The organism is Streptomyces sp. NPDC006487, assembly GCF_042870555.1.
Classification (GTDB): Bacteria; Actinomycetota; Actinomycetes; order Streptomycetales; family Streptomycetaceae; genus Streptomyces.
The window spans coordinates 108,824-162,362 of the sequence record NZ_JBIAHN010000021.1; the positions used below are offsets into that span (position 1 = coordinate 108,824).

Below are 53,539 nucleotides of genomic sequence, written 5' to 3' on the forward strand. Positions count from 1 at the left end.
CTCCTCCCCGTCCGCGGCCAGCCGTACGGGCGTGCCGTGCGCGGGGAGCAGCACATCGGAGCCGTCCAGGTGCAGGAAGACCAGCCGGCGCGGCGGCTTCCCCAGGTTGTGGACGCGGGCCACCGTCTCCTGGCCGCGGTAGCAGCCCTTCTGCAGGTGCACCGCGGTGCCGATCCAGCCCAGCTCGTGCGGGATGGTGCGGTGGTCGGTCTCCAGACCGAGCCGCGGCCGGTGCGCCTCGACGCGCAGGGCCTCGTACGCGAGCAGCCCGGCGGCCGGGCCGTGAGAAGCGGCGAAGGCCTCCAGCCCGTCGCGCGGCAGGAACACGTCGCGGCCGTACGGGGTCTCGCGTACGGCGAGTTCCTTGGGAACCTCGGCGATGGAGCCGGCCGGGAGGTGCACGACGGCGAACTCGGCGGTGCGGTCGGCGACTTCCACGCGGTAGAAGAAGATCATCGACTCCAGGTAGGCGATCAGCGCCTCCTGGGTGCCGGGCTCGACGTGCATCCACATCGTCTCACCGTCGTCGACGAGGTAGAGCGCGTGCTCGATGTGGCCGTTCGCGGAGAGGATCAGCGCCTCGGTGGCCTCGCCGGCCGGGAGCGCGGTGACGTGCTGAGTGATCAGCAGGTGCAGCCAGCTCAGCCGGTCCGAGCCGGTGACGGTGACGACCCCGCGGTGGGAGAGGTCGACGAAGCCGCGGCCGTCGGCGAGTGTGCGCTGTTCTCCGTACAGCTCTCCGTAGTGGGCGGCGACGCCCTCGTCGCGGCCTTCGGCCTGTACGGCGCCGGGGAGATGGAGCAAGGGGCTGCTGGTCATGGCACCAGCCTACGACCCTGCCCCGGGCAGTCCTAGTGCTGCCCGGCGGCGCTAGTGCTGCTTGGCGGCGCAGGTCTTGCAGCGGCCGAAGATCGCGAAGTGCTTCATGTCGGTCTCGAAGCCGAAGGTGTCGCGGAGCTTGGACGTGAACTCGGCGGCGATGTCCACGTCCGCCTCGATGACCTCGGTGCAGTCGCGGCAGACCAGGTGGATGTGGTGGTGCCGGTTGGCGAGGTGGTAGGTGGGGGCCCCGTGCCCGAGGTGGGCGTGCGAGACGAGCTTCAGCTCCTCCAGGAGCTCCAGCGTGCGGTAGACCGTGGAGATGTTGACCCCGGAGGCCGTCTTGCGGACCTCTACGAGGATCTCGTCCGGGGTGGCGTGCTCCAGGGCGTCCACTGCTTCCAGCACGAGCTGGCGCTGCGGGGTCAGGCGGTATCCGCGCTGGCGCAGGTCGCTCTTCCAGTCGCCGCTGTCGGCGGCGGCGAGGTTCTCGGTGCTGTCGGTGGTCACCACCCGGCCAGTGTAGGCCTCGGGCCCGCGCGAGGGGAGCGGGGAGAGCGGGGAGAGCGTGCGGGAAGCAGGAAGCCCCCGGCGGCCAAAGCTGCCGGGGGCTCCTGCGCGTACACGTACGGCCTCGCTCGGCCTGCGGGCCTGCGGGCCTGCGGCCGGGCCGGCCTAGCGGAAGAAGGCGATGCCGTCGTCCGGCATGTCCGGAAGGTTGCGCGCCATCTCCGCGACCTCCTCGGGCGTGACGACCTTCTTCAGCTGGGCCGACATGTAGGGGCGCAGCTCCACCTCGGGGGTGGCCTTCTCGCCGACCCACATCAGGTCGCTCTTCACGTAGCCGTAGAGCCGCTTGCCACCGCTGTACGGGCCGGAGGCCGCGGTGCGGGCGACCGCGTCGGTGACGACGTCGATCTGCGGCTTCTTGTCGGCGAGCTCGCCGTACCAGACCTCGACGACGCCCTGGTCGCGGACCATGACGATCTCGACCTTGCGGTCCTTGTCGATGCGCCAGTAGCCCGACTCGGACTCCAGCGGCCGCACCTTGTTGCCCTCGGCGTCGAGCACCCAGGTGTGCGAGGTGTACTCCAGGAAGTCCCGGCCGTCGTGGCTGAAGACGACTTCCTGGCCGAAGTTGCACTTCTCCTCACCGGGGAAGTCGAAGACGCCTGCGCCCTCCCAGTTGCCGAGGAGGAAGGCGAGGGGAACGAGACCCGGGTTCAGGTCGGACGGGATCTGGATCATGAATGGCTGCTCAGCTCAGGCGATCTGTGGGAGGGATTCCGGTTTCCGGGGCGGTCGGCGGCAGATCCGAGGGGATCAGCGCTGGCCCTGGTACAGCTTCTTCACGGCCAGGACGGAGAAGGCGAGGACGCCGACGCAGACCAGGACCAGCAGGGAGGTGAAGACTGCCTCAAGCACGGGGTGCTCCTCGGAGTGTTAAGGGTGGCGTTACGGGGCCGGTCCCCAAGCCTACTGGCCTGGGGACCGGGGCACCGTGTGAGGTAGCCCGTACGACGCGCTCCCCTGTACCGCGCTCCCCCGTACCGCGCTGCCGCGCTCTAGCCGAGCAGCTGGTGCTGGAGGATCACCGTCTGGTGGAAGGGCACGCTCGCCACCTCGCCCTTGCGGGTCTGCAGGACGAGGGCCTGGATGTCGCCGGACTGGATGCAGCCCAGCTTCGTCTGCTCGTCGCCCGTGGGCTCGGGCTCCTGGTAGAGGATGACGTCGCTGGTGTTGCCCTGGGTGCTGTACCCGGAGGTCCGGGCCCCCAGCGGGTGCCGCTGCGAGGACTTGGCATTGCGCCAGACCGTGTCGGGCTCCAGCCTCGCGACGCCGTCGAGGCTGGTGTCGGCGCCGCAGCCCTTGAAGGCGACCAGGAAATCGGGCGAGTGGAAGCGCAGCAGGTAGACCCGGGTACGGGTGCCGTCCGGGGTGGTCCACCCGCGCGCGACGACCTGCCGCAGTCCTTCGTTCTCGAACTGCTCCTTCAGCTTCTCGCGGGCGGTGGCCTCGTACTCCTCCAGGAATGTGTCAACTTTCACCACCCCGTCCTTCTCCAGCTTCAGCGTGGAGTCGGGGGCCGAGCCGGTGGGAGCCGGCACGAGCAGTTCGGTGAGACCCGCGTAGTGGATGCCGCCCGGGTTGTCCTCGGCGAACGGCAGGGCGGCGCCCGGCGGCAGCGTCGGCTTGGTCAGCGCCGGGAACGTCCAGCGGCCGTCGGCCTTGGTGGACAGGCCCGGGACGTCGGTGCGCTCCGGCTGGGTCACCCCGTACGCGACACCCGTGCCGACGGCGGCGAAGACGAGTACGGCGGCGGTCCAGCGCAGCGCCGCGAACAGCTTGCGGCGGTCCTTGGGCGCGGCCGGGACCTCCGGGGCCGCGAAGGGATTGGCCGCGAGCGGGTCCGCGGCGAACGCGACGGCCGCGGCCGTCGCCTGCTCGTCCGCGGCGGACCGGGGCGCGGAGTCCTCTAGGAGCTCCGGCACGGCTCCGGTGGTGTTCTGCTCGGTCACGCGGACTCCCCGGGGGACTTCAGGTGGTTCATCTGGTTCTGGAAGAGCGCGACGGCGGCGGCGGTGGCGAAGGGCTTGGGCCCGTACGCGCGGAAGGTGACCATCACGTCGCCCTCGACGGCCACGCAGTCGAGGGAGTCGATCTTTTCCTTCTTCTTCTCGCCGATCGCCTCCAGCGAGCACTTGGCGTCCGGGAACCCGTCCACCTTCGGCGCCTGCCTGCCGTCGCCCTGGAAGTCGAGGAACTTCTTGCCGACCTCCGAGAAGGCGCCCACGGCCTTCGGGTCGGCCTGCATGATGCGGATCTCGGCGAACCAGCTGGTCCGCTCGTTCACGTAGCTGCGCCCCGCCAGCCCCTTGAGCTTCAGGTTGGCCAGCATCTTGTCGCGGTCCTTGCGCTGGGCGCTGGTCAGGCCGCTGCGGGTCTCCTTGAAGCCCTCCACGGCCTTCTCGCCGGAGACGAAGAAGTTGTTGCCGTCCTCCTCCAGGTCCGGACCCAGGACGAATCCCGCCGGAATCGGCAGCAGTTTGCCCAGGAGGGCGTTCGCCGGCACGGAGCCGGGCTCTTCGCGCTTCGCGAGCTCCTCACCGAGGGGGGCCCAGTAGGCGGTGGGCGCGTCCCGGTCGGCGTCCGCGACGGCGGAGGACGCCCAGACGCCGCCGCCCACGAGCACCGCGGCGGCCGCGCCGCCGGCGATCAGGGCGACCGCCTTGCGGTTGACCTTGCGCGCGGGCTTCGCGGGCGCCGGGGCCGGCGTCTCTTCCCGAGCCGCCGTCACGTCGGTCTGCGGCTCGGTCACAGTCGCTCCAGCTGTCGCTTGGCCAGGTCCACGACATCGCCTTCGCTGACCTTGCCGCGGTTGTTCGTGTAGTGGATGTCGAGCACGATGTCGCCCCGCCGGGCAATGGCGCGGGCTCCGCGCATCGGGAGGTAGCCCGCCTTCTCCTCGGCCTTGGAGTCCACCCACACGCGCCCGAGGTCCGAAGGAAGACCCGGAATGAGAACGCCGCTGTTGCCCGCGTACTCCTCCTCGGGCATGTACGCGGACTGGTCGGTCTGGTAGCTGTCCGCTCCGGAGCGATCGTTGAACTGGATCAGACGCACGTCGACGAAGGTCGTGTCGTTCACCGCCCAGCCCACCGACGCGATCCGCCGGATGTTCTCTTCGGCGAGGTAGCTCAGCTGACTGTCCGGCCTCTTGAAGAAGGTCGCGAAGTATTCGATGGGCTCGTAGCCCGCCGCCTCGACCTTCGCCCCGCCCGGCGCCTCGATCAGCAGCTTCGCCAGGTCGTCGTCCGTCTTGTGCCAGCGGTGCGCGTTGATCGTCTTGTGCGTGGTGGTGTCGTCGGGCGCGAGCGCCTTCGGCGCCACCAGGTCCGCCTGCGCCAGCGGCGCCAGCGGCGTCGGTTCCCGGTCGTACTGGATCGCGTAACCGGTGATCGTGCCCGCCAGTACGCCGAGGACGACGGCGCCCGCGATCAGGAGGGCGGTTCGGCCGCCGCGACGGCGTGGGGGACCGGCCTGAGCGGCGTCCGGAGTGCCCGGTTCCGGGTCACTCTCCACCCCTTTCCGCTGCTCAGGGATGGTCTGTTCGTGTTCCAAGGGAGGTCCCCCCGCAGGGCTTCGATCGCGGGCCGATTGACCGCGTACAGAGAGGACACACTGCCTCGGGGGGATGTTGTACTCATGCTTATTACGGTTTTATATCGACGGGTTTCAATCCTCGCGATGCGGCTTTCCGTCCAGTTCGTCCCACCACTCGTCGGACTTCCGGTCACCCGAGGGGTCGTCCCACCAGCGGTCGTCCGGGCCGCGCCGGTTGGCGACCATCGCGGCGACGGGCGGAATGACCATCGCGACCACGCACATCGCCACGGCCGCCTCGACGGACCACAGGCGCACGAAGGACCAGGCGGAGACGAAGAGGAACAGACATCCGCCCATGAGCAGGAAGTAGGCGCGCCGGCGCCGGGCGTACATACCTCCAGGGTAGAGCTGGAGGCGAACGCCGCGAAGACCTGCGACCCGATGGCGTCCAACCAGGGGTGACGCGGCTTGCCGCCCTGTGCCCCAAGAACGAACCGAAGGGCCGCACCCCGGAACAGTGGCGTCCAACCCCCGGGGGTGCGGCCCTTCGGCCGGTCATGCGGTCATACGTTCACACAGGTGCGGTGCTCAGACCGCGATCGCCACGTCCGTGACGCCGCCGGACTCGACGACGACCACGGCGCGGTCCGCCTGGGCGCCGGGCACGAGGGCGCGCAGCGTCCAGGAGCCCTCGGCCGCGTAGAAGCGGAACTGGCCGGTGGCCGAGGTCGGGACCTCGGCGGTGAACTCGCCGGTCGAGTCCAGCAGACGGACGTAGCCGCTGATGGGCTCGCCGTCCTTGGTGACCTGGCCCTGGATGGCCGTCTCACCGGGCTTCAGCGTCGAGAGGTCGGGCCCGCCGATCTTTGCTCCACACATGTTCTCTGTCCTGTCCTAGAGAGGTATGACTACGGGCGTCGCATGCCCGGAATGCCTGTTTGCCCGGAAGGCTGGATACCCGGAACGCCGGGTACCCGGACCTACTTGTTGGCGCCGAGCTCGATCGGCACGCCGACCAGGGAGCCGTACTCGGTCCACGAGCCGTCGTAGTTCTTGACGTTCTCCTGGCCCAGGAGCTCGTGCAGCACGAACCAGGTGAGCGCGGAGCGCTCACCGATGCGGCAGTAGGCGATGGTGTCCTTCGCCAGGTCGACCTGCTCGGCCTGGTAGAGGGCCGTCAGCTCTTCGTCCGACTTGAAGGTGCCGTCGTCGTTGGCGTTCTTCGACCACGGGATGTTGCGGGCGCTCGGGATGTGACCCGGACGCTGCGACTGCTCCTGCGGGAGGTGCGCCGGCGCGAGCAGCTTGCCCGAGAACTCGTCGGGCGAGCGGACGTCGACCAGGTTCTTGGTGCCGATCGCGGCGACCGCGTCGTCACGGAAGGCGCGGATCGAGGTGTCCTGGGCCTTGGCCTTGTACTCGGTGGCCGGGCGGCTGGGGACATCGGTGCCGTCGACCAGGTCGCGGGAGTCGAGCTCCCACTTCTTGCGGCCGCCGTCGAGCAGGCGGACGTCCTGGTGGCCGTAGAGCTTGAAGTACCAGTAGGCGTAGGACGCGAACCAGTTGTTGTTGCCGCCGTAGAGGACGACGGTGTCGTCGTTGGAGATGCCCTTGGCGGAGAGGAGCTTCTCGAAGCCCTCCTGGTCCACGAAGTCGCGGCGGACCGGGTCCTGGAGGTCGCTCTTCCAGTCGATCCGGACGGCGTTGGTGATGTGGTTCTTGTCGTACGCGGACGTGTCCTCGTCCACCTCGACGATGACGACGTTCGCGTCGTTCAGGTGGGCCTCGACCCAGTCGGCGTCTACAAGGACGTCGCTGCGGCTCATGGTGTTCTCCTCCGGGGCAGTGTGCGGCGGGGTGGTGCTGATGGCGCGGGGTGCGTGCGTCCGGGTGCGCTCGCGGGATCCTGATGCGGGGAGGCTTCAGGAGGGCGCGGGGCAGAGGTGGTCACACGGGAAAGCGGAAGGCCGTCGTCCGGCTATGGAGCGGGATGCGCTCACACGTCACATGGATCGACAGAGCATGGCGGCGACGCGACACAGGTCTACTGCCCGTCGCTTCGTGAGGTCCGCCTGCTGATGCTTCATAGCCATGGATCGTAGGGACGAATCGGCCGCCCTGTCACCGCCGTGTCATATTTCGAGACGCGATCGTCCGAATAGTGGGATCGGTGCTCTTGTGGATCTCCGGGCGCCGGGCGTACGGAGCCCCGTACGGCCCTCCCATCTGCGGGTCGGACCCACCCGTCTCACTATCCGGCCAAAGCCAGATTCTTACCGCCCAGGGTGAGCACCACACCGGATTCGTCCGAGGTCAGCTCCGTCAGCCGGACCCCCGACGGCAGACCGCCGTCGATCCGCCGGTCGAAGTCGGTCTTCCTGCGGACCACGGCCTCGATCCCGGGGAGACCCTCACCCGGCACCTCGTCGGCCCGGACCCGGACGATCGTCGAGCCCTTCCCGTCGCCGGAGTCGACGAGGGAGACCGTCGAGACCACGCTGCGGCTGAGGGTCCTGCCGAGGAACTCCACGCTCGCGGTCACCTTCAGCTTGCCCGGCGCCCCGCCGTAGGCGACCGTCACCCCGGGCTGGGCGGCCGCGGTCAGATCGGCGTACGTGACGAGGGCCGAGCCCTTGGCGGACCGGGCGGTGCCGCCGTCGTAGTCGCCGTTCAGCTCCACGCCGCGGAAGGCGACCCGCAGCCGGGACAGGTGCGTCGTACGGCCCTCCGCGGTCGCCACGTCGACGCCGGCCACCTTCAGGTCGACCTGGTCGAGGTCACGGGAGAGCAGCTGGGTCAGGAAGGGGAACCCGTGGACGTCCGCCTCCACTCCGGACAGCCCCTGCCTGGCCTGGATCCGGTCCGCCAGCCGGTTCTCGGCGTAGCCGGCGGCCCAGCGGTCCAGGCCGACGAACAGGCCACCGAGGACCACTCCGATGATCACAACGACACGCAGGACACGCACGTGCCCACCCCCAGACGATTGGTACGACGGCCCAGTGGACCATGACCGGCCGTGAGGGCGCTGTGAGTTGACGTGGGGCGGCGGTATGACAACGCCCGCCCCGGGCAAACGGGGCGGGCGCGCGGGCAGTGCGGGCGGGGGCCTCAGCCCACCACCCTGCCGATCAGGTAGACCGCCGGGGCCGCCGCGGCCAGCGGCAGCGCGACACCGGCCGTCATGTGGACGAACTTCGACGGGTAGTCGTACGCCGCCACCCGCAGCCCGATCAGCGCGCACACCCCGGCCGCGAGGCCGATCAGCGCACCGCCCGCTCCGACGGACGTCAGCCCGCCCACGGCGATGCCCGCACCGGTCGCGGCGGCCAGCGAGACGCCGACCGAGGGCACGGTGGGCAGCGGGAGCGCCCGGGCGAAGACGGCCACCGCCACGGCGGCGGCGCCCACGCTCACGGCGGCGGAGTCGGCCGCGAGGTAGCCCGCGCAGACGATGGCCAGCGCGGCCGAGGCCACCGAGGCCATCAGCCCGTACATCCGCTCGTCCGGATCGGCGTGGCTGCGCAGCTGGAGCACCAGCGTCAGCAGCACCCAGGCGCCCAAGGTGCCGATGATCGCGCCGGGGCCGTACGGCTCGTCCACCGCGAGCACGGCCACATCGGCGACGACCGCCCCGGCGAAGGCCAGGGCGATGCCCTGACGGGCCGGCCACATGCCGTTGAGCCGGAACCAGCCCGCCGCGGTGAGGCCCTGGAGGGCGATCAGGGGCGCGAGCAGCGCGAACTCGCTCAGCGCGGCGGCGGCCGCGATGACCAGCCCGAGGGCGGCCGTCAGTATGGCCGCTTGCGGACCGGGATCGATGATCGGCGAGCGGCCTTCGGCGCGGGCCTGGGCCGGGTCCACGGCGCGCAGCGTGTTGCCGGCGAGGGTGGGCGGAGACCAGGCGGGCTCCTCCTCGGCCGCGCCTGCTGCCACCCCGTCGCCCGCCCCGGCGGCCACCACCGGGTCCGCGGCGGGAGCCCCGCCCGGGGCCTCGGCCGCCTGCTGCGGGAGGTACGGGGCCGCCTGCGCGGCCCACTCCTGGCCGGGGGCCGGAGCCTGGGCCCGGGCCGCCTCCGCCTGGTACGCCGTCTCCCCCCACTGCTGCGGGGGCTCGCCCTGCCCGGCCTGCGGGGCCTGCTGCGCCGGCGCCTCGTCGCGGAACCAGTGGTCGGGGGCCGCGGTCTGCGGGTAGGCCGGAGCCGCGTACGGATCCGCGTAGGGGTCCGCGTACGCCTGCTGCTGCCCCCACTCCTGTCCGGAGACGGGCGCCTGGGCCTGCGGCTGGGCCGGAGGCTGCGGCTCCTCGCGGAACCAGCCCTCGGGCGCGACGGGGTACTGCGCCGGTACGCCGTCCAGCGGCGCCTGCACCGGCTGGTACGAGGTGTCCCACGTAGGGGACTGCCAGGTCTGGGTCCCGTAGGGATCCGGCTGCTGCAGCTGTTCCTGCTGCTGTTGCCGTTGCTGCTCCAGAAACTGCTGCTGCTGTTGCTGCTGTAGCTGCTGCTGGAGCTGTCGCTGCTGTTCCTCAGGCGTGCTCATGGGGCTCCGCTCACCCGCCCGCGAACGGCGGGAGCACCTCGACGGTGCCCCCCTCGGTCAGCTCGACGGAATCGTGCGGGCGCTTGCCCACGGGCTCTTCGTTCACGAGGAAGGAGCAGCGCAGCAGGACCCGGGTCAGCTCCCCGGGGTGGCGTTCCCGCACGGTGTCGAGCGCCTCGGCCAGTGTCCGCGCCGAGTACGGCTCCTCCGCCGTCTTGGCCGCGGCCTTCGCCGCCGCCCAGTAGCGGATGGTTCCGGTTGCCACTGCACGCTCCTCTCGTCGGCGCTCTGCCGTCGGCCTCCATCATGAACCCTCGCGCCCCCGATCCCGGCGTGCCTCCGCGCGCCCCGCGTGCGCCCAGGCGGCCCGCACCGGGTCCACCGATCCGGTGAAACCGGCGCATATGCAGGTCCGGGGGTGGTGGGAACCACAGAAGTGGAACGCTCCGAAGCCTCGGCCCCGCCGGGGCGGGTGGGCTATTCTGCTGGCGAGAGGATCCGGGCAACGTAGCCCCCGGGTCCTTTTGTGCTTTCAGCACGTTGAACGGACCGAGAACAGTGGTATCCATCCGGACCTCAGGGCGCGGGGACCGGACGGACACCAGGCAAGTCGTACGAAGCAGTGCCGCGAAAGTCCTCGACGGGACCGAGGAGGAACCGACGTGATGGACCAGCGAACCGTCGTGCAGGCGCAGGTGCGGGCAGACGCACCTGCGCACGCACACCACCAGTACCACCAGTACCACCGTCCGACCCGGGCGGGTGGTCGGGCATGAGCTCACTCCTGCTCCTGACCAATGCCCTGCAGCCCTCGACCGAGGTGCTGCCGGCCCTCGGCCTGCTGCTCCACAGCGTCCGGGTGGCCCCCGCCGAGGGCCCCGCCCTCGTGGACACCCCGGGCGCCGACGTGATCCTCGTCGACGGCCGCCGCGACCTGCCCCAGGTGCGGTCGCTGTGCCAGCTGCTCCGCTCCACGGGGCCCGGCTGCCCGCTGATCCTCGTCGTCACCGAGGGCGGCCTCGCGGCCGTCACCGCCGACTGGGGCATCGACGACGTCCTCCTCGACACCGCGGGACCGGCCGAAGTCGAAGCGCGGCTGCGCCTCGCCACCGGCCGCCAGCAGCTCGGCTCGGACGACTCCCCGATGGAGATCCGCAACGGTGACCTGTCGGTCGACGAGGCGACGTACTCGGCGAAGCTGAAGGGGCGGGTCCTGGACCTGACCTTCAAGGAGTTCGAGCTCCTCAAGTACCTCGCCCAGCACCCGGGCCGGGTCTTCACCCGTGCGCAGCTCCTCCAGGAGGTGTGGGGCTACGACTACTTCGGCGGCACCCGCACCGTCGACGTGCACGTACGGCGTCTGCGCGCGAAACTCGGGCCCGAGCACGAGTCGCTGATCGGTACCGTCCGCAACGTCGGGTACCGCTTCGTCACCCCGGAGAAGGTGGAACGGGCGGCGGCGGAAGCGGCCGCGCAGGCGGCCACGAAGGCGGCGGCCGAGGCCTCCGCGCGGGCCGCCGCGGCACTCACCCGGATGGACTAGGGGGGCTGCGCGAAGGTTGTGGGATCGACCTCCTCCGGACGCCCTGCCCAGAGGTAGGTCACCCCGCGTAGACTTCCGCGCGTGGCCAAGGTGACGCGGGATGACGTGGCACGACTTGCGGGTACTTCTACCGCCGTCGTGAGCTACGTCATCAACAACGGACCCAGGCCGGTTGCCCCGGCCACGCGCGAGCGTGTCCTCGCCGCGATCAAGGACCTGGGCTACCGCCCGGACCGGGTCGCCCAGGCGATGGCCTCACGCCGCACCGACCTCATAGGCATGATCGTCCCCGATGCCCGCCAGCCGTTCTTCGCGGAGATGGCGCACGCGGTCGAGCAGGCCGCAGCCGAGCGCGGAAAGATGGTGCTGGTCGGCAACTCCGACTACCGCACCGAGCGCGAGGTCCACTATCTGCGGGCCTTCCTCGGGATGCGGGTCTCGGGCCTGATCCTGGTCAGCCAGGGCATGAGCGAGCAGGCAGCCTCCGAGATCGAGGCCTGGGACGCCCGCGTGGTCCTCCTCCACGAGCGCCCCGAGGCCATCGACGACGTCGCCGTCGTCACCGACGACATCGGCGGCGCGCAGCTCGCCACCCGGCACCTCCTCGAGCACGGACACCCGTACGTGGCCTGCCTGGGCGGCGTCGAGAGCACCCCCGAGGTCGGCGACCCGGTGGCCGACCACGTCGAGGGCTGGCGGCGGGCCATGCTCGAATCCGGCCGCTCGGTGGAGGGCCGCCTCTTCCAGGCCCCGTACAACCGCTACGACGCGTACAAGGTCGCCCTGGAGCTGCTGGCCGGACCGGACCGCCCGCCGGCGATCTTCTGCGCTACGGACGACCAGGCGATCGGCGTCCTGCGCGCCGCGCGGGAGCTGCGCATCGACGTGCCCGAGCAGCTGGCGGTGGCCGGCTTCGACGACGTCAAGGAGGCGGCCCTGACGGACCCGCCCCTCACCACCATCGCCTCGGACCGCCCGGCGATGGCCCGCGCCGCGGTGGACCTCGTCCTGGACGACGCCCTGCGGGTGGCGGGCTCCCGGCGCGAACGCCTGAAGCAGTTCCCCTCGGCCCTGGTCATCCGCCGCTCCTGCGGCTGCCGCTAGGCGCTGGCCGCTGAGGTGCCCCGGGACCCCGGAGCGTGCTTCCCGCCGCGCCCGCGCGCGGCACCGTTCCCGGGGGCCGGCCCCCGGACCCCCGCTCCTCAAACGCCGGAGGGGCTGACATTGCCGTACGGACAATCCAGCCCACACCGACCGAAATCCGGCCCCGCCAACCTTTGAGACACGGGGAATCCGGGGCGCAGCTCCGGGGGGGGTCCGGGCGCAGCCCGGGGAACGGGCGAAGGGCGGGTAGGGGACTTCGCCCCGCAGGGCCCGACCACCCACACCCGTCCCACCCGGCCCATCTGGCCCACCCGGACCGCCCGGACCACTCGGCTCGCTCTGGGCAGCCGGGCCCAGCCCGGCCCGGCCTTATATAGGGCATACACGGTTCTGTCGGGCTTCTCAGCGGGGACTCAGGAAGCTCTCATCATCGGCGGACAGAGTCGTATCCATGACCGAGAACCTCCGCCGCGAAGGCGAGTACCCCCAGGAAAACCGCCCCCAGCAGCCCGCCCCCTGGGGCGAGGACTGGCAGCGCGGTCGTGACCGGCTCGCACAGGACGCCGCGTACCCGCCTCCGCCCGCCTACCCCCCGGCGGCCCCCGCCCCCGGCTGGCACGAGGCCCACTCGGCCCCGGTCATCCAGGGCGAGACCGTCCCCCAGAACGGCGGCAACGGCGGCAACGGCAGCGGCGGCTGGGCCACCTGGGGCGAGGCCGCCCCGGCGTCCGCCGCCCCGCAGGGCCAGGGCCAGGGCCACGGCCACGCCCGAGCCAAGCGCCCGGTCGCCCTCCTCGCCGCCGTGGCCCTCGCGGCCGCCGTCGTCGGCGGCGGTACCGCCGCCGCCGTCCAGCAGATGCTGAACAAGACCAACGGCACGGGCACCGGCGTCAACGGCAGCACCATCTCCCAGTCGAACCGCGGCACCGTCACCGGCGTCGCCGAGAACGTCAGCCCCTCCGTCGTCCGCATCGACACCCGCACCGCCTCCGGCCAGGGCACCGGTTCCGGCATCGTGATCACCGCCGACGGCGAGATCGTCACCAACAACCACGTGATCGACGGCGCGAGCCAGATCCAGGTGACGATGAGCGACGGCAAGAAGTACAACGCGAAGATCGTCGGCACGGATCCGGACAAGGACCTCGCCCTCATCAAGCTGGAAGGCGCGAGCGGGCTCAAGCCCGCGAGCCTGGGCAACTCCGACAGCCTCAAGGTCGGCGACGAGGTCGTCGCCATCGGCTCCCCCGACCGCCTCACCGGCACGGTCACCAGCGGCATCGTCTCCGCGCTCGACCGCGAGGTGAACGTCCCCAAGTCCGAGCAGAAGCAGCAGTCTCCCGAGGACGGCTTCCCCTTCTCCTACGGCGGCCGGCAGTTCAACGGGAACACCGGCACGGACACCACCTCGTACAAGGCCATCCAGACGGACGCCTCCCTGAACCCCGGCAACTCGGGCGGCGCCCTCGTCAACATGAACGGCGAGATCGTGGGCATGCCCTCCGCGATCTACTCCCCCTCCAGCGGCAGCGGCTCCGCCGGCAGCGTCGGCCTCGGCTTCGCCATCCCCGTCAACACCATCAAGGCCGACCTCCCCTCCCTCCGCAAGGGCGGCCCGGGCGGCGACGGCAGCAGCAACGGCGACAGCGGCTCCGGCAACAACGCCGCGAACGGTTTCGGGACCTCCTTCTAGCCCGACTTCCAGCCCGCCCGTGCGAGCCTGGTAGGAGACCGACCACCACCTGGGGGGACCCCGTATGAGCGCCGAAGGCGACCAGCAGCGCATCCTCGTCGTCGACGACGAACCGGCCGTACGCGAGGCCCTGCGCCGCAGCCTGGCCTTCGAGGGGTACGGCACGCAGACCGCCGTCGACGGGCTCGACGCCCTCGACAAAGCGGACTCGTACGCCCCCGACCTGATCATCCTGGACATCCAGATGCCGCGGATGGACGGTCTGACGGCCGCCCGCCGCCTGCGCGCCGCCGGCAGCACCACGCCCGTCCTGATGCTGACCGCCCGCGATACGGTCGGCGACCGCGTCACCGGACTCGACGCCGGCGCCGACGACTACCTGGTCAAGCCGTTCGAGCTGGACGAGCTCTTCGCCCGGGTGCGCGCCCTGCTGCGCCGCAGCTCCTACACCGCCCCCTCCGGCGGGGACGGCCGGCCCGCGGACGCCGACGCGCTGACCTTCGGCGACCTGCGCATGGACCTCGCCACCCGCGAGGTCACCCGCGGCGGCCGCCCGGTGGAGCTGACCCGTACCGAATTCACCCTGCTGGAGATGTTCCTCGCGCACCCGCGCCAGGTCCTGACCCGCGAGCAGATCCTCAAAACCGTATGGGGCTTCGACTTCGAGCCCAGCTCCAACTCCCTGGACGTGTACGTGATGTACCTGCGCCGCAAGACCGAGGCCGGGGGCGAGCCCCGCCTGGTCCACACCGTGCGCGGGGTGGGCTACGTACTGCGCGCGGCCGGGGCGGGCGACACCGGCGGTCCGGAGTGAGCCCCACCGCCAGATTCCGCGGCCTCCCGCTCCGCTCCCGTCTCGCCCTGCTGGTCACCGTCGCGGTGGCGCTGGCCGTCGCGGCCGTGGCCTGCGTGAGCTGGTTCATGGTCCGCACCCAGCTGAACGACCAGCTGAACAGTTCGCTGCGCTCCACCAACGCCCGGGCCCAGGCCAGCCAAGCGCTGAACCGGTACGGCTGCCTGGACAAGGTGCCCGGCCCCTTCGAGAACAACCTCAGCGCGCAGGTGCAGATCGTGCTGCCCACGGGCGGCCGTTGCGCGGTGGACGGCAAGAACACCCTCCCGGTCTCCGACTTCGACCTCGACGTGGCCAAGGGGGTGCGCGGAGCGATCCTTTACGACGGCAAGACCACGGACGGCACCCCCGTACGCGTCTACACCCAGCCCGTGGAGCTGTCCGCCGGGCCCGGCCTGCAGAACTCCCTCGCGGCCATCTCGGTGGCCAAGCCCCTCTCCGACATCACCGAACCCCTGTCCACCCTGGCCTGGGTGCTCCTGTTCGTCTCCGCCGTCGGCATCCTCGGCGCCGGCGTGGCCGGCCTCTGGGTGGCCCGTACGGGCCTGCGCCCGGTCGACGAACTGACCGGCGCCGTCGAGCACATCGCCCGCACCGAGGACCTCACCGTCCGCATCCCCGACGAGGGCGACGACGAGATCGCCCGGCTGTCGCGCTCCTTCAACTCCATGACGGCCGCGCTGGCCTCCTCCCAGGAGCGCCAGGCCCAGCTGATCGCGGACGCCGGGCACGAGCTGCGCACCCCGCTCACCTCGCTGCGCACCAACATCGAGCTGCTGGCGCGCAGCGAGGAGACCGGCCGGGCCATCCCGCCGGAGGACCGCAAGGAGCTGCTGTCCTCGGTCAAGGCGCAGATGACGGAACTGGCCTCGCTGATCGGCGACTTGCAGGAGCTGTCCCGCCCGGACGCGGCCGCTCCCGGTCCCCTCGGGGTGGTGGCCCTGCACGAGATCGCGGGTGCGGCGCTGTCCCGCGCCCGGCTGCGCGGTCCGGAGCTGGACTTCGACTCGGACCTGGCGCCCTGGTACGTACGCGGCGAGGCGGCGGCCCTGGAGCGGGCGGTGGTCAACGTCCTGGACAACGCGGTGAAGTTCAGCCCGCCCGGCAGCACGGTCACCGTGTCGCTGCGCGCGGGCGAGCTGACCGTACGGGACCGCGGTCCCGGCATCCCGGCCGACGACCTCCCGCACGTCTTCGAGCGCTTCTGGCGCTCCCCGTCCGCCCGGGCCCTGCCGGGCAGCGGCCTCGGCCTGTCCATCGTGGCCCGTACGGTGCAGCGCGCGGGCGGCACGGCCGCCTTGCGCGCCCCGGCGGACGGCGGCCCGGGTACCGAGGCGGTGCTCAGCATCCCGGGCGCGCCGGCTCCGCCGCCCGTTCAGGCGTCAGTTGTGCCGGATCAGTGAGGCGACCAGGCCGGAGCGGGTGTTGGGGAAGTCCATGGGGACGATCCCGAGCCCGGTCCGGCCGGCCAGCTCGGAGCCGTCGACGAAGGCGTGCACCTGCGGGCCCAGGCGGTCGGAGTTCCAGCGGGGCGGCAGGGCCGCGGCCGTGCTGGTGTAGTTCATGAAGAACCTGCCGGGCTGCTGGACGGCCTTGCGGAAGTGGTTCTCGATCTTGCCCCGTTTGGCGAAGGGCTCGGCCATGTAGTCGTCCTGGATGTCGAAGACGTTGCCGTCGCCGTAGCGCAGGCCGCCGGGGAGGCCGCCGTTGTCGGGGAGCAGCAGCACCTTGCCGCGCACCTGGCCGAGGGCGGGCAGCGAGTCGGCGATCTTGAAGAGCGGGCTCCAGCCCCGGTTGTTCAGGTAGTCGTCGAAGACGGCGCGGAAGGTGGCGTCGCTCTCCTCGGAGTACTCCTGCTTGAGCCGCATCAGCACGGTCTCGGTGGGGTGCGCGGCGAGGAAGTTCCAGCAGGCGGCGAGGACGTCTCCGAACATCAGGTTCTGGTAGTACGCGCCGTGGTGGATCGCGAACGATCCGCCGGTCACCCGGCAGCGGACGTCGAGGAAGCGGATCCCGGAGCCGAGCTGGTCGGCGATGGAGGTGTTCTGGCAGGCGACGTAGAGCCCGCCCCGGGTGGCGCCCGAGTCGTGGGTGCCGGGGATGGTCATCCGCTGGAGGGGGGTGGCGTCGCCGAGGCCGCTCATCCAGTCCTGGGTGGAGAGCGAGCCCACTGCCGTGGCGGCGGCCCGGGTGGCTCCGGTGGCCCCCGTGGCCCGGGTGGCGGCCGAGGCCGTCCCGGTGCCCGCGCCGAGCAGGGCCGCGCCGCCCAGGGCCGCCGTCCCCGCCAGGAATCCGCGCCGCCGAAGCCCCGTACCCGCGCTCGCGTCCCCGCCCGCGCCGCCCGTGCCGATGCCCACGCCCGTACCCGCGCCCATGCCCGTACCCGCGCCCATGCCCGCCCCTTTGCCGACCCAGTGGTGGCCCGGATTATGGCGTGCGGAGCCCTGCATTACTACCCACGGGTAGTACTCAGCTTTCGAGCAACTCCGCCATCAGGCGCAGCCCTTGGGCGAGGGACCGGCCGTCCGGCGCGTGCTCCGGGTCGGTCAGGCACTGCACCATGACCCCGGTCAGCAGCGCGATGTGCACCGACCCGAGGCTCCGCACGTCCTCCTCCGCGACCTCCTCGACGGGGACTCCGCGCAACTGCGCGGCCACCATGCGGCGGTTGTGGCGCTGCCCCTCGGCCAGGACGGCGAGCAGCTCGGGCGAGGACTGCGCGTGCACGAAGGCCTCGACGGAGGCGGTCCAGAGCCAGCGCATCTCGCCGAAGTCCCGGATCTTGCGGTCCCAGGTGTCGGCGTAGCGCTCCCGCGCGGTGGCACCCTGCCCGGCGAGCCGGCCCGATCCCGCGGCCCACTCGTCCATGGCCGCGAAGAGCGCCTCGTTGAGCAGCACCTCGCGGGTGCCGAAGTGGTAGCCGATCGCGGCCATGCTCACCTGCGCGGCCGAGGCGATGTCGCGCACGGTCGTCCGGAGGTACCCCTTCTCCTCCAGGCAGCGCCGGGCTCCGGCCAGCAGGTCCTCGCGATTTCCCATGCCGGGATCGTATCCGCGCCCGGTTTTGGGCAAGCGCGCTACACAACCGTATTGTGCACATGCCCAATTCCTGGCAGCCTGGTCCCGGAGTCACCGACCAGCACGCCCGACCAGCACACACGGGGAGAGCAACGCCATGCGCCACGAGCTGAAGATCGACGACCGCACCCTGTCCTACCTGGACTTCGGCGGGCCCGGCCGCCCGCTGCTCGCCCTCCACGGCGCCCTCTCCGAGGGCGCCCACTTCACCGACTTCGCCGCCAGCCTCGGCGAGCAGTGGCGGGTCATCGCCCCCGACCAGCGCGGGCACGGCGACTCCGGCCTCGCCTCCGAGTACAGCCGCGCGGGCTACACCGCCGACGCCGCCGCCCTGCTGGAACACCTCGCCCCCGGCGGCCCCGTACCCGTCCTCGGCTTCTCCCTCGGCGGGATCAACGCCTACCACCTGGCCGCCGCCCGGCCCGACCTGGTGTCCGCCCTGATCAACGTCGACGCCCCGGTGGAGCTCTCGCGCCAGGACGGCCCGTCCTTCTGGGACTTCCTGCACGACCTCCCGTACACCGCGGCCACCCGCGAGGAACTCCTCGCCGCCCTCGGCCCGCTCGCCGAGGGGACCGGCCCCTTCCTGCGCCCGCTGCCGGACGACTCCGGCTGGCGCCTGCCGTTCAACCCCGCGGCCACCCTGTGCACCCTCACCGGGGACGAGACCTCGTACCGGGACGTCTGGCTCGCGAGCAGCTGCCCGGCGCTGCTCGTCCACGGGCTGCGCAGCGAGGTGCTCTCCCGGGAGCAGGCCGACGCGATGGTCGCCCGGCGGCCCGGGACCTCGTACGCCGGTCTCGACACCGAGCACTTCGTGCCCTTCCAGGACCCGAAGGGCCTCGCCGAGGCCGTACGCGGCTTCCTGGCCACGCTGTAGGCCGGCCCGGGAACGCCGGAGGGGCGGCAGGCCGACGGCCCACCGCCCCTCGAGAGGCAGGTACTGCTTCAGGTACTGCTCCGGCTACTGCCCAGGTGCTACTTGACGACCGTGATCCGGTCCGCCACCGGCGGGGCCAGCGGCGCGGCCGCCGAGGAGTGCGCGGTCAGGTAGGCGTTGAAGACGTCCAGGTCGGACGCGCCGACCAGCTTGTTCTTGTGCTCCTTCAGGACGCCGAAACCGTCGCCGCCGCCCGCGAGGAACTCGTTCATCGCGACCCGGTAGGTACGGGCGGGGTCGATGGCCTCGCCGTTCAGCCTCACCGAGTCCACGACGATGCGGTCGGCACCCGCCTTGGTGGTGTCCAGGGTGTAGGAGAAGCCCTTGGAGACCTGCAGGATCTTCGGGCTCACCCCGTTGACCGGGCCGCTGACCTGCTGCTGGAGCGCGGTGATCAGCTGGGCGCCGGTCAGGTCGACGACCGTCATCATGTTGGTGAACGGCTGGACCGTGTACGACTCCCCGTACGTCACCACACCGTCGCCCTCGGCGCCGGCGGCCTTGTAGGCAAGGTCCGCACGGATGCCGCCCGGGTTCATGATGGCGAGCTGGGCGCCGCCCTTGGCCGCCGGGGCCAGGGCCTCGAGCTGCGCGTCGGCGATCACGTCACCGAGCGGCTTCTCGTACTCCGCCGAGCCGCGGCCCGCGATGTCGGCCGAGATGTAGCCCATCGGACGGTTCGCGATCGGCGCGGCCAGCGCGTTCCAGCGCTCGATCAGCGCGGTCAGGTCCGGGGCCTTGGGCTGGTCCCGGGTGACGACCTTCTGCACCGGCTTCGGCGACGTGACCGGGGTACGGACGATGTCCTTGGTCACGCGGTCGTAGGTCAGCGTGGTGTCCGTGAACAGCCGGCCGTACGAGGCGGCCGAGGTGACCGTGCGCGGCTTGCCCGCCGGGTCGGGGATGTTGCACGCGTACGCCTGGTGCGTGTGGCCGGTGACCAGGGCGTCGACCTTCGGCGAGATGTTCTTCGCGATGTCGACGATGGCCCCGGAGATGCCGGCGCCGGCGCCCGGCACGTCGCAGTCGTAGTTGTACGCGCCGCTCGCGGGCAGGCCGCCCTCGTGGATCAGCGCCACGATCGACTTCACGCCCTGCTTGTTCAGCTCCTCGGCGTACTTGTTGACCGTCTCGACCTCGTCGCCGAACGTGAGGCCCCTGACCCCGTCGGCGGTCACGATGTCGGGCGTGCCCTCCAGGGTGACGCCGATGAAGCCGATCTTCACGTCCCCCTTCTTCCAGATGAAGGTGGGGTTCATCATCGGGCGCTTGGTCTTCTGGTCGACCACGTTCGCGGCGAGGTACTTGAACTCGGCGCCGCCGAACTCCTTGCCGTACTCGAAGCAGCCCTCGACCGGGTGGCAGCCGCCGTACTGCATGCGGCGCAGCTCGGTCTTGCCCTCGTCGAACTCGTGGTTGCCGACGCTGGTCACGTCCAGGTCGAGGTCGTTGAGCGCCTCGATCGCCGGCTCGTCGTGGAAGAGGCCCGACACCATCGGGCTGGCGCCGATCATGTCGCCGGCCGCGGCGGTGACGGAGTAACGCCGGCCCTCGCGGGCCTTGCGCAGGCTGGTGGCGAGGTACTCGACACCGCCCGCGGGTATGGCCTTGGTGGTGCCGTCGGCCTGACGCTCGGTCACGGTGCCCGAGGAGCCCTGCGGGGGCTCCAGCGTGCCGTGGAGGTCGTTGAACGACAGCATCTGTACGTCGACGGTGCGGCCGTGGTCCTGGCCGTATCCGTCACCACTCGCGGCTCCGGCCGGAAGGGCGGCGGCGAGCATCGCACCGCCGGCCGTTGCCACGGCGAGAGCGGTGAGGGCCAACCGGCCGGTTCGGCGGTGCCGTTGTGGCGTCGCTGACATTTGGTCCCCTTTGCGGACAGCGATACATCTTGGGAGGTCTGCCGAAGCCTAGAGTCAACGCGCGTAGCGCGACAGGGGGTACGGGTATCGAGCTGGTTACACGCAGGGGACGGGTGCCCGTCGGCGGGACCGTCGGCGGTCCGTCCGCGGTGCTGCCCCCGCGGCCGTCCGGGCACCCGTCCGGGCCGCACCCCGCCGGTCCCCCACCGGGGTCGTAGGCTCGGTTCCATGACTGACGACGCAGCAGTGGTCCTGGAGCCGGGACGGCAGATCCAGACCCTCGACGAACTGACGGACGAACAGGCCGACGCCGTTCTCGCCCTGATCGAGGACGCGGCCCGCACCGACGGCACCACCGCCGTGTCCGAGCAGGGCCGGCTCCAGCTGCGCGGAGGAGCGCGGGAGGGGATCCGTCACTTCCTCCTGACCTCCGACGGGCGGCTCACCGCGTACGGGCAACTGGAGGACACCGATCCGGTGGAGGCCCCCGCCGCCGAGCTCGTCGTCCACCCCGCGATGCGCGGGCGCGGGCACGGGCGGGCGCTGGGCACCGCCCTGCTGGCCGCCTCCGGCAAGCGGATCCGGGTGTGGGCGCACGGTGGCAAGTCGGCGGCCCGCCACCTCGCGCAGGTGCTCGGCCTGACCCTGTTCCGCGAACTGCGCCAGCTCCGCCGCCCGCTCGATGCCCAGGCGCCCGCCCTGCCGGAGGCCGTCCTCCCCGCGGGAGTGACCGTACGCACCTTCGTGCCCGGCACCGACGACGCCGCCTGGCTGGCCGTCAACACGGAGGCCTTCGCCCACCACCCCGAGCAGGGCTCACTCACGCAGCGGGACCTGAACGACCGCATCGCGCAGCCCTGGTTCGACGCGAAGGGCTTCTTCCTAGCGGAGCGCGACGGCGAGGTCATCGGCTTCCACTGGACGAAGGTGCACGCCGAGCAGCAGCTGGGCGAGGTCTACGTCCTCGGAGTACGCCCCGGCGCGCAGGGCGGCGGCCTCGGCAAGGCCCTCACGGCGATCGGCCTGCGCCACCTCGCCGGGGCGGGCCTGCCCACGGCGATGCTCTACGTGGACGCCGACAACCCGGCGGCCCTGGCCGTGTACGAGGGCCTCGGCTTCTCCACCCACGAGGTGGACCTGATGTACCGCACGGAGAGCTGACCCCCGCCGCGCCCGCCCCGGTCGGGAGCCGGAGGCCTCTCCGGCTCCCGGCTCCCGGCTCCCGGCTCCCCCACTACTCGGCTACTCGGCGCCCAGCTTGCAGGCGCTCTCCGCGGTCGCCTTGGTCACCCCGCTGCCCTCGGTCAGGCCGGTCACACACTCGTCCTGGGCCCCGGTCAGCGAGATGTAGCACGAGGCGCGGACGGATGCCGGAGCCTCACCGCCCTTCAGCTCCCGTTCGACCTTGTTGATGCAGGCCGAGACGTCCGCGGGTGCGGCCGGGGCGGCGGGGGCCGCCAGGACCGCGCCTCCCAGGGCGAGGGTCAGACCGGTCAGGACACTTGCGATACGGGTCGACGTGCGCATGGGACGTACCTGCTCTCCGAGATCTCCGCGCGGCCCGACCCCGGCCCGGGCCCGGCCCGAACCCCGGCCCGGGCCCGGCCGTAGCGGTGACCGGGTATGCCGGACCACATGAGCAACGGCGCCGAGCACGCACGACCGCGTACGGCCCCGGGCCCGGTCCCCGTACCGGACCGGCTCGGCAGGACATCCCTCCCTCCTACCGACGCTAGAACACCCCCCGGCCCGACGCACCCGCTGGCGCCTGCGCCCGGTACGACGGCTCCCCCGCTGTCGCCCGGCGCAGCCGAGCCGCCTCCCCGGGTCCGGGGGTCGGCACCAGCCGACCCCCGCCCGGACCCTGGAAGCCATACGCCATTAACCGGGCATTAATGCGCGGTCGCGAAGCTGACCGCATGCAGCCCCGACTCCGACTGACGGCCGACACTTCCGACGCGCCTGTCCTCCCGCGCGCGCGGAAGAATGGAGTCATGAGCCACAAGCCCAGCGCAGCCCCTTCCGAGGTCCCCGCCCAGCAGCCGCCGAACAAGTTCGCCTCGCCGTCCGCTCCCAGCGCCGCCGATGTCTCCGCGGCCGCGGCCGCCCGCGCCGCCACCCCCGAGGCCGTGGCCGCCCGCGCCGCAACCGGCGCGCACGCCCGCCTGGGGTCCATAGCCGCCCACCGCCCGCACGTCGACCTGGAACCGGATCTCGACGCGGACCTGGACGCCTACGACGAGAAGGACACCGGTGAGCTGCCCGCGGGCCGCTTCCTCGACCGGGAGCGCAGCTGGCTCGCCTTCAACGAGCGCGTCCTGGAGCTCGCGGAGGACCCCGCCACGCCCCTCCTGGAGCGTGCGAACTTCCTGGCGATCTTCGCCAGCAACCTCGACGAGTTCTTCATGGTCCGCGTCGCCGGACTCAAGCGCCGCATCGCGACCGGCGTCGCCACCCGTTCGGCCTCAGGCCTGCAGCCCCGTGAGGTCCTCGACCTCATCTGGACCCGCTCCCGCGAGCTCATGGCCCGCCACGCCGCCTGCTTCCAGCAGGACATCTCCCCGCAGCTCGCCGAGGAAGGCGTCCACCTCATCCGGTGGCCCGACCTCACCGAGAAGGAGCAGGCGCGCCTCTTCACCCTGTTCCGCAACCAGATCTTCCCGGTGCTCACCCCGCTGGCCGTGGACCCCGCGCACCCGTTCCCGTACATCTCCGGCCTGTCCCTGAACCTGGCCGTGGTCGTACGCAATCCCGTCAGCGGCCACCGACACTTCGCCCGGGTCAAGGTCCCCCCGCTCCTCTCCCGCTTCCTGGAGGCCTCCCCGCAGCGCTACGTCCCGCTGGAGGACGTCATCGCCGCGCACCTGGAGGAGCTGTTCCCCGGCATGGAGGTGCTCGCGCACCACATGTTCCGCGTGACCCGCAACGAGGACCTCGAGGTGGAAGAGGACGACGCGGAGAACCTCCTCCAGGCCCTCGAGAAGGAGCTCATGCGGCGCCGCTTCGGCCCGCCGGTGCGCCTGGAGGTCGAGGAGTCCATCGACCCCGGCGTCCTGGACCTGCTGGTCCAGGAGCTGAAGGTGAACCCGTCCGAGGTGTACCCGCTCCCCGGCCCCCTCGACCTCACCGCCCTCTTCGGGATCGCCTCCCTGGACCGCCCGGAGCTGAAGTTCCCGAAGTTCGTCGCCGGCACGCACCGCGACCTCGCCGAGGTCGAGTCCGCGTCCGCGCCCGACATCTTCGCGGCGCTGCGCGAGCGGGACGTGCTCCTGCACCACCCGTACGACTCCTTCTCCACCTCCGTGCAGGCCTTCCTGGAGCAGGCGGCCGCCGACCCGGACGTCCTCGCCATCAAGCAGACGCTGTACCGGACCTCCGGCGACTCCCCGATCGTGGACGCCCTGATCGACGCCGCCGAATCCGGCAAGCAGGTCCTCGTACTCGTCGAGATCAAGGCCCGCTTCGACGAGCAGGCCAACATCAAGTGGGCCCGCAAGCTCGAGGAATCCGGCTGCCACGTCGTCTACGGGCTCGTCGGCCTCAAGACCCACTGCAAGCTGTCGCTCGTCGTCCGTCAGGAGGGCGACACGCTGCGCCGCTACTCCCACGTCGGCACCGGCAACTACCACCCCAAGACGGCACGGCTCTACGAGGACCTCGGCCTGCTCACCGCCGACTCCCAGGTCGGCGCGGACCTCTCGGACCTCTTCAACCGGCTGTCCGGCTACTCGCGCCGCGAGACCTACCGCCGGCTGCTGGTGGCCCCGCGCTCGCTGCGCGACGGCCTGATCTCCCGGATCGACAAGGAGGCGGCCCATCACAGGGCGGGCCGTCCCGCGTACGTCCGCCTCAAGATGAACTCGATCGTCGACGAGGCGCTCATCGACTCGCTCTACCGGGCCTCGCAGGCGGGCGTGCCCATCGACATCTGGGTCCGCGGCATCTGCGCGATCCGCCCCGGTGTCCCCGGGCTCTCGGACAACATCCGGGTCCGCTCGATCCTCGGCCGCTTCCTGGAGCACTCCCGGGTCTTCGCCTTCGGCAACGGCGGCGAGCCCGAGGTGTACATAGGCAGCGCCGACATGATGCACCGCAACCTCGACCGCCGTATCGAGGCACTGGTCAGGGTCGCCGACCCGGCCCACCGCGCGGCACTGGACCGGCTGCTGGAAACCGGCATGTCCGACGCCACCACCTCCTGGCACCTGGGCCCGGACGGCGAATGGACCCGGCACAGCACGGACAGCGAGGGCCAGCCGCTGCGGCACGTTCAGGAGATGCTCATTGACGCCCGGAGGCGCCGGCGTGGCTCAGCCAAATCATGACCTGACCGCCACCACGGCAGGCACCGTGCTCGGTACGTACCTGCGTGCGCAGGCCACCGCGTTCCTGCGGGGCCTGCGCCTCCACGAGGAGGGCGCCGCGACCGGCGGCGCCGAGGGCAGCGAGGCGGCGCGCAGCCTGCGGGGGGCTGCGCGCCGGATCTCCTGCTCCCTGTCCACGTTCAGGGCGGTGGCCGATTCTTCCTGGGCGGATTCGCTGCGCACGGAGCTGGTCTGGCTCTCGGCGACCCTGGCCGACGAGCACGCGTACGCGGCGCGCCTGTCACGGCTGATGGACGCCCTGCAGCGGCTGTCGGGAAGCCCCGAGGTGCCGGCTCCCCGGGGTACGGCGGGCTCGCTGACCGTGGGCTCGGCCCGCGCGGGCGCCCTGCTGGAGCGCCAGCTCACCCTGGCCCGCACCCGGGCCCACTCCGCGACCCTGCAGGCGCTCGGCTCCTCCCGCTTCCACGCGGTCGCGGACGCCGTGGCGGTCCTGGCCTCCGAGGTCCCGCTGGACCCGGTGGCGGCCCGCGGCCGGGTGGACGAGGTCCTGGTCCCGCTCGCCGAGGTGGCGCATTCCCGCCTGTCCGCGGCGGTGCACTCGCTCCCCGCCCCCTCGCCCTCGCACCCGTACGACGCGGACCACGACGGCTCGTGGAACGAGGTACGCCGCCTGCTGCGCGTCCACCGCTACGCCCGGGAGGCCCTGGGCGGCGACGTGGCCCGCCTGACGGCCGCGGGCCAGGCCCTGACCCGGCACCGGGATGCCGCGGAAGCCGCCGCCGCCTCGGCCACCGCGGCCCGCACCCCCCGCATCGCCCCGGCGACGGCGTACGCCCTGGGCGTCCTGCACGCGGACCAGCGCCACGAGGTCGAAGCCTCCCGGACCACCTTCCAGCACATCTGGCAACCGGCGGATTCCAGCCACGCAGGCGTCTGACCCCTCCGGCCCGCACCACACGCACGCACCACACGCACCGTAGGCACCCACGGCAGGTCACGCATCGGTAACGGCGGGATAACAGGAGATGACGTCCAGCTCCGGCGCCGCCCCTCCGCACCACCCCGTCCGCCACGGTTCACCATCCGTTCACTTACCCCGGTCGGCCGCTTCACCTGATCTGCCTAACTTCGTAGATGCAGGGAGCGAGTCGCCGCGAACACGGACGATTCCTCCGGGCAACCGACGTAGTCCTCTTCGCACGCCGCCCCGATTCAGAAAGCGGCCGGCGGCTTCTGGAAGGAAACACCCGAAAGTGAAGCTTCAGCGCAAGAACATGCTTCGTGCCTCCGCCCTCGGGGCGCTCGTCGTGTCCGGCGCCCTGGTCCTCACGGCGTGCGGCTCGGACGACAACACCAAGACCGACGCCGGCGCCTCGGGCAAGCCTTCCGCCGCCGTGGGCGACATCAAGTGCGACGGCGCCAAGGGCAAGCTCCTCGCCTCGGGCTCCTCCGCGCAGAAGAACGCGGTCGACCTGTGGGTCAAGAACTACATGGCGGCCTGCCCGGGCGTCGAGGTCAACTACAAGTCCTCCTCCTCCGGTGAGGGCATCGTCGCGTTCAACCAGGGCACCGTCGGCTTCGCCGGCTCGGACTCGGCGCTGAAGCCCGAGGCCGTCGAGGAGTCGAAGAAGATCTGCACCGGCGGTCAGGGCATCGACCTGCCGATGGTCGGCGGCCCCATCGCCATCGGCTTCAACGTCGCCGGCGTGGACAAGCTGACGCTGGACGCCCCCACCCTCGCCGCGATCTTCAACGACAAGATCAAGAAGTGGGACGACGAGGCGATCAAGAAGCTGAACCCGGGCGTCACGCTTCCCGCCACCGCGATCCAGGCGTTCCACCGCTCCGAGGACTCGGGCACGACCGAGAACCTCGGCAAGTACCTCAAGGCCGCCGCTCCCGAGGCCTGGACGTACGAGGCCGCGAAGAAGTGGCCGGCCCCGGGTGGCCAGGCCGCCTCCGGCTCCTCCGGTGTCGCCTCGCAGGTCAAGGCCGTCGACGGCGCGATCGGCTACTTCGAGCTCTCGTACGCCTCCTCGCAGAGCATCAAGACCGTGGACGTCGCCACGGGCGCCGCCGCTCCGGTCAAGGCCACCGGCGAGAACGCCTCCAAGGCCATCGCCGCCGCCAAGATCTCCGGCACCGGCGACGACCTGGCGCTGAAGCTCGACTACGCCACCAAGGCCGAGGGTGCCTACCCGATCGTCCTGGTGACCTACGAAGTCGTCTGCGACAAGGGCAACAAGGCCGAGACCCTCTCGACCGTGAAGTCCTTCCTGAACTACACCGCTTCCGACGCGGGCCAGAAGGTCCTCACCGAGAACGGCTACGCCCCGATCCCGGCCGAGATCAACGCCAAGGTCCGCGAAGTCATCGCGAAGCTCGCCTAATCCAGACCCCCGGGACCACCGGTCCGCTCCCCCCGTCCGGGGGGCGGACCGGCCCGGGGACCCTCCCCTCCACCCAGGGGATCCGGTGCACCGCCGCCAGGGGGCCTGCCCCCCATCCAGACCGGAAAGATCATGGCTTCCACCACACCCACCCAGATAGACACGGCTCCGCCCGTCTCCAAGAGCGGAAGGTCCACCGGCCGCGCCGGTGACAAGATCTTCGCGGGCCTCTCCAAGGGCTCCGGCATCCTGCTCCTGGTGATCATGGCGTCGATCGCCGTCTTCCTCACCTACCGCGCCTCCATCGCGCTGGCCGACAACGAGGGCAACTTCCTCACCACGTTCGACTGGAACGCGTCGGCCAATCCCCCCGTCTTCGGCATCGCCGTCCTGCTCTTCGGCACCGTCGTCAGCTCGATCATCGCGATGGCCATCGCGGTTCCGATCGCCGTCGGCATCGCCCTCTTCATCTCGCACTACGCGCCGCGCAAGCTGGCCGCCCCCCTCGCCTACGTGGTCGACCTGCTGGCCGCCGTGCCGTCGATCATCTACGGCATCTGGGGCGCCCTCTTCCTCGTCCCGCAGCTCGCCGGACTGAACCTCTGGCTCGACGAGTACATGGGCTGGACCTACGTCTTCGACAAGACCCAGGTCGGCGTCGCACGCTCGCTCTTCACCGTCGGCATCCTGCTCGCGATCATGATCCTGCCGATCGTGACCAGCGTCAGCCGCGAGGTCTTCCTGCAGGTCCCGCGCATGAACGAGGAAGCCGCACTGGCCCTCGGCGCGACCCGCTGGGAAGTCATCCGCATGTCGGTCCTGCCCTTCGGCCGCTCCGGAGTCATCTCCGCCTCGATGCTCGGCCTCGGCCGCGCCCTCGGCGAGACGATGGCCGTCGCGACCGTCCTCTCCCCGAGCTTCCTGATCTCCGGCCACATCCTGGACCCGGGCGGCGGCACGTTCGCGCAGAACATCGCCGCGAAGTTCGACGAGGCCAACGAGTTCGGCCGCGACGCGCTGATCGCCTCCGGTCTCGTGCTCTTCCTGCTCACCCTGCTGGTCAACGGCGCCGCCCGGCTGATCATCGCCCGTCGCAAGGACTTCTCGGGGGCGAACGCCTGATGAGCCACGCACTCCAGGACCCGCGCCCCTCCCGGGCCGTCAAGTCCGCCGCCCCCAGCAGCCTGACGCAGGGCCACCTGCCCCGCTGGGCCCCGGCCGGCATCGCCGCCGCCTCGGTCGCGCTCGGCTCCGGCCTCGGCGCCCTCTTCGACCTCCACAGCAAGATCCAGTGGGGTCTGCTCGCGGCCGCCCTGTTCGTGGTCATCACGTACACGGCCAGCTCGATCGTCGAGAACCGCCGCCAGGCCAAGGACCGGGTCGCGACCTCCGTCGTCTGGGTCTGCTTCGTCCTCGCCCTCGCCCCGCTGCTCTCGCTGCTGTGGACGACCATCAGCCGCGGCATGAAGGTCCTCGACGGTGACTTCCTCGGCCACTCGATGAACGGCGTGACCAGCTTCGAGCCCGGCGGCGGCGTCTACCACGCGCTGCTCGGCACCATCGAGCAGGTCGCCCTGGCCACCGCGATCTCGGCCCCCATCGGCCTGCTGACCGCCGTCTACCTGGTCGAGTACGGCAAGGGCTCGCTCGCCAAGGCGGTCACCTTCTTCGTCGACGTCATGACCGGCATCCCCTCCATCGTCGCGGGTCTGTTCATCCTGACGACGTGGAACCTGATGCTCGGCTTCGGCCCCTCCGGCTTCGCCGGCGCGATGGCCCTGTCGATCCTGATGATGCCCGTCGTGGTCCGCTCCACCGAGGAAATGCTCAAGCTCGTCCCGAACGAGCTGCGCGAGGCCGCCCTGGCCCTCGGTGTGCCGAAGTGGCGCGTGATCCTCAAGGTCGTGCTCCCCACGGCCATCGGCGGCATCGCCACCGGCGTGATGCTGGCCGTGGCCCGCATCGCGGGTGAGACCGCCCCGATCATGCTGCTGGTCTTCGGTACCCAGCTGATCAACAACAACCCCTTCGAAGGTGCCCAGTCCTCGCTCCCCCTCTACATCTGGGAGCAGTACAAGGTCGGCAGTGAAGCCTCCTACGACCGGGCCTGGGGCGCGGCGCTCGTCCTGATCGCCTTCGTCATGATCCTCAATCTGGTGGCTCGCGGCATCGCCCGCTGGAAGGCCCCCAAGACCGGTCGCTGACGCGACTCCCTGAAAGCGAAGTGACCCCTCATGGCTAAGCGAATCGACGTCAGCGGACTGTCCGCCTTCTACGGCACCCACAAGGCCATCGACGACATCTCGATGACCGTGGAGCCCCGCTCCGTGACCGCCTTCATCGGCCCCTCCGGCTGCGGCAAGTCCACCTTCCTGCGCACCCTGAACCGCATGCACGAGGTCACCCCCGGGGGCCGCGTCGAGGGCAAGGTGCTGCTGGACGACGAGAACCTGTACGGCCCCGGCGTGGACCCGGTCGCGGTCCGCCGCACGGTCGGCATGGTCTTCCAGCGCCCGAACCCCTTCCCCACCATGTCGATCTTCGACAACGTGGCGGCGGGCCTGCGCCTCAACGGCTCCTTCAAGAAGTCCGAGCTCACGGAGATCGTCGAGAAGTCCCTCCAGGGCGCCAACCTCTGGAACGAGGTCAAGGACCGCCTGAACAAGCCCGGCTCCGGCCTCTCCGGCGGCCAGCAGCAGCGCCTGTGCATCGCCCGCGCCATCGCGGTCGAGCCGCAGGTCCTCCTGATGGACGAGCCCTGCTCGGCCCTCGACCCGATCTCCACCCTCGCCATCGAGGACCTGATCGGCGAGCTCAAGGAGCGCTTCACGATCGTCATCGTGACGCACAACATGCAGCAGGCGGCGCGCGTCTCCGACCGCACGGCCTTCTTCAACCTCTCCGCGGTCGGCCAGCCCGGCAAGCTGATCGAGATCGACGACACGGACCGGATCTTCTCGAACCCGTCCGTGCAGGCGACCGAGGACTACATCTCGGGCCGCTTCGGCTAAACCGGGATGTTGCAAGACGTCCTGCGGTGCTGCATGGCGGTGCCACCGCAAGGCGAAAGAAAGAAAAAGGGCCGGCTCCCCCTGGGTGGGGGGAGCCGGCCCGCTTCCTTTCCCGGCCCCGCACGCCACCGCGGAGCGTGACCCGGATCACACCAACCCTGCCCCCCGCTCATCGGTCATAGGTACGCAGCGACAAGTCGCATACCGGAAACGGCCCTTGAGGCCGCCACCGGACACCGGGGGGATCTTTTGCGCAGTACCACGTACCTGACGGCAGCCGCCTGCACCGCGGCCGTACTGGCCGTCACCGGCCTGTCCCCGGCCACGGCCGCACCCGCCTCTCCGGCGGCCCCGGCGGCTCCGGCGGCCCCGGCGAAGCCCGTGGCCAAGGACGCCGCCGACTTCAACGGCGACGGCTACGCGGACCTGGCCATCGGCGCCCCCCGCGCCACCGTCAACGGGCTCAAGGGCGCCGGCCTCGTCTCCGTCGTCTACGGCTCCCCCACCGGCCTGCGCTTCGACAAGCAGCAGCTGATCAGCCGCGCCACCCCCGGCATCCCGGGCGAGCCGCACGCCTCCGAGGGCGGCTGGGGGGTCAGGGCCACCCACGGAGACCTGGACGCGGACGGGTACGACGACCTGCTGCTCGGCACCGGCACCGGTGACGACCTGGTCCTGTGGGGCGGCAAGTCCGGGATCTCCGGGGGGATCACCCTCCCGAGGGGCGCCGGCACCACCGAGTCGCCCCGTACCGGCGGAGCGGGCGGCGGGATCGGGGACGTCAACGGCGACGGCAAGGACGACCTCGTCAGGGCCGCCTCGGCCGCCAAGTCCCCCACCCCGTTCGCGGGCGTCCTCATCCAGTACGGCCCGCTCGCCCGCGCCACCGGCAAGCCGGCTTCCACCCTCGTCCGCAACACGCGGGCCAAGGACGGGATACACGTCCGGGCCGTCTCCGTCGGTGACGTGACCGGCGACGGCACCGCGGACATCGTGGGCGCGGGAATCGCGGGCGACGACCCCAACGGCCCCAGGTCGGCCGTCGTCCTCAAGGGAACCCCCACCGGACCCGTCCCCGGCGGCACGCTCAAGGACGTGGCGTTCGGCGTCGAGTTCGGCGACATCAACGCGGACGGCTACCGCGACATGGTCACCCGTTCCTGGGCGGTCACCACCCCCCGCGACAGCGGCGGGATCAAGGTCCACTACGGCGGCCCCGACGGCCTCAGCAAGACCCTGCCCGGCCGCCGATACGACCAGAACACCGCCGGGGTCCCGGGCGTCAACGAGAAGTACGACCGCTTCGGAACCGACGTCACCCTCGGCGATGTGGACCATGACGGCTACGCGGACATCGTTGTCGGCGTCCCGTTCGAGTCGGGCACGGAGGCCACCACCTCCGGGGCCGGTGCCATCACCGTGCTGCGCGGATCCAGGACCGGCGTCACCACCACCGGCGCCGAGTCCTTCACCCAGAACTCCGCCGGAATCCCCAGCACTTCCGAGAAGTCGGACCACTTCGGTCAGGCACTCACCCTCCTCGACGCCGACAAGGACGGCAAGCCCGAGCTGTACGTCGGCGGCCACGGCGAGGACGACTGGGCCGGCCGGGTCTGGCAACTGCAGACCGGTGCCACCGGCCTGACCGGCACCGGCGCCACGTCCTTCAGCCCGGGCGGCGGCTACGGCGGCGCCCACTTCGGCGAATGGTTCGGCAAGTAGCCGACGCCTCCGGGTCAGCCCCTTCCGGCAAGGGGCCGACCCCCACCTCACCACCAACCAAGTTCCACGGGGGGACACCCAACCCATGCGCACCCGCACGCTCCTCACCACGGCCGCCTGCACCGCCGCCGTCCTCGGCCTCACCACCCTGACCGCCGCCACCGCGGCCCCGGCACCCGGCAAGGCCGCCGCCGCCCCCGACACCGCCGACTTCAACGGCGACGGCTACCCCGACCTCGCCATCGGCGCCCACACCGCCACCGTCAACGGCCTGAAGAAGGCCGGGGCGCTGTCCGTGGTCTACGGCTCCGCCACCGGCTTCCAGTACGACAAGGCATCCGTCATCAGCGAAGCCACCGACGGCATCCCCGACGACCCCCGCGAGAGCGGCACCTGGAGCCACGTCAACGGCCACGGCGACTTCGACCACGACGGCTACGACGACCTGCTGGTCGCCGACTACGGCGACCTGTCGATCCTCTGGGGCAGCAAGCAGGGCATCACCGGCGCCTCCGCCGTCGTCCCGAACGAGAGCGAGTACCGGGGCGGACCAAACCGCCTCAACTCCGCCGTCGCCATCGGCGACGTCAACGGAGACGGCATCCCGGACATCCACTCGGTGACCTGGGGCAGCGGCCGCCTCGGCCACGGCCAGGTCACCGAGTACGGACCGTTCGATCGGACCACGGGCAAGCCGAAGTCGGTCGTCCACCGCGACACCGCGGCTCTTGACGGCCACGAGACCAGGTACGTACAGGTCGGGGACATGACCGGTGACGGCATCAGCGACATGCTGATCGGCGGCGTGACCAAGCAGTGGGTGCACAAGGCCACTCTTTTCAAGGGCACGCGCACCAGCGGCCTGGTCAAAGTCGGCGCCGCGCCCGCCTTCATCGACCCCGACAACCACAACGCCATCCTCCCGGGGGCCTTCGGCGACATCAACGGGGACGGCCACCAGGACTTCGTCAGCGGCTCGGGCGAGAAGGTGACCGTCGTCTACGGCGGCCCGAAGGGCATCAGCACCACGATCCCCTCCCGCTCGTACAGCCAGAGCAGCACCGGCGTCCCCGGAGTCGGCGAGACCGGCGACCTGTTCGGCGGCACGGTCGCCGTCGCCGACACCGACCAGGACGGTTACGCCGACGTCCTCATCGGCGCCCCCGGCGAAACCGGCACCGACCCCGCGACCACCGCCCGCTCCGGCGCCCTCACCATCCTGCGCGGCGGCAAGACCGGCATCACCACCGCCGGCGCCAAGTCCCTCACCCAGAACTCCACGGGCATCCCCAGCGCCTCCGAGCTCGACGACAAGTTCGCCACCAGCATCCGCGTCCTGGACAGCGACAAGGACGGCAAGCCCGAGGTCTACGTCGGCGGACACGGCGAGGACAACTTCACCGGCCGCGTCTGGAAGCTGAAGACCGACCCGACCGGCGTCACCGGCACCGGCGCCACCAGCTTCGCCTTCGCCGACCTCGGCGGCCCGAAGGGCCTCGCCTCCTTCGGCTTCCGCACCGCGGGCTGATTCCGAAAGGGCCTCCACCATGCTCAGACAGCACGTCCTCGCCCTGGCCGCCGCGAGCGCGGCGGCCGTCGTACTCGCCACCACCACCCTGACCCCCGCCATCGCCGCCCCCGCCATCGCCACCCCTGCCCTCACGGCCGCCGGTGCCCCCGCCGACTTCAACGGCGACGGCTACCCCGACCTCGCGACGAGCGCCCACTCCGCGACCGTCGGCGGTCTCCCCAGAGCCGGGATGCTCTCCGTCCAGTACGGCTCCCGCACCGGCCTGCAGACCACGGCCGCGCTGATCTCCCGGGCCACCCCGGGCGTTCCCGGCGAGCCGACCGAGAACGGCGGGTTCGGCTCGATCTCCGGCCAGGGCGACGTGAACCACGACGGATACACCGACCTGATCGTGCGCGACGGCCACGGGGTCCTCATCCTGCGCGGCGGCAAGGACGGCCTCACGGGCCGCGGCCCGGGCCGGATCACCTACGGATCGCGCCTCCCCGACGGGTCGTACCTGTCACCGAATACGGCCGTCGCGGTCGGCGACGTCACCGGTGACGGCGTCCCCGACATCCTCACGGTCGCGGACGAGAAGGAGGCGCCCGCCGGCAAACTGGTGGTGTTCCAGGGACCCTTCGATTTCGCCACCGGCAAGCCGGCGGCGGTCCAGGTCCGCCACACCACGAAGCTGGACGGCCTCCGCATCATCGGGCTCTACATCGCGGACATGACCGGCGACGGCATCGCGGACGTCGTCGCCACCGGCTGGAACAACGGCGTGGTCTACGCGGGCGGCCCCGCCGGCCCGACCCCCGTCGGCATCGTCAGGGGCCCGACCGACGGCGCGTTCGGCGACATCGACAAGGACGGCTACCAGGACTTCGTCGGCGGCGAGGCCGGCCAGTTCGACAAGGACGGCAGCCGGATCCACGTCTCCTACGGCGGCCCGAAGATGCCCCGCACCCTGTCCGAGGTGCTCACCTACACCCAGGACAGTCCCGGTGTCCCCGGCGTCGCGGAGGCCGACGACCGGTGGGGCAGCGCGGTCGCCGTCGGGGACACCGACGGCGACGGTTACGCCGACATCGTCGTCGGCGCCCCCTGGGAGACCGGCACCGACCTGACCGCCACGCACCAGTCCGGCTCGGTCACGGTGCTGCGCGGCAGCGCCTCGGGGATCACCGGGACGGGCTCCAAGGTGTTCACCCAGAACTCGGCGGGCATCCCCAGCACGTCCGAGCGCTTCGACCACTTCGGCGCGCGCACGACCTTGCTCGACTCGGACAAGGACGGCAGGCCCGAGCTCTACGTCAGCGGGTACGGCGAGGACAACTTCACCGGCCGGGTCTGGAAGCTGAAGACCGACCCCACCGGCGTCACCGGCACCGGCGCCACCAGCCACAACCTGGCCGGCCTCGGCGGCCCGTCCGGCCGCGCCCACTTCGGCTACGCCTTCGGCGCCGGAAAGCTCCCGCTCCCCTAGCGGTCCCACCCCACCCCCGACATGCCGGTGGGCCCCGCCGGATCAGCCGATCCGGCGGGGCCCACTGGTGTCCGTACGACGTGCGCGTGCGGTCACACGAAGGCGAGGTTGACCACCCAGAAGCTGAGCGCCGCGACCAGCGCCGCGGCCGGCATGGTGATGAACCAGCCCAGGATGATGTTCTTGGCGACGCCCCAGCGGACCGCGTTCACCCGCTTGGTCGCGCCCACGCCCATGATCGCCGAGGTGATCACGTGAGTGGTGGAGATCGGCGCGTGGAAGAGGAACGCCGAGCCGAACATGATCGAGGCACCGGTGGTCTCCGCCGCGAAGCCCTGCGGCGGGTCCAGCTCGATGATCTTGCGGCCGAGGGTGCGCATGATGCGCCAGCCGCCCGCGTACGTACCCAGCGAGAGCATCACGGCACACGCGATCTTGACCCAGACCGGGATCTCGTCGCCCGCGCTGTTCACGTCGGCGATGACCAGGGCCATCATCACGATGCCCATGGTCTTCTGCGCGTCCTGCAGACCGTGGCCGAGCGCCATGCCGGCCGCCGAGACCGTCTGCGCGATGCGGAAACCGCGCTTGGCCTTGTGCGGGTTGGCACGGCGGAACATCCACAGGATGGCGACCATCACCAGGTAGCCGACGACGAGGCCGACGACCGGCGAGACGAACATCGGGATGACGACCTTGTCGACCACACCCGACCAGAGCACCTCGGTGCCGCCCGCCAGCGCCGCGCCCACCATGCCGCCGAACAGCGCGTGCGAGGAGGACGAGGGCAGGCCGAAGTACCAGGTGATCAGGTTCCACACGATCGCGCCGACGAGCGCCGCGAAGAGGATCCACATGCCCCGGTTGCCGTGGGGCGTCTCGATCAGGCCCTCACTCACCGTCTTGGCGACCCCGCTGCCGAGGAAGGCACCGGCGAGGTTCATGACCGCGGCCATCGCGAGCGCGGCACGCGGGGTCAGCGCACGGGTCGAGACCGAGGTCGCGATCGCGTTCGCGGAGTCGTGAAAACCATTCGTATACGTAAAGCCGAGCGCGACACCGATGGTCACGACCAGAGCGAAGGTGTCCACGAGGTTCAGGACTCCTTGACCGCGATGGTCTCCACCGTGTTCGCGACGTGCTCGAACGCGTCGGCCGCCTCTTCGAGCACGTCGACGATCTGCTTGAGCTTCAGCACCTCCATGGCGTCGTACTTGCCGTTGAAGAGCTGGGCGAGCAGCTTGCGGTGGATCTGGTCGGCCTGGTTCTCCAGGCGGTTGACCTCGATCCAGTACTCGGTCAGGTTCTCCATCGTGCGCAGGTGGGGCATGGCCTCGGCGGTCAGCTCGGCCGCGCGCGCCAGTACCTCGATCTGCTGCTCGACACCCTTGGGGAGCTCCTCCACGTTGTAGAGGACGACCAGGTCGACCGCCTCTTCCATGAAGTCCATGATGTCGTCGAGGCAGGACGCCAGGTTGTAGATGTCCTCGCGGTCGAACGGCGTAATGAAGGAGGAGTTGAGCTGGTGGAAGATCGCGTGGGTGGCGTCGTCTCCCGCGTGCTCCGCTGCCCGCATCCGCTCCGCGATCTCGACCCGGGCGGAGGAGTCCGCTCCGAGCAGTTCCATGAGGAGCTTGGAGCCCGTGACGATGTTGTCCGCGGATGCGGCGAACATGTCGTAGAAGCTCGTCTCCCTGGGGGTCAGACGAAATCGCACGTGAGGTCCTCGGGGTGCATTGGATTCGGTCAGGCTGATGCTAGGCGCATCCCCCGGCCACGGCTAACCGGCAGTTCCCCAGTGTCCTCCATCAGGCAGAGTGAGGACCACGGGCCCCTGCCCCTGCGGACGAGGGCCGGTACCCTATACCCATGAGGGGTATAGGCCCCCCATTCCGGACCACGGGAGGACGCATGACTGCCATCCAGGCGGAGGGCTCCGGAGCCACCACGGACACCGGCGCGAGCACGGACACGAGCGCGGACACGGCCGCCGGCGCGGTGCACGGCTACCACCACCAGAAGGACGAGCACCTCAAGCGCCTGCGCCGGATCGAGGGCCAGATCCGGGGACTCCAGCGCCTCGTCGACGAGGACGTCTACTGCATCGACATACTCACCCAGGTCTCGGCGAGCACGAAGGCGCTCCAGTCCTTCGCGCTCCAGCTCCTGGAGGAGCACCTGCGGCACTGCGTCGCCGACGCCGCCGTCAAGGGCGGGGGAGAGATCGACGCCAAGGTCGAGGAAGCGACGAAGGCGATCGCCCGGCTGCTGCGCACCTGACCCGGGGAACGGGGGTCAGCCGGACCACACGCCCATCAGCACCTCGTCGATCCGGTCTTGGCTGAGCCTCTCCTCGGCCACGGCCGACGCCGCGATGATCAGCTCTCCGCACAGTTCGATCTCGGCCAGAGCCACGAGGTCCTGCACCGTAGAACCGCCTGCGGGAGTCACGCGTGTCACCTCAATCTGCCGTCGTCCGGTCGCCGGCGCTCGGCTTCTCAGCGTAGGGAGCGCGCGGGGCGGCGCACATGACACGGATGGACCATTTCCGGCCCCCCACACCGGGCCCATGGCCCGCCACGGCCCGACCGCGCCGCCTGGCCCGGGGGCTCCCGGCGGCTAATCGGCGATCTTTCCGGCGTAAATGTCCCCTTCGGCCGGCAATACGACGGTGACCGGGGTCCCGAAGCCGTAGAGCAGCGTGGTGGAGGACACATCGATCACGCCATTGTTGACGTACGTGAAGCGGTGGCGGACCTTCCGCAGCAGGCCCTCGGCGTCGAGGTAGGCGTCGAACGGCACCGCGTCCTTGCTGAACCCTTTCGCCGCCGCCTCCAGCGCCCCCTTCACCGCCGGTGAGGCCTGCGCGGCGGCCCGCGCGATGTCCGTCGTACCCCGGTAGTGCCGCACCTTGGTCCCGGCCACCTCGGTCTCGCCCACGTACGTCACCCCCTGCGCCCCGCGCAGCAGCTCCGCGGCGGCCATCGGGTCGGTGGCCCCGCCGGTGACGAGGTTCCCGTCGGCGAGGGCCGTCGTGTCGACCCGGACCCACTTGTCGGCGGGCACTCCGGCGCCCCGGTTCTTCATGTAGAGCGCGCCCGGTACGAGCAGCTCGGTGATGGGCCGGTGTTCCGCCTTGCCCTGGGCGTCGTCGGGGAGCATCACCAGCAGCTGCCCCATCCGGTTCTTGAAGTCGACCCCGCCCTCGCCCCGGATCGTGACCCGGGTGCCGCCCGTGGCCATTTCCATGGCCGTACGGGTCTGCGCGCTCCCGGTCGCCAGGAGCGCGTCGGCGGCTCCGCGGACCGTCGCCGCCGGATCGTCGGCGGGCCGGGCGTCGTCGCCCGCGACGGCGTCGCCACCGCACCCGCTCAACGCCGCCACCGTGAGGGCCAGGCCGACCGCGGCCGCAGCCCGACCCGCGCGTCCCCGCCTCCGCCTGTGCTGGTGCACCACCATCGCCTGCCAACCCCCAACGCGTGACCGCTCTTTGCCCGAGGCCCCACCCGCTCCGCTTAACGAGGTCCCGGGCCTCCCGTCACGGCCGCGCGCTCCTCCCGCCGGGCCAGTGCCCCACCCGCCCCCGGCCCGGTACCTTGGTGGAGTGGAACCGCACACCGAAGCGACCCTCGTCCCTCCGCTTGCCTCAGTGCCGCTGCCCCGCGACTCCTCGAGCGCGGTGCCGGCACCGTCCACCGATCACGCCACGAGCACATCCGAACGCGGCTCGTTCAGCCTGGCCGCCTGTACGTGCGGCTGGCGCGGCCCTGCCCGCCGCTCCCGCGACCTGGCCCGCAAGGACGCCACGGGCCACGCCCCGGAGTAGCCCGGGGCTTCCCGCCACGGGCCCGGCACGGGCCGGGCACCCCCGTCGGCCACAGACCACCACGGGCCCGGCACCCTTGCCGACCACGGCCCACCACCGGCCCGGCGCCCCGCCTCGTACGGGCCCGGCACCGGCCCGGCACCCCTGCACGCCCCCGGTTCGCCCGATCGGACGGCCCGGCTGGCCGACACGCCCGGGAGCGGTTGCCCTTGACTCATGCCCGGACCCGCGCCCCGACTCGCCGCCCTCACCTGGGCCCTGCTGATCGCGTTCGCCCCCGCCACCCCGGCCCGGGCCAGCCCCGTGGGCACGGCCGACGGGCCCGGCGACGTCGCCCTGGCCATCGGGGTCACCACCACCGCGGCCGCGGCGACCGGGCTGTGGCTGCGCTCCCGCTACCGGCGCTCCGACGCGGAGGCGCCTGCGGACGCCACGGAACCCGGCGGTGATCCGTGACCCCGCCCCCGCGCTCGCGTCCGGCCGCGGTCCGCGTCTGCTTCGGGGCCGCGGCGCTGTGCCTGCTGGCGGCCGTGGTGCTGAGCGTCTGGGACTCGTACCGCATCGGCTGACGCTCCGGGCACCGCCCGGAGCAGCCCGTCAGGCGGCGAGGTCGCTCTCGTGTCCGCGCCCCGCCGGCGGCGTCGCCGCGAGGTCCACCGGCCGGGCCACCACGCGGTCGCGCGACCGGACCAGTACGCCGAGCCGCGGGGACCGGGCCACCGCACGCACCGCCGGGGTCAGCAGCGCCATCGCGAGCGGCGCGAGCAGCAGCACCACCGCGGTGCCCAGGGCGAGCCCGCCGATGACGTCGGTCGGATAGTGCAGGCCCATGTAGACCCGGGTGAATCCCTCTAGCAGGGCCAGCCCGATCCCGATGAAGCCGAGCCTGCGGTGGGCGACGAACAGGCCGACGCCGAGCGCCATCGCGAGCGTCGTGTGGTCGCTGACGAAGGAGAAGGCGCTCTGGTCGATCCCGGTGCCGCTGTCCAGCACCGTGACCTCGCCGTGCTGCGCGGCCGGCCGCGGCCGGCCCACGAACTCCCGCAGCGGAACGTTCAGGAGCAGCGCGGCCCCGGCGGCGAGCGGGGCCCACACGAGCGCAACGAAGGACTCGACGGCGGCGGGCTCGTCCTGCCGGCGCGCTCCGCGCCAGCACCACAGCACCAGGAGCAGGAGGGTCAGCGGGATCCCGTAATCGCCGAGGACCGCGACCGTGCGGTCCAGCCAGCCCGGGGCTTGCCGCGCCAGTCCGTTGATCTCGTACAGCAGGCTTACATCCACGTTCGGCCCACCTGTTGTGAGTCCAGCCATGGTGATGCGGCCCCTTGCCCTTGCCTTGGTACCCGTACGGCCGCACGCCGATGTGCGGCCCTTCGCCCCCCGGTGATCAATCCGGCGCTTCCGCTCGTCCTGCCCCCAGTGACCATGGAACGCCCGTTCTGGCGGCTACGTTCCACTCTCCACCGAATGATCACCCCAACGTTATCGAAGAGTGACTCATCGTCGCAGCTCAGGGCCTTCGCTTCACGCTGCGTTGCCGACGCCGTCGCGCCGCGGCAGCGCCTCCGCACCGTCCTTCGTCACGCGCGTCGCGCCGAAGTAGTCGGGCGTGTCGATCTTGTCGAAGCGGATCACGGCTCCGGTGAACGGTGCGTTGATCATGTAGCCGCCGCCGACGTAGAGCCCGACGTGCCGGATCTCCCGGGAGTTCGTCAGATCGTCAGAGAAGAACACCAGGTCCCCCGGCAGCAGTTCCGCCCGCGAGGGATGCGGACCGGCGTTGTACTGGTCGTTGGCCACGCGCGGCAGGTCGATCCCCACCGACTCGTACGCGGCCTTGGTCAGCCCCGAGCAGTCGAACCGCCCGCCCTGCTCCGGCGTCCCGTTCCCGCCCCACAAGTACGGGGTCCCCAGCTGCTTCTGCGCGAAATAGATCGCCCCGGCGGCCTGCTGGGAGGGCGCGACCCGCCCGACGGGGGCCTCGAAGCTCTTGGCGAGGTTCGTGATGGTCTTCACGTACCCCTCGGTCTCCCGGTACGGCGGGACGCCCCCGTACTGCTTCACCGCGCCGGGACCCGCGTTGTAGGCGGCCAGCATGTTCTTCACCGGGTCCCCGGGCACCTTGGACACGTAGCGCGCCAGCTCGCAGTCGTACGAAGCCGCCGACGGGATCGCGTCGTTCGGGTCCCAGATGTCACGGTCCCCGTCACCGTCCCCGTCGATGCCGTGCGTCGCCCACGTCCCCGGGATGAACTGCGCGATGCCCCGCGCGTCGGCCGGACTCACCGCACCCGGGTTCCAGCCGCTCTCCGAGTAGAGCTGGGCGGCCAGCACCGCCGGAGAGAGAGTCGGGCAGAGGTTGCCCCACTTCTGCACGAGGGGCTGGTACTTCCCCGGCACGGCCCCCTTCGCGAGCCCGCCGGCCCGCCCGCCCGCGCCGGTCGCGATGCCCGCGGCCGCCGAGTACGTACCGACCACGAGCAGGGCGAGAAAGCACAGGCACGCCCCGAAGCTGATTCCACCGACCACCCAGAGTCTGCGCACCCGCCAACCTTCCCCCATCGAACGGCTTTTCCCGGGGCTCCCGCCACCCCGTGTCGAATCATCCCGCCGGGGGACCGGCACAGGAACCGCCCCACCCGGAGCACTTGGAGCACAGAACGCGGCGGACGGGTGAACTCATAAGACGATAAGACCTATTGGAGTCCGGCCCGCTCCCGCTCCTACTCCCTCGGCGCCACGAACAGGCTCTGTGCGCTCCGCCCGATCGGCCCCTTCTCGTCGTGCAGCCGGGCGTCCGCCAGCCCGATGCCCGCCGCGTCCACGCTCGTACGGGCCTCCACGCACACCCATTCACCGGCCGGATGGCGGTGCAGGTGCACGGTGAGGTCGCCGTTGACGAACAGGTACCGCCCGAAGTCCACGACGGAACTGATGCCGTTCCCCGAGTCCGCCGCGACCAGGACACGGTCCAGCGGCCGCGGCTCCTCCCCGGCCACGAGCGGCACCTTCATCCGCATCCAGCAGGTCCCGGGCCCGAGTTCGACGAACGCGCCCCGCGTGAAACGGGTCTCCATCGCCGAGTGGTAGCCCTTCTCCCACGGCACCGGGAAGAACGGCGTGAGCCCCACCTCCCCGGGCGGCGGCAGCTCCGGCCCGGGCACGACGGACGGCACGGACTCCCCCGCCACCCGGATCCGCAGCGCCCGCGCCAGCATCACGGGCGCCGCCCCGGCGGGGGCGAGCGCCGCCTCGACCACCTCGGTGCCGCGGCCGGCCCGCAGCACGCTGGTCGTCACCTCCAGCGGGCCGATCGGCACCGGTCGCAGGATCTCGTACGTGATCCGGGCGATCCGCATGTCCTCCCGCCCGCCCGGCCGCTCCTCGATCGCCCGACCCAGCAGCGCGGCCGGCGGTCCGGCGTGCTGCGAGCCGGGATCCCACGGGCCGCGCGTGTAGCCGCTCGCCAGGAAACGCCCCGCGCCGACCCGCTCGTAGAACCCCTCTGCACCGCTGACTTCACTGACTTCGCTGACTTCGCTGACACCGCTCTCGGCACCCATGGCCGCCACGCTACCGACTGGTAATCGACGACCGCCAGCCCCCTCTCGCCCTCCCCCGGTCCGGACTCAGCGGGCGAAGCCCAGCCCCACCCCGAGCCCCACCAGGACCGAGCCGATGGCCCGGTTCAGCGCCTTCTGGGCCTTCAGCATCCGGTCGCGCAGCCGGGAGTTGGAGAAGAACAGCGCGACGGCCCCGAACCACCCCAGGTGCGCCGCCGACATGAACAGCCCGTACCCGGCCTGCTGCCACACCGGCGTCCCCGGCCCGACCACCTGCGTGAAGGTGGACACGACGAACAGCGTGGTCTTCGGGTTGAGCACGTTGGTCAGGAACCCGCTCCTGAGTGCCCCGAACGGCGTCAGCCCGCCCTTCTCCTCCAGATCCACGGCCACCTCGGCGCGCGCCCGGAAGGTCCGTATCCCGATCCACACCAGGTACGCGGCGCCCGCGAGCTTGATCACCGTGAACAGTTCGGCCGAGGAAGCGATCAGCAGACCGACCCCGAGCATCGTGTAGGAGACGTGCACCAGTACCCCGGCCGCGACCCCGGCGGCCGCGAACAGCCCGGTGGGCCGCCCGTAGAGGTAGCTGTTGCGGACGACCATGGCGAAATCCGCGCCGGGACTGATGACGGCGAGGAAGGTGATGACGGCTACTGCGATCACTTCGGTCATACCGCGATGCTCCCCGGACCCGCCCTCGGCGATCAAGGGCTTTCCGCGGTACGGGCACCCGGCGGCCGCCCAAGTCCCCCACGGGGAGACAATGGGGACGTGCCCCAGCCTCCTTCCGCCGGCCCCGCCCGCCCCGCCGCCCCCGCCCCGCTCCCCCTCCTGCAAGCGGACTGCGCCAACTGCTTCGCGCTCTGCTGCGTGGCGCTGCCCTTCACCAAGTCCACCGACTTCGCCGTGAACAAGCCCGCCGGCACCCCCTGCAAGAACCTCCGGCAGGACTTCCGCTGCGGCATCCACACCGGGCTGCGCGACCAGGGCTTCCAGGGCTGCACCGTCTTCGACTGCTTCGGCGCCGGCCAGCAGGTCTCCCAGGTCACCTTCGGGGGCCGCGACTGGCGCTCCCACCCCGCCACCGCCGGCCCGATGTTCGGGGTCTTCCCCGTGATGCGGGGCCTGCACGAGCTGCTCTTCTACCTCGCCGAGGCCCTCACCCTCCCCGCCGCCCGCCCGCTCCACGCACAGCTGCGCACCGCCCTGGCCGACACCACCCGGTGGACCGCGGCGACCCCGGAGGTCCTCGCGGAGTTCGACATCGCCCCGCTGCGCCAGGAGGTGAACACCCTGCTCCTCAAGACCAGCGAGCTCGTACGGGCCAAGGTGGCGGGCCGCAAGAAGAACCACCGCGGCGCCGACCTGATGGGCGCCCGCCTCCCCGGCGCCGACCTGCGCGGGGCCAACCTCCGCGGCGCCTACCTGATCGCCGCCGACCTCAGCGGCGCCGACCTGCGCACGGCCGACCTCATCGGCGCGGACTTCCGCGACACCGACCTGCGCGACGCGGACCTCACGGGCGCCCTCTTCCTCACACAGCCCCAGCTGAACGCGGCCCGGGGCAGCGCCGCGACCCGCATCCCGCCCTCCCTCACCCGCCCCGCGCACTGGCTCCCGTAGGGCGGCTTCGGGACCGGCTCGACAAAGGTGCGGGACCGACTCGACTCCGGACGGCGCACGCGGGACACGTGTGCGCCCCCAGCGCACCCACACGCCCCTCCACGGATGTCACCGTCCGCACGTGACCCCCTACCGTGAGGCACGCAACCGGAAGACGACCGTCACCTGCCGGCCCACTGGAGGTTCCCCCACCATGCGACGACCGACCACGACCCTCGGCACCCTCGCGGCCGCCGCCACCCTCGTCCTCGGCCTCGGCGGCTCCGCGCACGCGGCCTCGGGCGAACTGGTCGTCAACGGCCACCCGTTCCACGAGCCGTCCGGCTGCATCCTGCACGACGGCCCCGCCGCGGTCACGAACCACACCGACAGCCCGGTCTTCATCACCAGCGGCCGCTGGTGCACCGGGGCGGTCATCGCCGTCATCCACTCCGGCGAGACCCGCTTCGCCTCGTTCGCCTCGAACGTCTTCGTCCCCTAGAGCCTGTCGCCCCGGCCCGGCTTCCCCGCGGGCGCCGCGCCCGGCTCGTGCCCCGGGCGCGGCACCGGCGGGGAAGCCGGCCGTCAGGGCCTGACGACGGCCTGCCAGCCGAGCGGACACGCGAAGCCCGCGGCCGAGTAGTCGCAGAAGATCTCGGAGACGTCCCCGCCGGCCGTCAGCACCTTCACGTAGGCCCGCTGGCCGGTATAGGTGACGGACACCGCACACGCGCCCCTCGGGAACCCGGGGTTCGCCGGCGTGGTGAGGTCCTTCCAGGCGTAGGCGCCGACCGTCGTCCCCATCACGGTCCGCCGACCGATGTACGCCTTCCCCCGGCTCAGCGCAGCACTGAGCTCCTGATTGCCCTGCGCCTTCACCGAGTCCATGTCCACACACGGACCGGCCGCCCCCCGGTCACCCTTCGCCCCCCGGTCACCCTTCGGACCGCGGTCACCCTTCGGACCGCGGTCACCCTTCGGCCCCTGCGGACCACGCGGCCCCACACACCCGCCACCCCCCACGGGTGCCACCCGGTCATCGCCACCGCCGCCTCCCGGGGACACGGGAGACACGCACGCACCACTCCCGACGGCGACGGCCACCGGCACCGAGACCCCCGTGAACACGAGCGCCAACGGCACCGCGAACCCACCGGCCAACCAAGCCGCCCGCCGTCCCGCCCTGCCCCGAGAACCCATCCGCCACCACTCCTCGCGTCTCCGTACCGAACCACGTGGAGCATCACCCGCAACCGGCCACCCGGATCGCCCGACTGACGGAATGTCGGAAAACATCATCGGTATGGTCGAACGAACCACGACCCGTTGCGCCAAACGGCGCCCCCACGACAACCACCCAGCCCACCGGCACGACAATCATTGCCCGCAGTCACCCCCCGTGATACACAGAGTGACCATACGTTCTTTCCCCCACACGCCGCCCGACCCCAGGTCAGGACGCACGAACGGCACCCGGGGCGACAGATCGGGTAAAGAGAGCAGTCAAGTCGACATCCGACGGCGGTTTCATCAGGGAAGATAGAGAGCGACCCCTGCCGTCCGGGCACGGGCTACCGGAACTACCCATACAGGGGCGGTGAGTTACATGATCCTGGCAGCCGAAAAGGGCGACATCACCACCATCATCGGCGGAATCGCCCCGAACTGGGGGCCGTTCGGCAGTCTCGGCAACGAGGCGAAGATCATGATCGAAGTGGTCATGGCCGTAGCGATCCTGCTCTGCCTGGGCATCGCCATCTGGGGCGCGGCCAAGCAGCGCATCGGCGCGACCGCACTGCGCGACACCTTCAGCGCGGAACAGGGCAAGGGCCTCATCGTGGCCGGCCTGACGGGCGTCTTCATCATCGGCTCACTGGGCACCCTCTTCACGATCGTCTACGGAATGGCCGTCTAGCCCGAGCCCTGATGAGGACTCACCACGCCGCGCCTGCGCGGATACCAGCGCTACCGTCGTACGACGCGGAGGGGGCGAACACCGAATGAGCACCGACGACCAATACGGTGGCGGCGAGGTCGGCGGCACCGGCCAGACCCGTACCCGCTTCCCGGAGCCCTCGGACCCGTACGCCCCGCCGCGCCGCACCCCCCGAGGCCTCATCACGGTCGTCGGCGTGGTGGTCCTCCTCATCGCAGCCATCGCCTTCGCCAACCAGTCCCGCACCCCCGAAACCCCCCCGACCGCCGACAAGGCCCCCACCGCCACCAACCCGACGGCAGCCACGGGCGTCCCCCCGGTGGACGGCAAGTCCGCAGGCATCCCGCAGGGGTTCGCCCAGACCGAACAGGGCGCCCAGTCCGCGGCGGCGAACTACGCGGTGGCGCTGGGCTCCGACGGCATGTTCAAAAAGAACACGCGCCACGCGCTCGTGGAAGGGATCTACACTCCGGACGCCGCGTCCAGGATGAGAGCCCCTCAGGACGAGGCGTACTCCGTGCCGTTCCTCGCAAAGCTGGGACTCGACGCGAACGGCAACCCTCCCCAGGGCAGTTCCTTCGTCACCCGCGCCGTCCCCGTCGGAACCCGGGTCGACGGCTACGCGCCCACGAACGCGAAGGTCTCCGTCTGGTACACCGGCCTCATCGGCATGTCCGGCCCGAAGTCCACCGACCCGGTACGCACCACGTGGAAGACCTGGACGTTCGAACTGGTCTGGTCGAGCGGAGACTGGAAGGTCGCCTCCGACTCCCAGCAGGACGGTCCGGCGCCGGTTCCCGGTGACGCTGTCGCGTCGCCTTCCGAGGACATCAGCAAGGCCGTCAAGGAGTTCGGAGGCTTCACCTATGCCCGCTAGCCTCAGGCTCCGGGTCGGCGTGGTCACCTTCGCCCAACTGGCCATCGCAGGCCTGGCGACCCGCGCCTACGCCGCCCCGAGCCCCACCCCAACCCCGTCCCGGCTGCCCAGCGATGACCCCTGCGACCTGCTGATCGGCCCTGCGAAGCAGTACTGCAACCGCGAGGGCACCGCCCCGAACGGCCCCGGCGCAGGCCTGGCCCCCAACGACCCCGCCGACGCCCTCAACCCCCTCTCCTCCCTCGCAAAGGGCTGCGCCGACGCCGCAGCCTGGATCGTCGGCGAACTCAGCAAAGCCGTGAACGGCACCGCCAACGTCGACTTCACCAACGGCGCCTTCCTCAAGCAGTACGCCATCGTCTTCGCCGCCTCCACCATCCTCACGCTCGTCCTCTGGCTCTTCGCCGTCGCCAAACGAGCCATCCGAGGCGTCCCCTTCACCACCGCCATGTCCGAAGCCATCGGCTTCCTCTGGCTCACCGTCCTCGCCTCCGCCTTCACCCCCCTCATCCTCTACACCATCGTCTCCGCCACCGACGGCGTCACCGAGGTCATCGCCTCCGCCACCGGAGGCCAGACCGACGTCTTCTTCGGCTCCTTCGCCGAGGCCCTCAAAAAGGGCGACGACATCGGCGGCGGCCCGATCATGCTGATCGTCGTCGCCCTCGTCACCGTCCTCGCCGCCGGCATCCTCTGCCTCGAGCTCGTGATCCGCGCCGCGCTCCTCTACGTCGGCGCCCTGCTCGGCACCGTCGTCTACGCCGGCCTCGTCGACCGCAACCTCTGGGGCCACGTCCGCCGCTGGGCGGGCATCATGATCGCCGTCATCCTCGTGAAGCCGGTCATCGTCATCGTCCTCGGCCTCGCCGGAGCCCTGGCGGGCGACAAGGGCCCGAACGCCTTCTCCGCGGTCGTCTCCGGCCTCTCCATCATCCTCCTGGCGATCTTCGCCTCCGCGATGATCTACCGCTTCGTCCCCGGCTTCGGCGACGAGATCGCCTCCGCACGCACCAACCGCAGCAAGGCCACCGACGGCGCCCAGGCGGCCGCCGTCATCAGCTCCCCGGCCTCCCTCGTCTCCCAGGGCATCAAGACCCACAGCAGCCGCGGCGGCGGCGGAAACAGCGGCGGCGGCGCCCACCGCGCCGGCGGCGACAACCAGATCTCCGGAGGCATGGCCGCACACAGCAGCCGACGCTCCGGCGGCGGGAACAGCGGCGGCCCCGCCGCCGCACCCCCGCCCCGTACGGGCTCCAGCACGAGGAACACAGGAGGTGACGGGCGGTGACGACCCAGTCCCACCAGCTCCACCCGGTCACGCCCCGCCGCACGTATCTCATCGGCCGGGCCCGGCCGAACGCGATCGTCGGCAAGAACCGCGAGACCGGCGAGATCGCCCTGATCATCGTCGGCGCGTTCCTCGGCATGATGAGCGGACTGCTCGTCCCCTCCCTCACCCTGCGCATCGTCTCCCTCGCCGGCTTTCCGATGCTCGCCCTCGCCGCCGTCTACGTCCCCTACCGCGGCCGCACCTTCTACCGCTGGTTCGAGATCAACCGCAGCTTCAAGCGCACCCTGCGCCGCGGCACGACCTTCCGCTCCGGCGCCATGGAAGCGGGCATCCGCGCCGGCGACGGCCGCGAGGTCGAGGTGGGCCCGCCCCCCGGCATCGGCCGCATCAACTGGCTCGCCGCCCCCTTCGGCCCCGACGAGATCGCCGTCCTGCTCCACGCGGACCGCAGAACCGTCACCGCCGCCATCGAGATCGAGGGCCCCGGCGTGGGCCTGCGCGACAGCGAGGACCAAGAGGCCCTCGTGGACCGCTTCGGCACCCTCCTCAAGCACGTGGCCAACGGCGACGGCTTCGTCACCCGCCTCCAGATGCTCGTACGCACCCTGCCCGCCGACCCGGAGGCCCACGACAAGGACGTCGCCGCCCGCGGCGATACCCACGCCCCCGTCTGGCTGCGCGATTCGTACGACCAGCTCCAGTCGATGGTGTCGACCTCCTCCGAGCAGCACCGCGCGTACCTCGTCGCCTGCATCCACTTCACCCGCGAGCTGGCCGCCGAGGCCCACACCATCGCCCGCGCGGCCGCCCCGTACAAGGGCCGCAAGGTCGACCGCGACGCCGGTCTCGCCATCGTCATGGCCCGCGAGCTCACCGACATCTGCGCCCGCCTCGCCGAGGCCGACATCCGCGTCCGCCAGCCCCTGGGCCAGGGCCGCCTCTCCTCCCTCGTGCACTCCATGTACGACCCGGACCACCCCATCGACCACATCCAGGCCATGACCAAGCGCAACGCCTGGCCCGCCGAACTGGACGCCGTCGAACCGACCTACCTCCAGGCCAAGACCCGCGAGTCCTCCACCCGCGCCCCCTGGTGCCACGCCACCGCCTGGGTGAAGGAGTGGCCGATGACACCGGTCGGCGTGAACTTCCTCGCCCCGCTCCTCGTCCACACCCCCGACGTCATCCGCACGGTCGCCGTCACCATGGACCTGGAGCCCACCGAGATCGCCATCGAGCGCATGCTCACCGAGAAGACGAACGACGAGGCCGACGCCAGCCGCGCCGCCAAGATGAACCGCACCGTCGACCCGCGGGACATCGCCGCGCACGGCCGGCTCGACCAGCGCGGCGAAGACCTCGCGAGCGGCGCCGCCGGGGTCAACCTGGTCGGGTACATCACGGTCTCCTCCCGCTCCCCCGAAGCCCTCGCCCGCGACAAGCGCACCATCCGCGCCTCGGCGGGCAAGTCCTACCTGAAGCTCGAATGGTGTGACCGCGAGCACCACCGCGCCTTCGTCAACACCTTGCCGTTCGCCACCGGCATCCGACGCTAGCTGGAGGGAATGGCCGCCCATGCGAGATCCCATGTCCGCCCTGACGGACGCCTTCACCAGCTTCCTCTTCGGCAAGGTCGAAACCACCAGACTCCCCGTCCGCACGTCCACGGGCCAGGCGCAAGCGGTCTACCTCCCCACCGCCGCCCCCGGACTCGGCGACTCGGGCGTCATCATCGGCCGTGAGGTCTACAGCGGCAAGGGCTACATCTACGACCCCTTCCAGCTGTACGGCCAGCAACTGCCGGCCCCCCACTGGCTGGTCCTGGGCGAGTCGGGCAACGGCAAATCAGCCCTGGAGAAGACCTACGTCCTGCGCCAGCTCCGCTTCCGGGACCGCCAGGTCGTCGTCCTGGACGCCCAGGGCGAGGACGGCGTCGGCGAATGGAACCTCATCGCCCAGCAGCTGGGAATAACCCCCATCCGCCTGGACCCCATCGCCGCGAACAACGACGGGATCCGCCTCAACCCCCTCGACCCGGCGATCACCGCGACCGGGCAGCTCGCGCTGCTCCGCACGATCATCGAAGTCGCCATGGGCCACGGCCTGGACGAACGCTCCGGCTTCGCCCTCAAGGTCGCGCACGCCTACGTGGTGGAAACCATCACGGACCGCCAGCCGGTCCTGATGGACATCGTGGAACAACTGCGCCACCCGGAACCCGAGTCGGCGCTCTCGATGAACGTGGCCATAGACGATGTCCGCGCCTGGGGCTTGGACGTCGCGCTCGTCATCGACCGCCTGGTCGACGGCGACCTGCGCGGCATGTTCGACGGCCCGACCACGGTCGGCATCGACCTCGACGCCCCGCTCATCGTCTTCGACCTCTCCCACATCGACCGCAACTCCATCGCCATGCCGATCCTGATGGCGATCGTCGGCGTATGGCTGGAACACACCTGGATCCGCCCGGACCGCAAGAAGCGCATCTTCCTGGTCGAAGAGGCCTGGCACATCATCAACAGCCCCTTCGTGGCCCAGCTGTTCCAGCGCCTCCTCAAGTTCGGCCGGCGCCTGGGCCTGTCCTTCGTCGCGGTCGTCCACCACCTCTCGGACGTGGTGGACGGCGCGGCGGCACGCGAAGCGGCGGCGATCCTCAAAATGGCCTCGACCCGCACGATCTACGCCCAGAAGGCGGACGAGGCCCGCGCCACGGGCCGGGTCCTCGGCCTCCCCCGCTGGGCGGTGGAAATCATCCCGACCCTGACCCCCGGCATCGCGGTCTGGGACGTCAACGGCAACGTCCAGGTGGTCAAACACCTGATCACGGAGGCCGAACGCCCCCTGGTCTTCACCGACCGCGCCATGACCGAATCCTCGGTCCAGCACCGCCTGCCCGACGACCTCCTCGCCGCCGAACTGGAGACGGAGGAGCGTGCACTCCTGATGGAACGCCACCGCAACGCCGGCGGCTCGGCGACCACGGTGGCCTGACATGCCCAACAGCACGGACCAGCGCCCCCAGGGCGGCATCCCGGACGGTCTCCTCGTAGGCCTCCTGGCCTTCCTCCTGGGCCTGGCCGTCCTCACCTGGACGTCCACCGGCCTGGCAGCCCTCTTCGCAAAGGGCGCCTGGCCGGACAAGGTCACCTTCACCCGCACCCCGACCGCGGTCCGCTCGCTGATAGCTCAACCCCAGAACGTCCAGGCCGCCTGGCCGGACACACCCCCCGAGGCCCTCTCCAACTGGGGCCTCTTCTGGGGCCTGTTCATCAGCCAGCTCCTGGTCCTCCTGGTCCTGGCGATCTTCACCCTGGGCACCATCGCCCGCACGAAATCCCGCCGCAGACTGGCACGCCAGTCGGGCCAGTCGGGCCAGTCGGGCCAGTCGGGCCAGTCGGGCCAGTCGGGCCAGTCGGGCCAGCAAGCTCACACTCCCCCACCGAGTTCCCTCATCCCGGCCCCTTCATCGGCGCAGCCCCCCACCGCCCCACCGGCGTCGCAGCCATTCTCAGCCCCGCCGGCGTTCGAGGCGCAGGGGTCCGGGGTCCGGCCCCCGACAACGGCCCCGCACCCGTCCACGGTCCCCATCCCCACCAAGCCCCACCCCATCCCCGCACCGTCGGCGAAGGCGTCGCAGCCACTTTCAGCCCCGCCGGCGTTTGAGGGCCGAGCCCCCGGCAACGGCGCCGCACCCACGGACGAGGCGTACCGCTACGGCTTCGGCTACGCCCCCATCCCGGCCCCGATGCCGTCCGCGACCCCACCCCCAAGCCACCGCCTGGCGTACGCCCCACCCGAGGCCCGAACCACCGCAGCCGCACAGGCCATCGCAGCCGCACAGGGCTCCATCCTCGTGATCACGTCCTCCCCCGCCCTCTGGTCGGACACGAAGGACGCCCGCTCCAAACTGGGTCCCGTCCTCCTCTACGACCCCTCCCACCTCTGCGACACCCCGGCCCGCATCCACTGGAGCCCCACGGAAGGCTGCGCGGACCGCGCCACCGCCGCCGCCCGAGCCATCGCGCTCCTCGCCCCGGTCCGCCCCCAGGCCCGCATGGACTCCGCGCTCGCGGACACCGCGGAAACGCTCCTGCGCAGTTGGCTCCAGGCCGCCGCCCTGGACAACCGCCCCTTCAAGCAGCTGCACCGGTGGGCCCAGGGCACCAACGCCCAGGACCCGGTCCGCATCCTCCGCACCCACCCCCAGGCGGCAACGGACGCCCCCGGCGCGGCCGGCGAGCTCGAGAGCGCCCTCACCGCCCACCCCGAGCGCCGCGAACAAGCCCAACACCTCACGGCCCGCGCCCTGACGGCCCTCTCCTCGATCCACATCCGGGAATCCTGCACCCCGAACCGAACCGATTCCCTCGCCCTGGCATCGTTCGTCTCCGAAGGGGGCACCCTCTACGTGGTGGGCGAACCCCTGGAAGACCCTCGTTCCCACCCGGGTGCGATGCCGCTGCTGACCGCACTCGCCTCGAGCGTGGTCGAGCACGGCCGCCGCATGGCCGCACGGTCATCCGACGGTCGGCTCGACCCACCACTGACCCTGGTCTTCGAGGACGTCGCCGCCGTGGCCCCGATCCCCCAACTCCCGCAGCTGCTCCAGGACACGACGCTCCCGCTCCTCGCCCTGTGCCGCAGCCGCGAACAGGCCCGCTCCCGCTGGCCGGAGGCGGACCTGCCCGTGGCAGCCCGCTAAGCAGGCCGCGGGAACACGTACTCCAGCTCCTTCGCGGACGGGTCGGTCGGCATCGGCACGACCTTCCCGCTGGGCACGAACCCGAACCGCCGGTAGAACGCCCCGGCCCGCGCGTTCTCCTCGTGTACGAAGAGCCGTACGCGCACCAGCGCCGGCTCCTCCACCCCCCAGGCCCACTCCAGCGCGGCCGCGAACAGCTTCTCGGTCAGCCCGGTCCCCCGCTGCCCGGGCCGGACGAACACGCCCACGAGATGCGCCTGGGCCTGCTCGATCTCCCCGTCGAAGATGTCGGTCGTGCCGGCCTCCTCAACAAGAATGGTCACCGTCCCGGCCCACACCCCATCGGGCCCTTCGGCCACGAACTGCCGAATGCCCCGCCCCACAGCGCCCCCGGCAGCCCGCTCCTGCCAGAACTCATCGCTCTTTGCCTCAGCCTGCTCACGGGTCTCCAGGAAGGCCACCGGCGCGGCCGGGTCCCGCAGAGCCGCGATCCGCAGCTCCTTCACCTTGTCCCACTCTTCAGCCCGTACAGGACGTATCACGTACTCGTTCATACCTCGGGATCCTAACGAGCCGCCCAGCCCGACTTCATCAGAGTTTCCCCACCCCAAAACCAAAAACCCAAGGACCCAAAAACCCAAGGATCCAAAAGACCCGTGAACGCAGAAAAGCCCCGTACCGGTTACCCGGTACGGGGCTTTTCTCAAAAATTGTTCGGCGGCGTCCTACTCTCCCACAGGGTCCCCCCTGCAGT

Annotated in this window: 54 protein-coding genes (1 of these 54 only partly in view); 27 read left to right on the forward strand and 27 right to left on the reverse strand. The window is 71.2% G+C overall.

Translation table 11 applies throughout. The features are described from left to right. From ACFYM0_RS32495 to ACFYM0_RS32555, 13 genes are all read right to left on the reverse strand, one after another. Positions 1-819, reverse strand: the 5' portion of a protein-coding gene (locus ACFYM0_RS32495; RefSeq protein ID WP_388507671.1) for a YgfZ/GcvT domain-containing protein. It extends 150 nt beyond the left edge of the window; only the first 819 of its 969 coding nucleotides appear in the window; the start codon lies at positions 817-819; the stop codon falls past the left edge of the window. A gap of 51 nt (positions 820-870) precedes the next feature. Continuing rightward, entirely contained in the window at positions 871-1,332 is a 462-nt protein-coding gene (locus ACFYM0_RS32500) for a Fur family transcriptional regulator (RefSeq protein ID WP_388507674.1), read from the reverse strand. 162 nt (positions 1,333-1,494) lie between these two features. Beyond that, complete coding sequence (locus tag ACFYM0_RS32505; RefSeq protein WP_250744595.1) at positions 1,495-2,067, reverse strand: FABP family protein; 573 nt, start codon at positions 2,065-2,067, stop codon at positions 1,495-1,497. A gap of 317 nt (positions 2,068-2,384) precedes the next feature. Beyond that, the gene (locus ACFYM0_RS32510) at positions 2,385-3,338 is read right to left on the reverse strand and encodes a hypothetical protein (RefSeq protein ID WP_388507678.1); all 954 of its coding nucleotides are present in this window, start codon (positions 3,336-3,338) and stop codon (positions 2,385-2,387) included. After that, a complete protein-coding gene (locus ACFYM0_RS32515; RefSeq protein WP_388507681.1) occupies positions 3,335-4,138 on the reverse strand; it encodes a hypothetical protein in 804 nt (267 codons plus the stop codon). The genes ACFYM0_RS32510 and ACFYM0_RS32515 overlap by 4 nt, the downstream gene beginning before the upstream one ends. Next, positions 4,135-4,902, reverse strand: coding sequence for a hypothetical protein (locus ACFYM0_RS32520; protein WP_388507684.1), 768 nt, complete (start codon positions 4,900-4,902; stop codon positions 4,135-4,137). Before ACFYM0_RS32520 ends, ACFYM0_RS32515 begins: the two co-directional genes overlap by 4 nt. Positions 4,903-5,055: 153 nt before the next feature. Further along, positions 5,056-5,319 (reverse strand): DUF3099 domain-containing protein, encoded by a 264-nt coding sequence (locus tag ACFYM0_RS32525; protein ID WP_388507687.1) that lies wholly within the window; start codon positions 5,317-5,319, stop codon positions 5,056-5,058. Positions 5,320-5,514: 195 nt separating this feature from the next. Next, positions 5,515-5,805 (reverse strand): DUF1416 domain-containing protein, encoded by a 291-nt coding sequence (locus ACFYM0_RS32530; protein WP_243339454.1) that lies wholly within the window; start codon positions 5,803-5,805, stop codon positions 5,515-5,517. 101 nt (positions 5,806-5,906) lie between these two features. After that, complete coding sequence (locus ACFYM0_RS32535; protein WP_388507691.1) at positions 5,907-6,752, reverse strand: sulfurtransferase; 846 nt, start codon at positions 6,750-6,752, stop codon at positions 5,907-5,909. A 177-nt stretch (positions 6,753-6,929) separates the two neighbouring features. Continuing rightward, positions 6,930-7,019 (reverse strand): Ms5788A family Cys-rich leader peptide, encoded by a 90-nt coding sequence (locus ACFYM0_RS32540; protein ID WP_350875872.1) that lies wholly within the window; start codon positions 7,017-7,019, stop codon positions 6,930-6,932. A gap of 158 nt (positions 7,020-7,177) precedes the next feature. Further along, entirely contained in the window at positions 7,178-7,891 is a 714-nt protein-coding gene (locus ACFYM0_RS32545) for a DUF2993 domain-containing protein (protein ID WP_388507694.1), read from the reverse strand. 143 nt (positions 7,892-8,034) lie between these two features. Next, positions 8,035-9,465, reverse strand: coding sequence for a hypothetical protein (locus ACFYM0_RS32550; protein ID WP_388507697.1), 1,431 nt, complete (start codon positions 9,463-9,465; stop codon positions 8,035-8,037). A gap of 10 nt (positions 9,466-9,475) precedes the next feature. Then, positions 9,476-9,730 carry a MoaD/ThiS family protein gene (locus ACFYM0_RS32555; protein ID WP_267753985.1) on the reverse strand — a complete coding sequence of 85 codons (255 nt, stop codon included), beginning with the start codon at positions 9,728-9,730 and terminating at the stop codon, positions 9,476-9,478. Positions 9,731-10,237: 507 nt separating this feature from the next. Here ACFYM0_RS32555 and ACFYM0_RS32560 point away from each other — a divergent pair. The 5 genes from ACFYM0_RS32560 to ACFYM0_RS32580 all read left to right on the forward strand — a co-directional run bounded on the left by ACFYM0_RS32560 (position 10,238) and on the right by ACFYM0_RS32580 (position 16,061). Then, positions 10,238-11,008, forward strand: coding sequence for a response regulator transcription factor (locus tag ACFYM0_RS32560; protein ID WP_243339450.1), 771 nt, complete (start codon positions 10,238-10,240; stop codon positions 11,006-11,008). Positions 11,009-11,089: 81 nt separating this feature from the next. After that, positions 11,090-12,112 (forward strand): LacI family DNA-binding transcriptional regulator, encoded by a 1,023-nt coding sequence (locus tag ACFYM0_RS32565; RefSeq protein ID WP_327253559.1) that lies wholly within the window; start codon positions 11,090-11,092, stop codon positions 12,110-12,112. A 451-nt stretch (positions 12,113-12,563) separates the two neighbouring features. After that, entirely contained in the window at positions 12,564-13,805 is a 1,242-nt protein-coding gene (locus tag ACFYM0_RS32570; RefSeq protein WP_388507701.1) for a S1C family serine protease, read from the forward strand. A 64-nt stretch (positions 13,806-13,869) separates the two neighbouring features. After that, entirely contained in the window at positions 13,870-14,619 is a 750-nt protein-coding gene (locus ACFYM0_RS32575; protein ID WP_388507704.1) for a response regulator transcription factor, read from the forward strand. Continuing rightward, positions 14,616-16,061 (forward strand): ATP-binding protein, encoded by a 1,446-nt coding sequence (locus ACFYM0_RS32580; protein WP_388507705.1) that lies wholly within the window; start codon positions 14,616-14,618, stop codon positions 16,059-16,061. The genes ACFYM0_RS32575 and ACFYM0_RS32580 overlap by 4 nt, the downstream gene beginning before the upstream one ends. Here the strand turns inward: ACFYM0_RS32580 and ACFYM0_RS32585 are convergent. After that, positions 16,041-17,051, reverse strand: coding sequence for a phosphatidylinositol-specific phospholipase C (locus ACFYM0_RS32585; protein ID WP_388507708.1), 1,011 nt, complete (start codon positions 17,049-17,051; stop codon positions 16,041-16,043). The genes ACFYM0_RS32580 and ACFYM0_RS32585 overlap by 21 nt on opposite strands. 76 nt (positions 17,052-17,127) lie before the next feature. Continuing rightward, complete coding sequence (locus ACFYM0_RS32590; RefSeq protein WP_388507711.1) at positions 17,128-17,697, reverse strand: TetR/AcrR family transcriptional regulator; 570 nt, start codon at positions 17,695-17,697, stop codon at positions 17,128-17,130. 136 nt (positions 17,698-17,833) lie between these two features. Between ACFYM0_RS32590 and ACFYM0_RS32595 the strand changes: the two genes are divergently transcribed. Next, positions 17,834-18,616 (forward strand): alpha/beta fold hydrolase, encoded by a 783-nt coding sequence (locus ACFYM0_RS32595; protein ID WP_388507714.1) that lies wholly within the window; start codon positions 17,834-17,836, stop codon positions 18,614-18,616. A 98-nt stretch (positions 18,617-18,714) separates the two neighbouring features. On the opposite strand, the gene ACFYM0_RS32600 is transcribed toward ACFYM0_RS32595, so the two are convergent. After that, positions 18,715-20,538 (reverse strand): bifunctional metallophosphatase/5'-nucleotidase, encoded by a 1,824-nt coding sequence (locus tag ACFYM0_RS32600; protein ID WP_388507716.1) that lies wholly within the window; start codon positions 20,536-20,538, stop codon positions 18,715-18,717. Between the two features lie 228 nt (positions 20,539-20,766). Between ACFYM0_RS32600 and mshD the strand changes: the two genes are divergently transcribed. Beyond that, positions 20,767-21,699: a mycothiol synthase gene (gene mshD / locus ACFYM0_RS32605; RefSeq protein ID WP_388507719.1), complete on the forward strand. Its 933-nt coding sequence runs from the start codon at positions 20,767-20,769 to the stop codon at positions 21,697-21,699. 81 nt (positions 21,700-21,780) lie between these two features. Here the strand turns inward: mshD and ACFYM0_RS32610 are convergent, their stop codons facing one another. After that, positions 21,781-22,065 carry a hypothetical protein gene (locus ACFYM0_RS32610; RefSeq protein ID WP_388507722.1) on the reverse strand — a complete coding sequence of 95 codons (285 nt, stop codon included), beginning with the start codon at positions 22,063-22,065 and terminating at the stop codon, positions 21,781-21,783. Positions 22,066-22,532: 467 nt separating this feature from the next. Between ACFYM0_RS32610 and ACFYM0_RS32615 the strand changes: the two genes are divergently transcribed. From ACFYM0_RS32615 to ACFYM0_RS32655, 9 genes are all read left to right on the forward strand, one after another. After that, positions 22,533-24,863: an RNA degradosome polyphosphate kinase gene (locus ACFYM0_RS32615; protein WP_388507724.1), complete on the forward strand. Its 2,331-nt coding sequence runs from the start codon at positions 22,533-22,535 to the stop codon at positions 24,861-24,863. Further along, positions 24,844-25,800 carry a CHAD domain-containing protein gene (locus ACFYM0_RS32620; RefSeq protein WP_388507727.1) on the forward strand — a complete coding sequence of 319 codons (957 nt, stop codon included), beginning with the start codon at positions 24,844-24,846 and terminating at the stop codon, positions 25,798-25,800. Before ACFYM0_RS32615 ends, ACFYM0_RS32620 begins: the two co-directional genes overlap by 20 nt. Before the next feature lie 316 nt (positions 25,801-26,116). After that, entirely contained in the window at positions 26,117-27,253 is a 1,137-nt protein-coding gene (gene pstS, locus ACFYM0_RS32625) for a phosphate ABC transporter substrate-binding protein PstS (protein WP_327253571.1), read from the forward strand. Between the two features lie 132 nt (positions 27,254-27,385). Beyond that, on the forward strand, positions 27,386-28,375 hold the full coding sequence (gene pstC, locus ACFYM0_RS32630; protein WP_327253572.1) for a phosphate ABC transporter permease subunit PstC: 990 nt from the start codon (positions 27,386-27,388) through the stop codon (positions 28,373-28,375). After that, positions 28,375-29,457 carry a phosphate ABC transporter permease PstA gene (gene pstA / locus ACFYM0_RS32635; RefSeq protein ID WP_388507730.1) on the forward strand — a complete coding sequence of 361 codons (1,083 nt, stop codon included), beginning with the start codon at positions 28,375-28,377 and terminating at the stop codon, positions 29,455-29,457. Before pstC ends, pstA begins: the two co-directional genes overlap by 1 nt. Positions 29,458-29,487: 30 nt before the next feature. Beyond that, positions 29,488-30,264, forward strand: coding sequence for a phosphate ABC transporter ATP-binding protein PstB (gene pstB, locus ACFYM0_RS32640; protein WP_356508290.1), 777 nt, complete (start codon positions 29,488-29,490; stop codon positions 30,262-30,264). Between the two features lie 249 nt (positions 30,265-30,513). Then, positions 30,514-31,986: an integrin alpha pat-2 gene (locus ACFYM0_RS32645; protein WP_388507733.1), complete on the forward strand. Its 1,473-nt coding sequence runs from the start codon at positions 30,514-30,516 to the stop codon at positions 31,984-31,986. Between the two features lie 85 nt (positions 31,987-32,071). Continuing rightward, a complete protein-coding gene (locus ACFYM0_RS32650; protein WP_388507737.1) occupies positions 32,072-33,514 on the forward strand; it encodes an FG-GAP-like repeat-containing protein in 1,443 nt (480 codons plus the stop codon). Positions 33,515-33,533: 19 nt separating this feature from the next. Next, the gene (locus ACFYM0_RS32655; RefSeq protein ID WP_388507740.1) at positions 33,534-34,985 is read left to right on the forward strand and encodes an FG-GAP and VCBS repeat-containing protein; all 1,452 of its coding nucleotides are present in this window, start codon (positions 33,534-33,536) and stop codon (positions 34,983-34,985) included. A 92-nt stretch (positions 34,986-35,077) separates the two neighbouring features. On the opposite strand, the gene ACFYM0_RS32660 is transcribed toward ACFYM0_RS32655, so the two are convergent. After that, positions 35,078-36,076, reverse strand: a complete 999-nt coding sequence (locus ACFYM0_RS32660; RefSeq protein ID WP_327253575.1) for an inorganic phosphate transporter — start codon at positions 36,074-36,076, stop codon at positions 35,078-35,080. 5 nt (positions 36,077-36,081) lie between these two features. Beyond that, positions 36,082-36,702: a DUF47 domain-containing protein gene (locus ACFYM0_RS32665; protein ID WP_388507743.1), complete on the reverse strand. Its 621-nt coding sequence runs from the start codon at positions 36,700-36,702 to the stop codon at positions 36,082-36,084. Positions 36,703-36,896: 194 nt separating this feature from the next. On the opposite strand from ACFYM0_RS32665, the gene ACFYM0_RS32670 reads away from it, so the two are divergent. Further along, complete coding sequence (locus ACFYM0_RS32670) at positions 36,897-37,265, forward strand: metal-sensitive transcriptional regulator (protein ID WP_388507745.1); 369 nt, start codon at positions 36,897-36,899, stop codon at positions 37,263-37,265. A 15-nt stretch (positions 37,266-37,280) separates the two neighbouring features. Here the strand turns inward: ACFYM0_RS32670 and ACFYM0_RS32675 are convergent, their stop codons facing one another. Together ACFYM0_RS32675 and ACFYM0_RS32680 are read right to left on the reverse strand one after the other, a co-directional pair. After that, on the reverse strand, positions 37,281-37,436 hold the full coding sequence (locus tag ACFYM0_RS32675; protein WP_250744641.1) for a hypothetical protein: 156 nt from the start codon (positions 37,434-37,436) through the stop codon (positions 37,281-37,283). Positions 37,437-37,604: 168 nt separating this feature from the next. Beyond that, positions 37,605-38,444 carry a hypothetical protein gene (locus ACFYM0_RS32680; RefSeq protein WP_388507747.1) on the reverse strand — a complete coding sequence of 280 codons (840 nt, stop codon included), beginning with the start codon at positions 38,442-38,444 and terminating at the stop codon, positions 37,605-37,607. Positions 38,445-38,589: 145 nt separating this feature from the next. Between ACFYM0_RS32680 and ACFYM0_RS32685 the strand changes: the two genes are divergently transcribed. Next, positions 38,590-38,811 (forward strand): hypothetical protein, encoded by a 222-nt coding sequence (locus tag ACFYM0_RS32685; protein ID WP_388507749.1) that lies wholly within the window; start codon positions 38,590-38,592, stop codon positions 38,809-38,811. 216 nt (positions 38,812-39,027) lie between these two features. Beyond that, the gene (locus tag ACFYM0_RS32690) at positions 39,028-39,267 is read left to right on the forward strand and encodes a hypothetical protein (RefSeq protein ID WP_388507751.1); all 240 of its coding nucleotides are present in this window, start codon (positions 39,028-39,030) and stop codon (positions 39,265-39,267) included. Between the two features lie 141 nt (positions 39,268-39,408). Here the strand turns inward: ACFYM0_RS32690 and ACFYM0_RS32695 are convergent, their stop codons facing one another. From ACFYM0_RS32695 to ACFYM0_RS32710, 4 genes are all read right to left on the reverse strand, one after another. Beyond that, positions 39,409-40,122: a phosphatase PAP2 family protein gene (locus ACFYM0_RS32695; protein ID WP_388507754.1), complete on the reverse strand. Its 714-nt coding sequence runs from the start codon at positions 40,120-40,122 to the stop codon at positions 39,409-39,411. 213 nt (positions 40,123-40,335) lie between these two features. Beyond that, on the reverse strand, positions 40,336-41,355 hold the full coding sequence (locus ACFYM0_RS32700) for an NlpC/P60 family protein (RefSeq protein ID WP_388507757.1): 1,020 nt from the start codon (positions 41,353-41,355) through the stop codon (positions 40,336-40,338). A 179-nt stretch (positions 41,356-41,534) separates the two neighbouring features. Then, positions 41,535-42,374 (reverse strand): thioesterase family protein, encoded by an 840-nt coding sequence (locus tag ACFYM0_RS32705; protein WP_388507759.1) that lies wholly within the window; start codon positions 42,372-42,374, stop codon positions 41,535-41,537. Between the two features lie 66 nt (positions 42,375-42,440). Continuing rightward, positions 42,441-43,049: a LysE family translocator gene (locus tag ACFYM0_RS32710; protein ID WP_243339416.1), complete on the reverse strand. Its 609-nt coding sequence runs from the start codon at positions 43,047-43,049 to the stop codon at positions 42,441-42,443. Between the two features lie 99 nt (positions 43,050-43,148). Between ACFYM0_RS32710 and ACFYM0_RS32715 the strand changes: the two genes are divergently transcribed. Further along, positions 43,149-44,000 carry a pentapeptide repeat-containing protein gene (locus ACFYM0_RS32715; RefSeq protein ID WP_388507762.1) on the forward strand — a complete coding sequence of 284 codons (852 nt, stop codon included), beginning with the start codon at positions 43,149-43,151 and terminating at the stop codon, positions 43,998-44,000. A gap of 193 nt (positions 44,001-44,193) precedes the next feature. Continuing rightward, a complete protein-coding gene (locus tag ACFYM0_RS32720) occupies positions 44,194-44,481 on the forward strand; it encodes a hypothetical protein (protein ID WP_388507765.1) in 288 nt (95 codons plus the stop codon). Between the two features lie 83 nt (positions 44,482-44,564). On the opposite strand, the gene ACFYM0_RS32725 is transcribed toward ACFYM0_RS32720, so the two are convergent. Further along, a complete protein-coding gene (locus ACFYM0_RS32725) occupies positions 44,565-44,867 on the reverse strand; it encodes a hypothetical protein (RefSeq protein WP_388507768.1) in 303 nt (100 codons plus the stop codon). Positions 44,868-45,585: 718 nt separating this feature from the next. Between ACFYM0_RS32725 and ACFYM0_RS32730 the strand changes: the two genes are divergently transcribed. From ACFYM0_RS32730 to ACFYM0_RS32755, 6 genes are all read left to right on the forward strand, one after another. Beyond that, entirely contained in the window at positions 45,586-45,894 is a 309-nt protein-coding gene (locus ACFYM0_RS32730; protein ID WP_031145169.1) for a hypothetical protein, read from the forward strand. A gap of 85 nt (positions 45,895-45,979) precedes the next feature. After that, positions 45,980-46,792: a hypothetical protein gene (locus tag ACFYM0_RS32735; RefSeq protein WP_388507771.1), complete on the forward strand. Its 813-nt coding sequence runs from the start codon at positions 45,980-45,982 to the stop codon at positions 46,790-46,792. Beyond that, entirely contained in the window at positions 46,782-48,080 is a 1,299-nt protein-coding gene (locus ACFYM0_RS32740; protein WP_388507774.1) for a hypothetical protein, read from the forward strand. Before ACFYM0_RS32735 ends, ACFYM0_RS32740 begins: the two co-directional genes overlap by 11 nt. Further along, positions 48,077-49,639: an SCO6880 family protein gene (locus tag ACFYM0_RS32745; RefSeq protein ID WP_327253589.1), complete on the forward strand. Its 1,563-nt coding sequence runs from the start codon at positions 48,077-48,079 to the stop codon at positions 49,637-49,639. Before ACFYM0_RS32740 ends, ACFYM0_RS32745 begins: the two co-directional genes overlap by 4 nt. Positions 49,640-49,658: 19 nt before the next feature. Then, complete coding sequence (locus ACFYM0_RS32750) at positions 49,659-51,074, forward strand: ATP-binding protein (protein ID WP_266907227.1); 1,416 nt, start codon at positions 49,659-49,661, stop codon at positions 51,072-51,074. Between the two features lies 1 nt (position 51,075). Further along, positions 51,076-52,785, forward strand: a complete 1,710-nt coding sequence (locus ACFYM0_RS32755; RefSeq protein WP_388507778.1) for a type VI secretion protein — start codon at positions 51,076-51,078, stop codon at positions 52,783-52,785. Here ACFYM0_RS32755 and ACFYM0_RS32760 read toward each other — a convergent pair. Next, positions 52,782-53,339 carry a GNAT family N-acetyltransferase gene (locus tag ACFYM0_RS32760; RefSeq protein WP_388507781.1) on the reverse strand — a complete coding sequence of 186 codons (558 nt, stop codon included), beginning with the start codon at positions 53,337-53,339 and terminating at the stop codon, positions 52,782-52,784. The genes ACFYM0_RS32755 and ACFYM0_RS32760 overlap by 4 nt on opposite strands. Positions 53,340-53,539: the final 200 nt, after the last annotated feature.

Coding starts and splice junctions, on each gene's coding strand:
- ACFYM0_RS32670 (WP_388507745.1), top strand. CDS start 36,897: ATGACTGCCATCCAGGCGGAGGGCTCCGGAGCCACCACGGACACCGGC.
- ACFYM0_RS32725 (WP_388507768.1), bottom strand. CDS start 44,867: ATGGACTCGGTGAAGGCGCAGGGCAATCAGGAGCTCAGTGCTGCGCTG.
- pstB (WP_356508290.1), top strand. CDS start 29,488: ATGGCTAAGCGAATCGACGTCAGCGGACTGTCCGCCTTCTACGGCACC.
- ACFYM0_RS32600 (WP_388507716.1), bottom strand. CDS start 20,538: ATGTCAGCGACGCCACAACGGCACCGCCGAACCGGCCGGTTGGCCCTC.
- ACFYM0_RS32650 (WP_388507737.1), top strand. CDS start 32,072: ATGCGCACCCGCACGCTCCTCACCACGGCCGCCTGCACCGCCGCCGTC.
- ACFYM0_RS32695 (WP_388507754.1), bottom strand. CDS start 40,122: ATGGCTGGACTCACAACAGGTGGGCCGAACGTGGATGTAAGCCTGCTG.
- ACFYM0_RS32705 (WP_388507759.1), bottom strand. CDS start 42,374: ATGGGTGCCGAGAGCGGTGTCAGCGAAGTCAGCGAAGTCAGTGAAGTC.
- ACFYM0_RS32730 (WP_031145169.1), top strand. CDS start 45,586: ATGATCCTGGCAGCCGAAAAGGGCGACATCACCACCATCATCGGCGGA.
- ACFYM0_RS32570 (WP_388507701.1), top strand. CDS start 12,564: ATGACCGAGAACCTCCGCCGCGAAGGCGAGTACCCCCAGGAAAACCGC.
- ACFYM0_RS32720 (WP_388507765.1), top strand. CDS start 44,194: ATGCGACGACCGACCACGACCCTCGGCACCCTCGCGGCCGCCGCCACC.
- ACFYM0_RS32590 (WP_388507711.1), bottom strand. CDS start 17,697: ATGGGAAATCGCGAGGACCTGCTGGCCGGAGCCCGGCGCTGCCTGGAG.
- ACFYM0_RS32575 (WP_388507704.1), top strand. CDS start 13,870: ATGAGCGCCGAAGGCGACCAGCAGCGCATCCTCGTCGTCGACGACGAA.
- ACFYM0_RS32740 (WP_388507774.1), top strand. CDS start 46,782: ATGCCCGCTAGCCTCAGGCTCCGGGTCGGCGTGGTCACCTTCGCCCAA.
- ACFYM0_RS32735 (WP_388507771.1), top strand. CDS start 45,980: ATGAGCACCGACGACCAATACGGTGGCGGCGAGGTCGGCGGCACCGGC.
- ACFYM0_RS32560 (WP_243339450.1), top strand. CDS start 10,238: ATGAGCTCACTCCTGCTCCTGACCAATGCCCTGCAGCCCTCGACCGAG.
- mshD (WP_388507719.1), top strand. CDS start 20,767: ATGACTGACGACGCAGCAGTGGTCCTGGAGCCGGGACGGCAGATCCAG.
- pstA (WP_388507730.1), top strand. CDS start 28,375: ATGAGCCACGCACTCCAGGACCCGCGCCCCTCCCGGGCCGTCAAGTCC.
- ACFYM0_RS32755 (WP_388507778.1), top strand. CDS start 51,076: ATGCCCAACAGCACGGACCAGCGCCCCCAGGGCGGCATCCCGGACGGT.
- ACFYM0_RS32550 (WP_388507697.1), bottom strand. CDS start 9,465: ATGAGCACGCCTGAGGAACAGCAGCGACAGCTCCAGCAGCAGCTACAG.
- ACFYM0_RS32530 (WP_243339454.1), bottom strand. CDS start 5,805: ATGTGTGGAGCAAAGATCGGCGGGCCCGACCTCTCGACGCTGAAGCCC.
- ACFYM0_RS32655 (WP_388507740.1), top strand. CDS start 33,534: ATGCTCAGACAGCACGTCCTCGCCCTGGCCGCCGCGAGCGCGGCGGCC.
- ACFYM0_RS32595 (WP_388507714.1), top strand. CDS start 17,834: ATGCGCCACGAGCTGAAGATCGACGACCGCACCCTGTCCTACCTGGAC.
- pstC (WP_327253572.1), top strand. CDS start 27,386: ATGGCTTCCACCACACCCACCCAGATAGACACGGCTCCGCCCGTCTCC.
- ACFYM0_RS32750 (WP_266907227.1), top strand. CDS start 49,659: ATGCGAGATCCCATGTCCGCCCTGACGGACGCCTTCACCAGCTTCCTC.
- ACFYM0_RS32760 (WP_388507781.1), bottom strand. CDS start 53,339: ATGAACGAGTACGTGATACGTCCTGTACGGGCTGAAGAGTGGGACAAG.
- ACFYM0_RS32505 (WP_250744595.1), bottom strand. CDS start 2,067: ATGATCCAGATCCCGTCCGACCTGAACCCGGGTCTCGTTCCCCTCGCC.
- ACFYM0_RS32615 (WP_388507724.1), top strand. CDS start 22,533: ATGAGCCACAAGCCCAGCGCAGCCCCTTCCGAGGTCCCCGCCCAGCAG.
- ACFYM0_RS32525 (WP_388507687.1), bottom strand. CDS start 5,319: ATGTACGCCCGGCGCCGGCGCGCCTACTTCCTGCTCATGGGCGGATGT.
- ACFYM0_RS32710 (WP_243339416.1), bottom strand. CDS start 43,049: ATGACCGAAGTGATCGCAGTAGCCGTCATCACCTTCCTCGCCGTCATC.
- ACFYM0_RS32585 (WP_388507708.1), bottom strand. CDS start 17,051: ATGGGCGCGGGTACGGGCATGGGCGCGGGTACGGGCGTGGGCATCGGC.
- ACFYM0_RS32540 (WP_350875872.1), bottom strand. CDS start 7,019: ATGGCTATGAAGCATCAGCAGGCGGACCTCACGAAGCGACGGGCAGTA.
- ACFYM0_RS32680 (WP_388507747.1), bottom strand. CDS start 38,444: ATGGTGGTGCACCAGCACAGGCGGAGGCGGGGACGCGCGGGTCGGGCT.
- ACFYM0_RS32610 (WP_388507722.1), bottom strand. CDS start 22,065: ATGCGCACGTCGACCCGTATCGCAAGTGTCCTGACCGGTCTGACCCTC.
- ACFYM0_RS32535 (WP_388507691.1), bottom strand. CDS start 6,752: ATGAGCCGCAGCGACGTCCTTGTAGACGCCGACTGGGTCGAGGCCCAC.
- ACFYM0_RS32690 (WP_388507751.1), top strand. CDS start 39,028: ATGCCCGGACCCGCGCCCCGACTCGCCGCCCTCACCTGGGCCCTGCTG.